The organism is Corynebacterium sp. HMSC05H05 (assembly GCF_001807265.1).
GTDB lineage: Bacteria > Actinomycetota > Actinomycetes > Mycobacteriales > Mycobacteriaceae > Corynebacterium.
Genome location: NZ_KV788369.1, coordinates 1 through 50,121 on the forward strand (window position 1 = coordinate 1; position 50,121 = coordinate 50,121).

Genomic DNA, 50,121 nt, shown 5'->3' on the forward strand with positions numbered 1-50,121 from the left:
GACAACCGGTGGTTCACAGGAAGTCCGCACAGCCGATCTGCTCCCGGCGAGTGAACTATTCTGCACCGACCAACGCGGCCCGACATTTCGCGGCGGAATCTGTCAGGCGGCCCCTCGACGCCCAGTTCAGTACAAACGGCCGCCGGAATCTGTCAGGCGGCCGTTTGTGATCTGCTAGTTGAAGAGGCTAGTCCTCGTCGCGCATGTACTTCTCGGCGTCGGCGAGGATGTCGTCGGTGTTGGCGGCGTCCGGGGCATCGGCGGCGACGCGGCGGGAGCTACCGGACGGCTTCTGCTCGGCGGCCGGATCGGAGACGTCTTCCTGGGCGGTCTCGCCCTGCGAACCCTCGCCCTCGCCGGAGCCCGCCTCAAGCTGGCGGTCCGCGTCATCGGCACCGGCACCGGAGCCGGCCTTGAGCTCGCCGGACAGGGACGCGCGGATCTGGTCCAGGCGGCTGGCGGCGGCAGCGTCGGTGGAGCCGGACTCGATCTCGGCCATGCGGTCGGTCATGGAGTCCTTCATCAGCTCCTGCTGGCCCAGGGCGTTGGCGTAGCGGCGCTCAATCTTGTCGCGCACACCGTCGAGGGTGGGCACGTTGTCGTCGTTGAACTGGTTCATCGAGTCCATGGTCTTGGCCGTCTGCTCCTGCATGCGGGCCTGGTTGAGCTGGGACTCGAGCTGGGAAACCTGGGAGAGCTGCTCCTTCAGGTTCGCCTCGGACTGCTGCTGCTTCTGCTGCGCTTCCTTGGCGGCGTGGTCGGCGGCGGCGTAGGCCTGCTTGGTCTGCTCGAGCTCCTGCTCCACGGACACCAGCTGGGTGGCGATGACCTCAGCGGCGTTGTTGAACTGCTGGGACTTCTCAGCGTCGCCGGCCGCGTTTGCCTTCTCGGCGGCCTGCAGGGCGGTGCGCGCCTTGTTCTGCAGGTCCTCCTGGGACTTGATCAGGCGATCCATCTTCATCTGCAGCTGGTTGCGGTTGCCGATGATGTTGGCTGCGTGCTCGGAGATTGCCTTGTGCTGTTCCTTCGCAGCTGCGACGGCCTGCTGGATCTGCACCTTCGGGTCTGCGTTCTGGTCGATCTTGGTGTCGAACGACTGCATGAGGTACTTCCAGCCCTTGCTAAACGGGTTCGCCATTGGAGTGTCCTTCCGGTGGTGGGATTCGTCGTGAGGCAAGTGTACGTATGAAAAAAGCGCCCGTCTTGCGGGCGCTGAATACAAAGGCTTACTGCTCGGAGGCGTTCTGCTCCGCAATCTGGCGGCGGACGTCGTCCATGTCCAAGTCCTTGACCTGCTGGACAAGGTCGTCGAACGCGGCCGGCGGCAGTGCGCCAGCGTTCTGGTAGATCAGGATGCCGTCGCGGAACGCCATCAGCGTCGGGATCGCCTGGATCTCCAGGGCGGACGCGAGCTGCTGGTTCGCCTCGGTGTCGAGCTTGGCAAAGGTGACGTCGGTGTGCTTCTCAGAGGCCTTCTCGTACGTCGGCGCAAACTGCTTGCACGGGCCGCACCAGTCTGCCCATGCGTCGACGAAGACGATGCCGTCCTGGGTAACGGTGTCCTGGAAAGTGTCCTCGGTTACATCGATCGTGCTCAAAGTACACTCCTTAAAGCTTTTGGTTATTGTTGTAGAGATTGCAACGGGTACAACCCTAACAATGCCCGAGCTATTCCAGGCCGGGCTGGAACGAGTGGAAATCAGGAGGCGTGCAGCAGCCATGACGAAGACGTACCGGATCTCGGGCCCGAAGGACGAAGTCGCGGTCGATTCGCTCAAAGACGAGCTGTCGCTGGTGGACGGCACCCACGAGGTGGATGTGGACCTCGAGGCCGGGCACCTCACCGTTGTCGGATTCACCTTTGCCGACGAGGATATTGTGCAGGCGGCGAAAAACGCCGGCTACGTTATCGAGATATAAGGAGGACACACCATGGCTGGACGCGAGTTCAACGTTGAGGGCATGACCTGCGGGCACTGCGAGATGAGCGTGCAGGAGGAGATCTCCGAGGTCGCGGGCGTGACCGCTGTGAAGGCGGACCACACCACCGGAACGGTCACTGTCGAGGGGGACGGCTTCTCAACCGACGACATTGCGGCCGCGGTGAAGGAAGCCGGTTACACACTGGCCTAAACCAGGCCTAAGGTGGGGGTTATGACTGAAACCCCCACAGCATTGCAGCACGTCGAGCTGGGCGTGACGGGGATGACCTGCTCGTCGTGCTCTTCGCGCGTGCAGCGCAAATTGAACAAGCTCGACGGCGTGGACGCCACGGTGAACTACTCCACCGAAACCGCCGCCGTCGAATTCGATCCGGCGAAGACGTCGTCGCAATTGCTTATCGACGAAGTGCGCTCCGCCGGGTACGACGCGTTTGAAATGACTGATGACGCGGTCGGGGGTGAGGCGGCGGAGGCCGGAGGGGCGTCGACAAGCGAGAAGCTCGAAGGCGCGCGCCTGGAGGAAGCCGAAAAGCTGAAACGCACCACGATTTGGGCGGCGCTGGTCTCGCTGCCGGTGATGGTGGTGAGCATGGTGCCGGCGCTGCAGTTCACCAACTGGCAGTGGGCGGCGTTTGCGGCGGCGACGCTGGTGTTTTTCGCCGCGGGCAGCGTGTTTCACCGCGCGACCTGGGTGAACCTGAAGCACGGCGCGGCGACGATGGACACGCTGATCACGCTGGGCACCTCGGCGGCGTACCTGTGGTCCGTGTGGGCGCTGTTCTTCGGCAACGCAGGCGAGCCGGGGATGGTCATGGAGATGTCCATCTTCCCCTCGCACGCGGGCATGGACGAGATCTACCTCGAGTCCGTGTGTGTGGTGATCACGTTCTTGCTGCTCGGACGGTGGTTTGAGACGCGGGCGAAGGGGCAGTCCTCCGAGGCGCTGCGCGAGCTGTTGGACATGGGCGCCAAAGACGCCGCGGTGATCCGAAGAGGCAAGGAAGTGCGCGTGCCGATTGCCCAGGTGGCGGTTGGCGACAGGTTCATCGTGCGCCCTGGCGAAAAGATCGCCACGGACGGGCGCGTGGTGTCCGGGCACTCGGCGGTGGACGAGTCGATGCTCACCGGCGAGTCCGTGCCCGTGGAGGTCTCGGAAGGCTCCGCGGTCACCGGCGCGACGCTAAACACCTCCGGGCGCCTGGTGGTGGAGGCCACCCGTGTCGGCGCCGAGACCACGCTCGCGCAGATGGGCAAGCTGGTACGCGACGCGCAAGCCGGCAAGGCGCCGGTGGAGCGGCTGGTGGACAAGATCTCGCAGGTCTTCGTGCCCGTTGTGGTGCTGGTTGCGCTGGTGACGCTGGCCGGGCACCTCATGGTGGGCCACGGCGTCGCCCACGCGTTCACCGCGGCGGTGGCGGTTCTGATCATCGCCTGCCCGTGCGCGCTCGGCCTTGCCACCCCGACCGCGATCCTGGTGGGCACCGGCCGCGGCGCCCAGCTGGGGCTGTTGATCAAGGGCCCCGAGGTGCTCGAATCCACCCGCCAGGTGGACACGGTGGTCATGGACAAAACCGGCACGATCACCTCGGGCGAAATGGGGGTTGCGGACGTCGTCGCAGCTGACGACTTCTCCGCCGACGAGGTGCTGCGCCTCGCCGCCGGCGTGGAGGCCGGCTCCGAGCACCCGATCGCCCGCGCGATCGTGGAGGAGGTCAGCGAGGTGCCGGCCTCGGAGAACTTCCAGAATGAGGTGGGCAAGGGAGCGTCCGCGCGTATCGACGGCCGCTCGGTCCGCGTCGGCCGCCCGTCCGTGCCGCTTGGCAGGCTGGCCAGCGCCTTCGAGGACGCCGAGCGTTCCGGGGCAACCCCGGTGGCGGTCGAGGTGGACGGCGCCCTGGCCGGGCTCGTTGCGGTGCGCGACACCGTGAAGGCAGATTCCGCCGACGCCGTGGCGCAGCTGCGCGAGCTGGGGCTGACACCGCACCTGCTCACCGGCGACAACGCCGGCGCGGCCGCGGCTGTGGCGTCGGAGGTGGGCATCGACCCGGCCAACGTCACCGCAGGAGTCCTGCCGGAGGACAAGGTGGAGGTGGTCAAGCGCCTGCAGGCCGAGGGCAAGCGCGTGGCCATGGTCGGCGACGGGGTCAACGACGCCGCCGCACTCGCCCAGGCGGACCTGGGCTTGGCCATGGGTGCGGGCACGGACGTGGCCATCGAGGCCGCGGACATCGCGCTCATGCGCAACTCGCTGACCTCCGCGGCGGACGCCATCAGGCTGTCGCGCAAGACCCTGAAGACGATCAAGGGCAACCTGTTCTGGGCGTTCGCCTACAACGTCATCCTCATCCCGGTGGCCGCGCTGGGCTTCCTCAACCCGATGCTCGCCGGCATCGCGATGGCGTTCAGCTCGGTATTCGTGGTGTCGAACTCGCTGCGGCTGCGGGCGTTTAACTCTGTGTCGTCGGGCGCAGGTGAATAAAAACTGTCAACGCGCGGAAGAGCACGTCCTACACTCCCCGCATGAACTCTTCTGTGCAGCTCACTCGTACTGAGCGCCTGGACCGCCTGCCGGTCACCCCGAAGCACAAGCGACTGCTGGTCGGCTCCGGCATCGGCTGGGCCCTCGACGCGATGGATATCGGCCTCGTGTCCTTCATCCTCGCCGCGCTGGCAGTGCAGTGGAACTTGGACAACACCACGACCGGCTGGATCGCCTCGATCGGATTCGTCGGCATGGCCATCGGCGCAAGTTTGGGTGGCCTGCTCGCCGACAAGATCGGCCGCCGCCAAGTCTTCGCCGCAACACTTCTGCTCTACGGGCTGGCCACCGGTGCGTCGGCGCTAGCGTGGTCCGTGGCGTCGCTGATGGTGTTCCGCTTCCTGGTGGGCCTCGGCCTCGGCGCGGAGCTGCCGGTAGCCTCCACACTGGTCAGCGAGTTTTCCCCGCGCAAGGTGCGGGGCCGCATGGTCGTGCTCCTGGAGGCGTTTTGGGCCGTGGGCTGGATCATGGCCGCCGTCATCGGCACTTTCGTGGTGGCGCAGAGCGACAACGGCTGGCGCTGGGGCTTCGCGCTCGGCGCTGTGCCTGCGCTGTACGCCATCTACGTGCGCATGGGGCTGCCGGAATCCGTGCGCTTCCTCGAGTCGGCGGGCCGGCACGACGAGGCCGAACGTATCGTCCGCGAGTTCGAGTCCGAGGCCGACCCCGCGCACTACGACACCGCCGCGCCACCCCGGGAAAACCCCGTCGATGGCGGCATCTGGGGACCAGCGCTACGCGGGCGCACCGCCGCATTTTGGACAATCTGGTTCTGCGTGTCCCTGTCCTACTACGGCGCGTTCATTTGGATCCCGTCACTGCTGGTGGAGCAGGGTTTTTCGCTGGTGCGCTCGTTTACTTTCACGCTGATCATCACCCTGGCGCAGCTGCCCGGCTACGCCGCGGCCGCCTGGCTCATCGAGAGGTGGGGCCGCCGCGTCACACTCGCGACCTTCCTCGCAGGCTCGGCGCTTGCAGCGTTCGCATACGGCATGGCCAGCACCGAGTGGCAGATCATCGCCGCGGGCTGCCTGCTCAGCTTCTTCAACCTCGGAGCCTGGGGCGCGCTGTACGCGATCGGCCCGGAGCTCTACCCCACCGCCATTCGCGCCACCGGAACGGGCGCGGGCGCGGCGTTCGGGCGCATCGGCTCAATTCTCGCGCCGCTTGTGGTTCCGCCGGTGCTCGCCTTCGGCGGCTCGACGGCGGTGTTCGGGGTGTTCGCAGCCGCCTTCGCGCTGGCCTGTGCAGCGACGTTTACGCTGCCTGAGCAGCGTGGGGTGGCAATTGGGTAGTTCAGGCGGAACCCGCTGCTAAGCAAAGAAGCGCGTGATGCGCGACAGCAGCGACTTATCCTCCGTCGCCTTGTCAATTTCCTCGATGTTGCGCGGCAGGTTGAGCAGGAGGGTGTTCTCCCCCGTCTTGGCGACGGTGATGCTCGGGTCGAGCTTGGCCACCGTGCTCGCGCAGGCGGCGGGGCCGTTGATGGAACGCACGGTCATGGCTTTCTCCTTTGCTGCTTTTGCGTTGTGATGTTGCATCATAAACGCGTTTTCGCAGCGTGTCACCGTTGGAAAGCCATGCCTAACTGTTCATAGGGCAGGTTTACTAGCCGTGCGCCATGTTGACGAAGCGCGAGTAGTGCAGCTGGTGCGCCACCGGAATGGTGTCGATCGGACCGCCGCGGTGCTTCGCAACGATGATGTCCGCCTCGCCCGCGCGCTCGTCGTCGCGGTCCTGCGAGTCCGGGCGGTAGAGCAGGAACACCATGTCGGCGTCCTGCTCCAGCGATCCGGACTCACGCAGGTCAGCGAGCTGCGGGCGCTTGTCGGTGCGGGCCTCCGGGCCACGGTTGAGCTGGGAGATGGCGATCACCGGCACCTCGAGTTCCTTGGCCAAAAGCTTGAGGTGGCGGGAGAACTCCGAGACCTCCTGCTGGCGCGACTCGACCTTCTTGCCGGAGCTCATCAGCTGCAGGTAGTCCACCACCACCAGGTCCAGGCCGTGCTGCTGCTTCAGGCGGCGCGCCTTGGAACGGATCTCCATCATGGTGAGATTCGGCGAGTCGTCGATGAACAGCGGCGCGTCCTGGATCTCGGTGAGGCGGTGGGTGAGCTTCTCCCAGTCGCGCTCCTCCATCTGGCCCGAGCGCATCGCGGAGAGCTTGATCTCCGTCTCCGCTGACAGCATGCGCATGATGATCTCGGATGCACTCATCTCCAGCGAGAAAATCACCGACGTCTTGTTCTGGTGGATCGAGCACGAGCGCATGAAGTCCAGCGCCAGCGTGGACTTACCCACACCGGGTCGTGCCGCAATGATGATCATCTGGCCGGCGTGCAGGCCGTTGGTGAGCTTATCCAGGTCGATGAACCCGGTGGGCACACCCGCTTCGAGCGCGCCGCCGGAGGCAATCATGGTCAGCTCGTCGATGGTCGGCTTGAGCAGGTCCGACAGCGGCCGGTAGTCCTCGCCCGACTGGTTGCGGGTGATGCCGAAGACCTTCTGCTGGGCGTGGTCGACAATCGCGTCGACCTCCATGCCCTCTTCTCCTTCGTAGCCGAGCTGCACCACCTGCGTGCCGGCGTTGACCAGCTGGCGCAGGATCGACTTTTCCTCGACAATCTCCGCGTAGTAGCGCGCGTTGGCCGCCGTGGGGACCTCGGAGATCAGCGTGTGCAGGTACGGCGCGCCGCCGACGCGCTCGAGCTCGTTGATACGGTCCAGGCGCCCAGCGACAATGAGCACGTCGACGTTGCTGCCCTGCGCGAACAGGTCCAGGATGGCCTGGTAGATCAGCTGGTGCGCGGGAAAGTAGAAGTCGTCCGGGCGCAGGCTTTCCGCCACATCCAAGATGACGTCAGGGTTGAGCAGCATCGCGCCGATGACGGAGCGCTCCGCCAGCTCGTCGTGCGGCGGGGTGCGGTACTCCTGCAGCTCGTTGTTGCCGCGGTTGAAGTTGGAGTAGCGGTTGTTTGTCGACGAGCTACCGCCCCTCCCGCCTTTCCCCCTCGAGTTACCGCTGTTGCCTTGGAACGCCTCAAAGTCGGAGTCGCTGAAATCTCCGTAGTCCGCGGCCGGTTCCGGCGGCGGCACGTAGTCGTCGAAGCTGTCGTCTGCACCCATGGGTTCCCCTTTCGCTGTGTGTATGAGATTACCCCGTAACGCAAACCGCAAACCGAGTTATCCACAGGGGTTGTGGAGAATTGAGGATTATGCGGGTGAGTTTTCCACAGGGGCGGTGTTTGCGGTGTGGAATTCGTGTGGATTCACCTTCTTGAGCCCCTGGTAAAGAGCGCATTTAACCAGGTAGACATGTATATTTTCACATCATTAGATAGTGACGATATAGGTGGATAACTCCGTTGACCACGGCGTTTGACAACCACGAAATGTCCACTCGAGTGGACAATTTCCGGCATACGCAGGGTGTATAACACACCACTTATCCACATTGCTTTAAATCTTCCGTCAGGACGCCTCCAAAGCAGTTAGCTACGCTCTCCACCATGTCTCCTCGAAGCATTCTCTGGGCGTATCTCGCTTCCGTGGTAGCGGTGCCGGGCGCGTTTGTCGCGGGGATCGGACTCGCCGGTGACAGGCTCACCCACGCCACAACATGTCTCATCGGGATCGGCGTTGTCGTTCTGACAAGCTTGGGCTCTGTCGGCTGGGCGGCCGCATACACCCGCGCAACCCGCGCGCGGCGCGGTACCACCGTGGCCGTCTGGATCGCCACTGCCTGCCTACTAGTGGGCCTGGGCTCCACCGGTCTCGTCTTTTGGGAGGAGTACCAGGCGGGCATGTCGCTGCCGATCATCAACCTGTTTCTGTACCTCATCCCTCTCGGCCTACTCATCCTGCTCGGCTCGGCCGTTGCGCAGACAGCGGCAGCGAGGACGTCACGCTCGCGAGGCGAACGCCAGCGGTAGCACCTCCACACCGAAACGCTCGGCGATATCCGCCGCCGCGACGGTGACCGACCATCCTGAGTCCACCTCGCCGGCAAGCAGCAGCACCGGCCCCTCGGCCACGGTGAGCCCCGAGTAGTCGAAGTACCGGTCTAGGGCGTTGACGCGGTAGGCGGAGTTGCGCGCTTCCACCTCTGCGCCGCCGGCCCGCACTGCCCCGCCGTATGCCATCTGCCCCACGCGGGCAAGTGCCTCGGCGGTGGAAGCGACCATCTCCGCCCGTGCCGGATCCGTTGAGCCGAGCGCCACCACCGTGGCCGGGCGAGTCTCCCAATCCCAGTCCGCCAGCACGGCAACGAAGCGGGTGAGCCACTGGTCATCCCGCCAGTTCTCGGCGGGACGGTAGGCGTTGTCGCGCAGGAGCTGGGCCAGGGCGGGGCCGCGGGCGACGTCGTTGAGCCTGCCCAGCGCCTTGCCGCCCAGCACGCCTTTGATCTTGCCGCGGCGAGCAGAGCCCGTCGGCCACATCTTGCGTTGGCTGAGCGGCACACCCGGGGCTTTTAGGCGCGCGTCGATGCGCTCGGCGAGCCCCGCGTCCACCTCGGTGGGCAGGTGGCTGCCGGTGCAGTTGTCGCACCGCCCGCAGCGCTCCCCCTCCCCGATCGTCGGATCGTCCAGCTCGCTGCGCAAAAACACCATGCGGCAAGCGTCCGTGGCCTCGTAGGCCAGCATCAGGTCTTGTTCGCGCTCGCGGGCATCCGCCAGGCCGTCGTAACGCTTGTGGTCGTAGGCCCAAGACGCGCCGGTAGCGACCCAGCCGCCCTTGACCCGCTGCACCGCCCCGTCGACATCCAGCACCTTCAGCGCCTGGTCAATGCGCGTGCGCGACAAGTCCACCGCGTTTTCCAGCTTCGGGGTGGACACAGGCTCGCCGCCGAGCGCGCCCAGCAGCTGCTGCACCACCGGCTCCTCCGGCATGGACACGGACGCGAAGTACTCCCACACGCGCTGATCCTCCGGGCCGGGCAAGAGCACCACCTCGGCGTGGTCGGTGGCGCGCCCGGCGCGGCCGATCTGCTGGTAGTAGCTCACGGGCGAGCTCGGCGCGCCCAGGTGCACCACGAATCCAAGGTCGGGTTTGTCAAAGCCCATGCCGAGCGCCGAGGTGGCCACCAGAGCTTTGAGCTCGTTGTTGATCAGTGCCTGCTCGAGGCGTTCGCGCTCCTCCGCCTCCGTGCGGCCGGTGTAGGCGGCCACGTTCCACCCGGCGGTCTCCAGCGCCTCCGCCAGGTCGTGCGCGGCGGCGACGGTGAGACAGTAGATGATGCCGGAGCCCTCCACCTGCGCCAGGTACTGCGCGATCCAGGCAGCACGCTGGGTGGGGTCTGCCAGCTGCACCACGTTCAGCGACAGCGACTCGCGGTCCAGGCCACCGCGGAGCACGCCGGTCCCCTCGCCCAACTGGGCGACAACATCGGCCACCACGCGGTCATTCGCCGTCGCGGTGGTGGCCAGGACGGGGGTGTTGGCCGGGAGGTCGTCGATAAGCAAAGAAATGCGCCGGTAATCCGGCCTGAAGTCGTGCCCCCAGTCGGAGATGCAGTGAGCCTCGTCCACGACCAGCATGCCGACGGACTGCGCGAGCTGCGGCAGCACCTCCTCCCGGAAACCCGGCGCGTTGAGGCGCTCCGGGCTGATGAGCAGCAGGTCTAACGTGTCGACGTCTGCCTGGATCTCCTCCCACTGCGTCATATTCGCGGAGTTGATCGTGGCCGCCCGGATACCGGCGCGCGCGGCCGCTTCTACCTGGTTGCGCATGAGCGCGAGCAGCGGCGAGACGATAATCGACGGGCCCTCGCCCGCCTCGCGCAACAGCTTCGCGGCGATGAAGTACACCGCCGATTTCCCCCAGCCCGTGCGTTGCACCACCAGCATGCGTTTGCGCTGGTTGACCAGGGAATCGACGGCCGTCCACTGGTCGTCGCGCAGGGCGGCGTGGGGCCCCGCAATGCCCTTGAGGAGTTCGTTCGCTTGTTCGCGTGTCGCAGTCATGGCGCACACCATATACCACGGCCCCGACACGGGTGTTCGAACAGTGGTACTGAAACGGTACTATCGTTACCATGGCGCTGAATCTGAGACTGACCGATGATGACGACAAGATGCTTTCCGACCTGGCCAAAAGCTCCGGGACATCCAAGCAGCAGACCCTGCTTCGTTTGATCCACCAAGAGTGGGAGACGGAAGAAGCTCGTAGGCACGCTCATGCTGAGTTGGATCGCATCTTCCATAGCCGTTCGAGGCTCATGGACAGGTTAAAAGACGCATGATGGATCCGCGCTCTCTCTTTCAAGTCGAGATCATCGCCGAATGGGTGAAAGCCCAAGGATTTCATATCAAGGATATGGGGCTATTGGCATCGGCAATTGAACGTCCGTGGCTCCGTTTCGGCAACAGAGACCTCTATCCCGATGTGTGGCACAAGGCGGCAGCCATCCTCGACAGCATGGAATCGAGCCACCCCCTCCATGACGGCAACAAACGCATCGGCGTACTACTTTGCCTACTCATGCTCGCGTCCCACGGTATCGACGACGAAGTCCTTACCGAAGATGATCTTTTCGACCTCGCCTGCGATGTGGCCAAGTACCACCCGGAGGTATCCGTTATCGCTGCCCGCTTACGGAGGCTAGCTAGCTAACTCAGCTCGCCCTCCGCCCAGTCCGCCATGTACTCGGCGATGCCATGTGGATCCGCCAGAAAGTCGCGCATCGCCCGGAACGCGAGTGTGCCCTCCACCGCCAGGCCGCGGTCCACGCCGTGCTCGCCGACCTCCGCGATCTCCGCGCCAGGGATCCCAAGCACGATCGGCGAGTGCGTCACCGCAATCACCTGCGCGCCCTGTTCTCCGATCGCGTGCAGCTGCGCCACCAGCGCCATCTGCGCGACGGCAGACAGACCCGATTCGGGCTCGTCCAGCAAGTACAGCGCGTCCCGAGCAAACCGCGAGGTCAGTTCCAACACGGACTCCCCGTGCGACCGGCCGCCGAACTCTGTCACGCGCGTGTGCGTCTCCCCGCGCAGGAAATACCCGACCTTCGCGCGCGCCCCGGTCCGAAGCCGCAGCGCGCCAAACATTGGGTCGTGGGCGCCAGGCTTATCGACGCCCCACGGCCCGCCCTCGACCTTGAACCCCCACGCGCGGGCAATCCCCTCCAACAGCGTGGACTTGCCTACGCCGTTGCCGCCGGTGATCAGCGTGACCGGGTGTGTCAGCGGAAAGCCGAACTCCGCAACGTGCTCAACCGCCGGCGCGTCGAGGGCCCACGGCGGGGCTTTCGTCGCGTCGACGGAGACGTGCTCGATGAACATGTGGTCATCCTACGGCGGGGTCGATACGTTGAGGTCGATAGCTCCATGTCGATAGTTGCAGGTCAGCGCCTTTGACCCTGCGGGGGCTCCGAAATCCGAAAACGCCGTGACCAGCAACTATCGACCTCGAGATATCGACATGGGCGCTCAGGGGCAGGCTCCCTAGCCGTCCACCAGGAATCGCGCCGTGCCGGCCGGGTCGTCGATGAACTCTCGGGTGGCGGTGACGGGCTCGGCCTCGTCGAAAAGCATGGGCTCCAGGGTGGGCACGGCGAGGATGCGGGCATCGGGGGCGGCGAGCAGCACCGGCGAGTGCGTGGCCATGAGCACCTGCGCGCCGCGGCGGGTCAGCACCGCGAGCAGGCCGAGCAGCTCGAGCTGGGAGAAGACCGAAAGTCCGTCTTCGGGCTCGTCCAGGATGATCAAAGAGTCCGAGCCGAAGCGTTCGCGGACCATGCGCATGATGCCTTGGCCGTGGCTGCGGCGAGTCAGGTCTTGCAGGCGGTCCTTGGGACCGAGGCTTTCGTGGTATTCAGCCAGGTCGAGGTAGGTTTCGCCGCGCAGGAAGTACACGTCGCTCGGGTTCTCGCGGCGTGTCAGCGTAAGCGAGGCGTGGAGGCTGGAATGATCCGCGGCCTGGAACTGGGCGTGGCGGGATCCGCCCGCGGCGTTGGCGCCGGCGGCCACAGCGATCGCCTCCACCAGCGTGGACTTACCCGAGCCGTTGTCGCCGGTGAGGATCGTGGTTTGCGCGAGCTCGAGGGGCTTGTCAGCCAATCGACGCACCACCGGCAGGTCGCGGGCATAGCCCTCCACCGGCGCATCGATGCGGACCTGGGCGACGAACACGGCTACCGCAGTCCGGCGGGCAGCGGCAGCAGACCGTCCACCGCGAGCAACACACCGAACGCCGTGCCGGAGACCACGCCGATGATGTTCGCGCTGCCGTCCGGGTTGACGGTGTAGACCGGCCCGCCGGAATCGCCGTGCAAGGCCAGGATCAGCACCGCAAGCTCACCCGTGTCCGGATTCACCTTCAGCACCGGCCCACAGGTGCGCGAGGTGCGGGCGCCGTCCTTGCACACAATCTGGCCCGGCTTCACCGCCGTCACCGGATGGTAGCCCGCCACCCGGCGGGTGGGGTTGATGCGCTGGACTGCATCCGACAGCGGATTGACCGCACCGATGACCGGGATGTCCACCGCACCGCCGCGCGCTGCCGCGGCGCCAGTGACGCCGCCGGCCAGCGGAAACCAGGCGACGTCGCGAAGCGGGCTGCCCAACGTGTTGTCGCCCCGCATCTCGTAGCCCGACTCCCGCAGGTCGCCGGAAATCTTCGTGCGGCCATCCGCCGCGTACACCGCCACCGGCACCGCACCACCAATCGGCGCCAGGCAGTGGCCCGCCGTCACACCAAAGGCCCGCCCGTCGCGGTGCGCCACCGTATTCAGCGAACAGCCGTAGCGGGAACCGTCGCTGTAGGCGACCCGGATACTGTCGCCGGAATACACAGCCACAGCCTGCGCGGGGGCGGCAAACCCGACCGCGGTCGCAGCCGCAAGCAGGAGGGACACAGCCAAAGTGCGCGCACGCCGCGCCACGGAAAACGTCATGGGCGGTATTGTATCGGCACACAAAAAACGCGGGCCCCACTCCTCACAAGTGGGACCCGCGCTTTTCAATGCTGTTGTCGTTGGACTGCTAATTTCCGTTCTCAGGCGGAGCAGTCGTCGCTAAGCGAATGTGTTATGCGCTTACGACCTCGAAGTTCACCTTGCCCTCCACAGAATCGTGGAGATCGACCTTGACCTGGTAACCACCGGTCTTGGTAACAAGGCCCTTCGGCACGTTGATGCGGCGCTTATCCAAGTTCGGGCCGCCAGCAGCCTTCACAGCCTCAGCAATGTCAGCCGGCTTCACAGAACCGAACAGCTTGCCGTTGTTAGCGGTGCGCACAGCAACCTTGACGCCCTTGAGCTGGTCGAGCTGGTCACGCAGTTCCTTGGCGTGATCCAGGTCGCGGACCTGGCGCTCAGCCTGGGCACGCTTAATGTCTTCGATCTGCTTCTCTGCGCCGCGGGTAGCCGGGATAGCCAGGCCGCGCGGGAGCAGGAAGTTGCGTCCGTAACCGTCCTTGACCTCGACGACCTCTCCAGGCTCGCCAAGCTTCTCGACGGCAGCGGTGAGGATCAGCTTCATAATCCTAACCTTCCTTATGGTGAAAAATGCTTGATGTGTGGTTGTCGTTTAGAACGGTGGCTCATCGCCCGCGCCGCCGGAAAAACCGCCGGCCTCAGGAGCGGAACCCCACGGATCATTCTGAGGCTGGGACTGGTTCTGGCCACCCTGGCTCTGGCCGCCGAAGCCGCCGTTCGCCGGGTTGTAGCCGCCCTGGTTCTGGCCCTGGCCCTGATTCTGCCCCTGGCCGCCCTGGCCGAAACCGCCCTGGTTTCCACCGAAACCGCCGCGCTGGCCGCCCTGGTTGCCGCCGCCGTAGCCGCCCGCACCGCCCTCACGCGGGTTGCGGGTGACAGACGCGCTGGCGTACTTCAGGGACGGGCCGACCTCGTCGACCTCGATCTCGAACACGGTGCGGTTTTCGCCCTCTTTGGTCTGGTAGGAGCGCTGACGCAGCTTGCCTGTGACAACAACGCGCATGCCCTTGGTCAGGGACTCCGCGACGTTCTCCGCCATCTGGCGCCAGCAGTTACAGGTCAGGAACAGGGCTTCGCCGTCTTCCCACTGGTTCGTCTCCCGGTTAAAGGTGCGGGGCGTGGACGCGATGCGGAAATTCGCAACGGCAGCGCCGCTCGGGATGAAGCGCAGCTCCGGGTCCGCAACCAAGTTGCCGACAACGGTAATCGGGGTATCGCCTTGAGCCATGTCCTAAACCTTCCTACCTGCTGATCGTGTGGTTTCTGAGCCTACCGGTTCTTACTTGTCGGTACGCAGAACCTTGGTGCGCAGAACGTTCTCGTTCAGGTTCAGCACGCGGTCGAGCTCCTTAACCGTGTCTGCCTCGCACTCGAGGGTGACAACGGCGTAGATGCCCTCTTCCTTCTTGTTGATCGGGTAAGCAAGACGCTTCTTGCCCCACACATCAACGTTCTCCACCTTGCCGTTGTCCTTGCGGACGGTCTCCAGGAACTTATCCAGGGACGGGGCAACGGTGCGCTCATCCTGCTGCGGATCGAGGATGATCATTACTTCGTAGTGACGCACGGACCTCATCACCTCCTATGGTCTTGGTTGTTTCGGCCATCACCCTTGTGGTCATGGCAGGAGGGTCGTTGCGTCAAGCAACCCGAACAGACTACCCCACGGTCTGACCAGCTCAAAACCTCGCGTTCCGGTGTGCACGTGCGGACTCCGCATTGCGGACAATCCGGCCGCCACCAACCATTGGTGCGGACCCACGTTGTGCAAAAGTCGGCGGCGCTGAGAACTGACCTGGGGGTTTGCGGGCCTGGACCGCCAGAGATGCCGAGTTCTACAACATCCGCCTAGTGCGGGTTGGGCACCGCCGAGAAGAGGGCGAGGGAGACCGGGATGACGGTCATGAAGAGGAAGGCGATCAGGCCGAAGCTTATCGACGCTTGCTTCCGCCCCTTCACCGCACAGTAGAACGAGGCACTGAACAGGAAAAACGCCACCACGATGGAGGCGATGCCCAAGAGTGTGGTGGCGTTCATCGGCTAGGCCTTGACTGTCGTGGAGCCGGCGGGCTCGGTAACGGGGTCGGCCGGAGGTGCGTCGATAGGCAATGGCTCCTTCCACTGGTACGGCAGCGACATCAGCGGGTCGTGGCCGTTGTGGGCGTCGCGGACCTTGTCCGGGCGCTTGCCCAGGATCTGCTGCACCACCAGCACCATGATGGCGATGATGAAGGCGTCGCGGGAGATGATCACCACGTTGAGGAACCACCCCGGCACACCCAGGTTGTCCGCGCCCATCATGTGCCACATCAGCACCGGCCACACGGCCATGTCCACGACCATCCAGGACAAAAGGAGGCGCCAGTACGGCAGCGCCAGCACCGCCGGGACAACGAACCAGAGGGAGTACTGCGGGCTCCACACCTTGTTGAAAATGAGGAACAGGCCGACGATCAGCGCCACCAGCTCGGCGATGCGCGGAGTCTGCGGAGCCTTCAGACCCAGGATGAGCACGCCCAGGCAGCCCAGCAGGAACAGGATCAGGGTCACGGCGTTGAGGATCACCGGGGCGCCCTCGCCGGAGTCGAAGCCGGTCCAGCCGGTCATGCGCGAAAACACCGCGTAGATGGTGGTCCACTCCCAGCCGCGGTCCGTGTTGAGGCGGTTGAACTCGCTCCAGGCGTCCGGGTTGCGCAGGTAGACCGGCACGTTGACCACGAGCCAGGACACCACCATGGCGGCCAGCATCTTGCCAAACGGGGCGAGGTCGCGCTTGCGCAGCGCCACGGTGAGATACGCGCCGAGCAGGAAGATCGGCCACAGTTTGAACGCGGTGCCCAGGCCGATGAGCACGCCGGCGAGCCAGAACTTCCGGTTGCGGGCAGCCAGCATCGCGGCGACGGCAAAGAAGATGGACGGGATGTCCCAGTTGGTGAAGGCGTGCACGATCAGCAGCGGCGAGCCTGCGACGAGCAGGGTGTCCCAGACGCGGTTGCCCGCGAGCTCGGCGACCATGCGGATGGTGATCACCCAGATGATGGACATCAACAGCGCGGTGACATAGAAGTACCAGCCGGAGTCCGGCAAAAAGTTGTCCACCAGGAAGTAGGTGCTGCGCGAGAGCCAGGCGGACAGCTGCTGGAACAGGCCGGCCAGCACCGGGTACTCCATGTAGCGGGTCAGGCCGTCTTCCACCCAGGAGTAGTCGTAGACAAAACCGCCCTGATCCAGGCCGCGGGCGCCGTAGAGCGGAATGATGTCGTTGTAGCACGCCGCGGTGTACTGGCGGTTGCCGTCCCAGTTGAGCTGGATGATGCCGTTGTCGTCGGCTTTGCCGCCGGCGCAGTGCGCCTTCTGCAGCAGACCAAAGGACAAGAACACATAGGCGACGGCGAGGATGGAGCGCAGCGGCGTCCAGAACCGGGCGCGGCCGATCTGCGCGAAGCGGCCCATCGGCCCGCCGAGGAAGTCCACCCAGCCGCGCGCGAGCGGCTCGGTGCGGCCCGGCTGGACGCGGTCCGCCGGGTCCGGCCAGGTCACCTGCTGGCTCTGCGTCGACTCAGACATTTACTGGAACGCCCCCTGGAACTGGTCGATGACATCGTTGATCGTGTCGTTGAGGTTTGGTGCCGGCGCGGGGGCCGGCGCCGGTGCAGGAGCCGGGGCGGGTGCAGGTGCCGGCGCGGGTTCCTGTGCCGGCGCAGACTCGCCGGGCGCGTCCGGCGCTGCCGGATCTGCCGGATCCGCCTGCGCCTCTGAGCTCGCGGCGGACGGCGCCTGACCGGTGCCGCCGGTGTAGCTCGGCGACGGGCTGGAGTAGTAGCCGCCCAAGCCGGTGCCGCCGGAGTAGGGGTTGACACCCCAGTAGACCGGGTTGGCGTTGGGGAAGCTCATGAACTCCTGGCCCTCAAGCTCCGTGTCCAGGAACTGTTTCCAGATCTGCGACGGGGTGTTGGAGCCGAACATGTTGCCGCCCCACTCGTTGAAGATCGGAGAGGTGTTGTCCGCGGTGCCCACCCACACAGCCACGGCGAGCTGCGGCGTGGAGCCGACCATCCAGGCGTCCTTGTTGTTGCCGGTGTCGCCCATCTGGGCGGTGCCGGTCTTGGACGCGGACTGGCGGCCGCCGGCGAGGACGGCGTTGGAATAGCCGGCCACACCCTGCATCGCCTGCAGCGTGTTGTCCGCCACCTGCTCGGACACGCGGCGCTCGGTGTAGTCCTTGTCCACCTGGTAGAGGACCTCACCGTTGGCGTCCTCAATCTTCTCCACGAAGTGGGTCGGGTGCATCAGGCCACGGTTGGTTAGGGTGGCCATTGCGGTAGCCATGTCCAGCACGCGGGACTGGTACTGGCCCAGCACGATGCCCTCGTACGGCTGGCCGCCGTTCTCGCGCAGGGTCTCCGGGATGCCGGGGATGGACTTGGCCACGCCCAGGGCGTGCGCCATATCGGCGGTGTCCTGCGTGGTGTTGTCCAGCTCGTCCTGGATGCGCATGTAGGCGGTGTTGGAGGACACGCGGGTGGCCTCGGTCATAGACAGCATGCCGCCGCCGCCACCGTCCCAGTTGGTCACGGTGATGTTGCCGGGCAGCCGCACCGGGGAGGAGTCGAACATGGAGGTCAGCGGGATACCCTGCTGCAGTGCGGCAGCCAGCGCGAAGATCTTGAACGTCGAGCCAGTCTGCAGGCCCGCGTTGGCGTAGTCCCAGCCAGACGGGTCGTCGCCGCCGTAGTACGCGCGCACTGCGCCTGTCGACGGATCCACAGCCACCGCACCAGTACGAGCATCCTCCTGCAGGTTGGTCAGGCGTTCGCGGGCGATGCGCTCCATGTTGGCCTGGGAACCTGCGTCGATGGTGGTGGTGATCTGCAAACCGCGGTTGGTCAGGTCACTTTCGGTGATGCCCAGGGCCTCGAGCTCCTTGATCACCTGGTTTTTGATCAGGCCGTTCGGGCCGGTGGCCTCGGTGTAAGCGGAGTAGGAAGCCGGATCGCGGGTCTCCGGGTAGACCATCCCGGCGCGCTGCTCCGGGGACAGCTTGCCCATCTCCACCAGGCCGTCCATGACGTAGTTCCAGCGCTGCTCCGCAGCCTGGCGGTTCGTCCACGGGTCCAACTCGCTGGGCAGCTGGATGGAGGCGGCAAGCACGCCGCCCTCCTCGACGGTGAGCTGGGACGCCGGCTTGTCAAAGAAGGCGTGCGCGGCAGCTTCGACACCGTAGGCGTTGCGGCCGAAGTACACGGTGTTCAGGTAGGCGCGGAGGATGTCCTCCTTGGACCACTGGTTGGTCATCTTCACCGAATAGACCAGCTCGTTGGCCTTGCGCTCATAAGAGTGTTCGTTGCCCACCAGCGCGTTTTTCACGTACTGCTGGGTGATGGTGGAGCCGCCGCCTGCAGACGTATTGCCGGTGATCTGCCCCAGTGCCGCACGGGCGAAACCTGTGGGCGAGAAGCCGGAGTTTGTCCAGAAGTCGCGGTCCTCCGCAGCCAGCACGGCATCCTGGACCTCCACGGGCACAGACTCGAGGGCCACCTGTTCGCGGTTACCCTCCGGGGGCACGAGGCGGGCGAGCTCGTTTTCGCCGTCGTTGAAGTAGATCGAGGAGATCTGCGCCGTCTCAATCTCGCCGGGGCCCGGGATCTCGGCCTTGGAGTATTTCCACATGAACCAGCCGACCGGGATCAACGCGAGCAGGAGAAGGAACAGCAAGAATGCAAGTACCCACTGCCACGCGCGGGACTGCTTCTTTTTCTTCACTGCCGTAGTGCCGCTGGAAGCCTTCGCCTTCGCTGCGCTCTTGTCAGCGCTCTTTTCAACGCTCTTTTCAGTCACACGTTTTTCCTGCACATTTGCACCCGCCGCGCCCGCGGGGAGGGGCAAACGGGCGAGCTACCTACCAAATTCCTACCGGACACCCTACCTGCCCAGTTCGGATTCACACTACTGGTACTGCTGTGACTTCTTGTAACAGATGGTTCCACTTGCACGACGGGCAGACCTCCACCACATGGACGGTCAGCGGCCCCACCTCTCCCACGAGGCGGTCTATCTCTTCCTCGCTGCGGGCGGTGCCAGTGCGCCTGCCCAGTTTTTCGGAGTAGACCCAGCGCACGTCGCGCATCGCTTCTCCGCACACGGGGCACGGCCTGGCGGAATCCGCACCGTGGTGTTGCGCTGCGGCGCGCAGCAGGAAGTCGGCGTCGCAAACGTCGTCGATAGGCACATGACCACGCTTGAACTCGCGCAGCGTCTGGCGGCGCTGCCACTCGTGGGACACCTCGTGCTCGTACGTGAACATCCCGGCCATCATAACCCCCGTCTTTGCTGCTAGATTTTGGAAAAGTAGTTGGAAGAAAGAGGTGCACAGTGGTCGCGCACGACGAACCCTCCGCAGAAGCTATGCGGATCGCTGCGGATATCCGCCCCGCAATGACGAGTTTGTACGTGGCGTATTTCCGCAACGCGGAAAGCTCCGACCTCACCGGCCCGCAGCTGTCCGTGTTGCACAGGCTGGGTTTTAGCGGCCCGACGCGTATCAGCAAGTTGGCCGCAGAGGAAGGCGTGCGCCTGCCCACTGCCTCGAATACCGTCAACCAACTGGAAAAACGTGAGCTGGTGCGCCGCGTGCGGTCGGTGGACGACCGCCGCGGAGTGTCGGTGGAGCTAACCGATTTCGGCCGGGAGGAGTTGGAGCGGGTCGGCGCGGAGCGCACCCGTTCGCTCGCACAGATGCTCAGCGCCCTCGACACCGAGGCGTTGGAGAAGCTGGACTCTCTGACCGGGGTGCTCAACGACCTCGCCCGCGCCTACGCGACGGGCTCCGCTGAGTAACCGCTTTTCCCGTGGCAGGGGCACATGTTTATGATGTGTGTATTACCTGAACACTCGCATTCGCCGACACGTGCCAAGGAGGCAGGCCCTGAGCAGCTCCCCCGGCGCTGACAGCGCCAGTCTTCCCAATCTCGCGTTGCCCGTGCGCGTACTCGTGGGTTGGGATGTGGCAAACACCGAGGCAGTGGAGTTCGCTGCCTGGCTCGGCCGCTCACTGCCGGTGACCGTGCAGGTCATGGCCAGCACCCAGTCCAAGTGGTCGAAGTCCCTCTCCAAGGCCTCCAAAGGCCGGAAGAAGCGGATGAAAGAAGCGCAGTCCACATTCGACTCACGGGTGGAAAAGGCGCTGAAGGAGCACCTGCCGCGCTCGCAGTGGGCGGAGGAAGTGTCCCGCCTTATGGACAGCAAGGACACGGTGCGCTCCCTGCATGAGACCGCCGCGGATTTCGGCGCGGACCTGATCCTGCTGGGCTCGCGCGCGAAGACGCCGAAGGGCAGGTTCCGCCCCTCCAGCGTGGCGGACGAGATGATGCGTTCCTGCCCCGTCCCGCTGGGCCTGGCCCCGCGCGGGGTGAAGCTGTCCAAGAAGGGCGTCACCCGCGTGACCTACGCAATCGTGGTGGAGGACGACCCGCTTGAGCCGGATTTTTCCGGCCTGGACTACGCCACCGCGCTGGCCTGCAAGCTGGGGTTGCCGCTTCGCATCATCGCGTTTTCGCCCACGGCCTACGAGAAGCACACTTCAGCGTGGAACGAGGAGGTGTTGGGCATGCTGGACCACGCCCGCGACTACGCGTGGGCGCTGGCTGCCGAGTTCGCGCCGGAGGTGTGCGACACCTTCGACGTGACCAGCGCGGTCTCCGCCGCGAAAAGCTGGAAGCGTTCCATCGATTCCGTGAAATGGAAGAAGGGCGACATCATGTTTTTGGGCACCCACCCGTCGCCGCAGTTCACCAGCGTGTTTGTGGGGACGTTGGAAGGCGAGTTCATCCGCTACGCCTCGGTGCCTGTGGTGGTGTGCCCGCACTCCGGGACGGCGCAGTAGGTTGGGCTCCATGGAGCACCCGGAGAACGACCTTCACTCCCCCGCCGACCGTTTCTCGCGCATGCGGCCGGAGCCGCGCTCCTTCGACGAGCTCGCGGACCAGCCGGATCCGCTGGAGGTGGACCGCAAAAATCGCCGCTCCACCCGCCAGGCAATCACGTTTGCGCTGGTTACGGTAGCCGCTACCCTACTGTTGGCGCTGATTCTTGCGGTGATCTCGCGGGCTCAGGGCGGCCCGCTTTGCGACGCTGGCTCCGCCTGGCTCTGCACCGAATCCTGGCGCACGTGGTGGGCTGTAGTGACCTCGATCCCGCCGGTGGTGGGGCTGCTCAGCTGTGCGGTCATCACCGTGCGCAAGCTCAACCGCTACGAGCGCTGGATCCCCTGGATCGGCGTGTTCTGGATCCCGCTGGTGCCGTTCACCATGGCGTGGCTGATTGTCACGCTGGGGATTTTGGCGACGCAGTAGCTCGCTGGCTGCATTCCGCGCAGTACGGGTTCTTCTCGCGGCAGGCTTCGCAGCTTAAGTACTGGCGGCGGCATTCCGGCTCGTTTGCGCAGTTGTAGAACTGGTTCGTGGCCTCCCCGCAGTGCACGCAGTGGCCGAGCTGAACGTAGTCCGGGTCGTCCGGCGCGCCGAACTCGGTGTGCATGCGGTCGTCGAAGACGTAGAGCGAGCCCTCCCACAGGCCGGAGTTGCCGAACTTCTCGCCGTAGCGGACGATGCCGCCGTCGATTTGGTAGACCTCCTTGAATCCCCGGTTGATCATGAGGCTGGAGAGCACCTCGCAGCGGATCCCGCCGGTGCAGTAGGAGATGACGGGTTTGTCCTTCATCCAGTCGTACTTGCCGGAGTCGAGCTCTTTAATGAAGTCGTGGGTGGTGTCCACATCCGGCACCACCGCGCCTTTGAACCTGCCAATCTCGGCCTCGCGGGCGTTGCGGCCGTCGAAGAATACCGCATCCGGGTTGTCGGCCACCAGCTGGTTGACCTGCTCCGGGCTAAGGTGCACTCCCCCGCCGACCACGCCGTTTTCATCCACCTTGAGCTCGCCCGGCGCGCCGAAGGAGACGATCTCCTCTCGGGCCTTGACGCTGAGTTTGGGAAAGTCTTCCGCCCCGCCCTCGGACCACTTGAACTCGATACCCTTGAAGTACTCGCGGGTTTTCTTGGCGTAGGTTTTGCAGGCACGGATGTCTCCGCCGACGGTGCCGTTAATCCCGTCCTTAGACACGATGATGCGGCCGGTCAACCCCAGGCCTTCGCACAGGTCCCGCTGCCACAGGCGCACCGCGTCCGGGTCGGCGATGGGCTGGAACTTGTAGTAGAGCAGGATCTTGCTGGTCATGCCTGGCAGTCTAGGTCCACCCAGGCCAGCGGGGAAAGTTAGAGGTCAAAGGCTTTGAACGCGATGGCCAGTGGAACGCCGAGCGCTTCGCCGCCCTGCTTGGCTGCCCCGCCGACGATCTCCGCGCCGCTGGGGTGCTCGGGCAGCGCCTGGAAGTACGCCTTGTGGGCGTCCAGGGACTGCGCGCCTTTCTCCACGTGCCGCTGCTCCACTACCACCGCCACGTCTGGTTCACTCGCGCCGGTGACCAGCAGCGTTTTCGCCTGGTGGCGCGGCCCCAGCTCCGGGAAGAGGAACTCGTTGCCGGCGTCGCGCGCGGCGTCCACCGCTGCCATGCCCGCCACCCGATGGTCCGCCTGGTTCAGGCCCCACGGTGCGACAACGCTCCAGTCCTGGGTGAGCACCACAGTGGGTTTAAAGGAACGGATCTCCCTTGCGATGGCCTTGCGCAGCTCCAAGGTGTGCTCGAGCAGTCCGTCGGTGAAGTCGAGCAGCTCCAGATCGCCAGCACCGACGATGTCGCAGGCGCGGCGCTGCTCCTTCGTGCGCGTCTCGCGCACCTGCGCGGGATCCCCGCCCGCGATGCCGTGCTCGCCGTGCGTGAGCAGCAAGTACGCCACCTCGACGCCGTCTTCGGCCCATTTGGCAACAGCGGCGGAGGCGCCGTACTCCATGTCGTCGGGGTGGGCGACGACGGCGAGGACGCGTGCGCCGTCGTCAAGCAAAAGCTCTTGCACCTTAGCCCCGCTTCTCCTTGAACGCGAGGGCGTCGCGCGTGTACACGCGGCGGTGGGTGCCCACCTTGTGGCCGGGAAGCTTGCCGTCGTCGATGAGCTTGACCACAAACGGGCGCGAGACGCCGAGCAGGTTGGCCACCTGTTGGGTGGTCATCTCCTCGTCTGGTTCCGCCGGGCGCACCAGGCGCCCCTCCGCGAGGTCCTCGAGCAGGTCACGGACCCACACAGCCGTCTGTTTCGGCAGCGTGACGTGGTCTTCCGCGCGCGTGCGCGCGACGGCCAGGTTGTTGTTGAGCTCGGCTAATGCATCTTCCACCGGAGATTGCTGTTCCCGCATGACCCAGACAATAAACTACAACCGAAACCAGCGCAATAGTTAGTGTTGGAAAACTTAACGCTTGTGGTACAGCGCCTTGCGCCAGTACTTCGGCTCCGAGGTGGCAAGCACCCCCAAGTTACGGAAAATACCCTCGTCCACAGACCCCAGAATCGTGGTGATGTGCGCGTCGCACCCGCGCAGAGACTTCAAATGCTCCAGCGCCAGCGCCGCATCCGGGTTGCCGGACGCCGACACGGACAACGCAATGAGCACCTCGTCGGTGTGCAAGCGCGGGTTCACCGAGCCCAAATGCCGGGTCTTCAACGTCTGGATCGGCTCGATGGAGTCCGGGGAGAGCAGGTGCACGTCGTCGTCGATGCCGGCCAGCAGCTTTAAGGCGTTGAGCAGCACCGCGGCGGACGGGCCGAGCAGATCGGAGGTCTTACCGGTGACGATGCGGCCGTCCGGCAGTTCCAACGCAGCGCCGGGCTTGCCGGTGCGCTCCGCCACCTCCAGCGCGGGCGCGACCACCACTCGGTCCTCCACGGACAGGTCCGCCTTGCGCATGACGTTGAAGTTGCGGTCGGAGACAGTGGAGTCGGCGTCCGCGCGGCGCTCGTCCACAAGCGCCGCGTAATAGCGACGGATGATCTCCTGCTCGGCGGCGTGGCGGCACGCGGCGTCGTCGGAAATGCAGTAGCCCGCCATGTTCACACCCATGTCCGTCGGCGACTGGTACGGGTCCGCGCCGGTGGCCTCCCGCAGCAGCGTCTTCAGCAGCGGGAACACCTCGATGTCGCGGTTGTAGCTGGACACCTTCTCCCCGTAGGCCTCCAGGTGGTACTGGTCAATGACGTTGATGTCGTCCAAGTCCGTCGTGGCGGCCTCGTACGCCAGGTTCACCGGGTGCGACAGCGGCAGGTTCCAGATCGGGAACGTCTCAAACTTGGCGTAGCCAGCGTCGATGCCGCGCTTGTGCTCGTGGTACACCTGGGATAGGCAGGTGGCCAGCTTGCCGGAGCCGGGCCCCGGCGCGGTCATCACCACCAGGTCGCGGGTGGTTTCCACGTAGTCGTTGCGGCCGAACCCGTCTTCGCTCACCACCTTCGCGGTGTCGTTGGGGTAGCCCGGGATCATGTAATGGCGCGAAACCTTCAGCCCCAGACGGGCGAGGCGCTCCACGAAGGCCTCGACGTTCTGGTTGTGGCCCTCCAGCTGCGTAACCACCACGTTCTCCACCAAAAATCCGCGGTCCCGGAACACGTCCACAAGCCGCAGCACGTCGTCTTCGTAGGTGATGCCCAGATCCGCGCGCATCTTCTGGCGCACCACGTCGCCGGCGTTGAAGCAGATGACAATCTCCACTTCGTCCTTGATCCGGTCCAGCATGGCGATCTTGTTGTCGGGAGTGAATCCGGGCAGGACGCGGGAGGCGTGGTTGTCGTCGAAAAGCTTGCCGCCCATTTCCAGGTACAGCTTGCCACCCACCTCGGCGCGCCGTTTCTGGATGTGCTCGGACTGCATCTGGATGTATTTTTCGCGGTCGAACCCGATCTCATACGGCATGCGAGCAATAGTACAGTCAGCCACCGTGCCTGAGGGTCATGTCATTCACCGCCTTGCGCGCCGCTTCAACGCGGACTTCCGCCCCGCGCCGGTCGCCGCAAGCTCGCCGCAGGGGCGCTTTGCACCTTCGCTTATCGACGGCACTCCGCTCACCCACGCTGCAGCCCACGGAAAACACCTGTTCCTGCAGTTTCCGGACGCGACCGTGCATGTGCACCTGGGGCTGATTGGGAAGTTCTCGTTCGAACCGGCCGATACGCTGCACGGCCAGATCCGGCTGCGGCTCGTGCCGGACGGGGGAGCAGGGGAGATAGCAGCCAACCTGCGCGGCCCGCAGAAGTGCGCCTACATCACCCCAGCGGAGCAGCAGGCGATTCTGGACGCCGCCGGGGAGGACCCGCTTTCTCCCGCCGCGGACCCGGACGCGCTGTTCGAGCGGGTGCGGCGCTCCCGGCGCGCCATCGGCTCGCTGATGATGGACCAGGCCTACTTCGCCGGGGTGGGCAACATCTACCGCGCCGAGCCGCTGTTCCGCCAGGGCATCTCCCCGTTCATCCCGGGCCGTGAGCTGGGGCGCGAGCGTTTCGACGCCATCTGGGCCGACCTAGTGGCGCTCATGGCCGACGGGGTGGAAACCGGGCGCATAGACACCGTGCGGCCCGAGCACTTGCCCGAGGCGATGGAGCGCGCCCCGCGGGAGGACGACCACGGGGGAGAGGTCTACGTCTACCGACGCACCGGCGAGCCCTGCCACGTGTGCGGGCGGCCCGTCGAAAAACAGCAGTTTGAGGGCAGAAACCTGTTCTTTTGTCCGTCCTGCCAGGCACTTTAGGGCACGGGTAGTGTGGTGCGCATGCACGCCACGACTTTCACCGCAGACCAGATTCGGGCGGCGGAGGCGCCGCTGTTGGAAGCCCAGTCGCACCCAGATGAACTGATGCAGTCGGCGGCGCACGCGGTGTACGAGGCAGCTGAGGCGATGCTGGCGCACGGTGCGGGCGGCCGCGCACTCGTGCTCGCCGGCCCGGGCGGCAACGGCGGTGACGCGCTCTACGCCGGTGCCGAGTTGCAGCTCGCCGGCCACAAAGTGGCTGCGCTGCTGACTGCCGGACACGCCCAAGGGCGGGCCCTTTCGGCGTTCACCGACGCCGGCGGCACCGTGCTGGAACGGCTGCCGGATAGTTCCGCGGAATACGCCCTGGCCATCGACGGCATTACCGGCATCGGCGGATCCGGCGGCCTGCGGGGAGAGCTCGCGGACGTGGTCGCCTGGCTTCGCAACGTGCATGTCCTGGCTGTGGACGTGCCCTCCGGCGTGGATGCGGACACCGGCGTAGCGGGTGAGCTGCACGTCACCGCCGACGCCACCGTCACGTTCGGCGGATTTCGTCGCGCACACGCGCTTGCCCCGGAGTGCGGTGTGCAGCTGCTCGCGGACATCGGCCTGCCGGGGCGTCCGCTGCACAGTACGCTGCTGGATACCCTGCCGGAATGGGCGCATGAGGGACCCGCACTGGTGCTCGCCAACCGGGCCGTGCCGGGCCCTGGCCATTGGCCCAGCAGCCTTACCCCACTTGGTGCTGCGTCGGTTCGCTCCCTCGAGCCTGGCCCTTACGACGACAAGTACAGCGGGGGAGTAGTGGGTATCCGCGCAGGCAGTGGTGGGTATCCGGGAGCTGCCGTGCTCGCTGTGTCTGGAGCGGTGCATGCCTCGCCAGCAATGGTGCGCTACTCCGGTCCGCAGGCCGCTGAGGTGGTGCGGGCACGCCCGGAGGTCGTCGTCACGCAAAAGCTCGAAGAAGCGGGACGGGTGCAGGCCTGGGTGTTCGGTCCCGGCGCCGGCACCGACGAAGCAGCCGCGCGCGAGCTGGCGTGGATCTTGCGCCAGGAGGTGCCCGTGCTCATCGACGCCGACGGCCTCACCCTCCTCACTGAACACCCTGAACTGCGCCAACAGGTGGCCAAACGGCAGCAGACTACAGTGCTCACGCCCCACGACGGCGAGTTCGCGCGCCTCCAGAAAGCGGCCGGAGTTGCCGCGGGAATCCGCTTCGAAGAGACACTCGCCCTCGCCGCAACGCTGCGCGCGACGATCGTGCGCAAGGGCCGAATCACCCTGGTCGCACCGGAGGACGAGCCGCACCTGGTCCACGCCGTCGACGCCGGCCATTCTTGGGCTGCGACCCCCGGCTCGGGCGACGTGCTCGCCGGCATCATGGGTGCGCACCTGGCGTTGGCGGCAGCATGCACCCCATACGCCGACGCCGCCATAGCGGCCACAACCACCGGGGCGGTGACCGTCCACGCGCTCGCAGCGTCACTCGCCGCCGAGACCCCGTTCGGCCCCGCCACCGCGCCGGCTGGCCGCATCGCCGATTTTGTCCGCCACGCTTCTGCGCTATGCACCCGAGGCACCCATGCTTGACGCCGTCGTTGTCGGCGCGGGCCAATCCGGCCTCGCCGTGTCGTACTACCTGCGCAAATACGGCGCGGATTTTGTCGTGCTGGATGCCTCCGATAAGCCCGGCGGGGCGTGGCCGCACTACTGGGACGCGCTGACGCTCTTCTCCCGCGCGGAGTTTTCCAACCTGCCCGGCTGGCCCATGCCCCACTACGACGGCTACCCGCCGCGCGATCACGTGGTGAAGTATCTGTCCCGCTACGAACAGCGGTATTCCCTGCCCATCCGCCGAGGTCAGCGGGTCAAGCATTTGCTTTTCGACGGCTCCGCCTTCCACCTCAACAGCTTTTCCGCACGCAATGTTGTGATGGCCACCGGAATCTGGTCCGCGCCCTTCGTCCCGTTCGTGCCAGGGGCGTTCGCGGGGCAGCAGCTGCACTCCGCCTCGTACCGGCGTCCCTCGGACTTCTCGGGGCAGCGCGTCGCTGTGGTCGGCGGGGGCAACTCCGGCGCGCAAATCGTCGCCGACCTCGGGTTGTCCGGCGTGGACGTCCAGTGGTTCACCCGCCGACCGCCCACCTTCATGCCCGACGACGTCGACGGCGCGCAGCTGTTCCGCCGCAACCGCGAACGCTTCGTCGCCATCGCGCGCGGCGAGGGCGACCCAGGCGGCGCCGACTTCGGCGGCGACATCGTGGTTGTGCCCGAAGTGCGCCGCGCCCGTGCGCAGGGACTTCTCGACGCCTCACCCATGGTCTCGTCCCTCGATTCCCTGACCGACTTCGATGCCCTGATCTGGGCCACCGGCTTCCGCCCCGCGCTGTCCCCCATGCGGGGGTTGGAGCGCGGCCTGGACACTCCCGGCCTGTTCGTCCTGGGTTTCGATGCGTTGAACGGCCCGGGCGCCGGCACCATCGGAGGCGTGAGTCCTTTCGCCCGGGACATCGCGAAGCAGATCGTGGGTATCGACCAATAGTTGGTTGCCCCTTGATTGTCCGCAATGCGGAGCTGCGGATTCCGCAAGCCTGGGGCGCACACAGAGCAGCCACCCGCCCCCACAACAGCGGATCCAGCTATCTGGACCTCGTAAATCGCTGTTTTACGTCGAATAGCTGGATCCTTGTAGCTGGAAACAGCCCGTGGCAAGGGCGGATAGGTGGCCCCGACCCGCACCCCACCGCATAAAAACGTCAACATCTTTGAATGACGTGCGTGTAATTTCGCCCGCTGACAAGCAACAATGCCCCATAAAGGGCGCACCCAACCCTAGAACCTACCTTTTATTTTGCTTAGAAAGTTGAGTCAACGTTCCGGCAACCTGCGTGTTCCCCGAATTTAAACGGCCAGGGCCGTTTAAGAGAGCCACGTCACGCCTCTTACGAATGCTGAATTGTTGTACCTCTGCGCTACGCTATCGGTGTGTTAAAAAATCGGAGGATTGTAGCGCTCACATGCGCAGCCGCAACTGCAGCGGCCGCGTTTGTCGTGCCTTCCGCCGGTGCAGCTACCGTGGGCGAGCCCAGCGATGGCGTGTGCTCGCTGAAGGTGAATGACGCTGAACGTAAGTACATTGATTCGCTCGACCGCAGTGTCGGCATCGGCGCATCGGATGAACGGGCCCGCTGGACGTCCGCGTTTGAGCAGTTGTACCCAGCTGCTCCGGATACCGTCGCACCGTTTTTGGAGTTGTTCACCGGCTCGTACGTGACCTACTTCAACAGCAACCTCGAAGCCAATATCGAGATGTGGGCTCAGCGTGTCGCGGAGGACACTGGTGCGGACATCGATTCTTCCCGCGCGTACTTCACGCAGGTGTGGAATTCGGCGGCCGTTAGCGACCACCAGGCGTTCGACATGACGAAGTACTGGGACATCATCGATAACGCTGTGCGCAACGGCGAGATCACTGTGCCGGCTCGCGACGGCTTCGCGGAGTTCGCGCTGATCCCGGACCGCGAGGGGCTGATTGAGCAGCAGTCTCGCGACTACCCGGCAATGCCGAAGGACCAGGTCGAGGCGTGGGTTGACGCGTATGAGCAGCTGCCGGATGTGCAGCAGGCTCGTCGTGTGTCGAAGTTGATGGTGGCGTTCGAGGACGCCCGCACAACCTGCGCCGCAGGTGGCGGCAACGCACTTTTGCCTACCGACGGCCCGAACCCGGACACCCCGACCACCACGCCGTCGAAGAACCCGTACAAGACCCCGACGCAGCAGCCGGGCCGGTCCAACGATTCCGTGACCCACACTGTCACCACCGGTAACGTCACCGCCTCGGTGACCTCCAACCGGGTGACCAGCATCTCGGTTTCGCAGACCACGCCTAAGACGGAGAAGACCGCAGACACGGTGTCCGGCGGTTCGTCCGCAAGCCCGGGCGTGATCATCGGCGTGATTATGGCGATCCTGGTTGCCCTCGGCGCTGCCGGCGCAGCGTTTGCGCTGGGTGACCAGTAGCCGTATCTTGACGCGGTGCACAACTCCCAGCAATCCCCACAGCAAACAGCGAAGTTCCCCGTCGTCCCGCTGACGGCGATGAGCTTCGCTGCGTTCGTGTATGTCACGTTCGAGATGTTCGCCATCGGCCTAATTTCCCCGATGGCGCGGGACCTGAACGTCTCTGAGGGTCAGATTGGCCTGCTCATGAGCGTCTACGCCGGTCTGGTCGCGGTGGTGACTATCCCGCTGATGCACCTCACGCGGAAGGTGGACAGGCGCTACCTGCTCATCGCCACGCTGGTATTCCTGCTCGGCGGCATCATTCTGCAGGCCACGGCCACAAGCTACGCCACGCTGGTGGCGGGCCGTGTGACTGCGGCGTTTACTCACGGCCTGTTCTGGTCACTGGTCAACCCGGTTGCCGCGCGGATTGCGCCGCCGGGGCAGATGGGCAAGGCGGTCGCAGCGGTGTCGTTCGGCTCCACTCTGTCGATGGTGATCGGCTCGCCGCTGACCACGGCGATGGGCTCGGCGATCGGCTGGCGCGCCTCCACCTGGGTACTCGGCGCCGCTGTAGTGGGGGCGCTGGTGATGCTGGTGATTTCCCTGCCCAGCCTGCCCGCCAAGCCGCCGGCGCAGCAAACCGGCGCGCAAGCGACGAAGTCGGCCATCCCGTCTTTGGTCATCTACCTTGTGCTGGCGGTCATGGCGATCTTTGTCACCTTCACCTACCTGGCACTGCTCATCGAAGCCACGGCCGGCCACCGCTTCGTGCCCTACGGCGTGGCGTTGTTCGGCATCGCCGGCCTGATCGGGGTGACCCTGTCGGGCCGTCTGGTGGATGCGCGCATGATCCGCCTCAACGGCATCGCCACCGCCACGCTGGTGGCCTCCGGCATCGCGGGCCTTTTGGCGCTGCACTACAACACGGGTATCGGCATGTTCGCGGTGATCGTGGTCTTCGGCATCGCCGCGGGCGCGTTGCCCACGGTGGCCACCACGATCTTCCTGTTCGCGGGCCAGCGCAACCAGGACCTGGCCAGCTCGGTGTACGTGGTCACGTTCCAGGTTGGCATCGCCTCGGGCTCGGCGCTGGGCGCCGCCACGGTGGACCTGGGTTACTTGGGCGGCACACTGCTGTCCACGGCTGTGCTCGGCGCGTTGGCGTTTACCGTCATGGCCACCCGCTCGCGGTCCCTCCTGCGGTAGCGCGCGGGTTCCACGAACCGCCCTGCGGCCTCCAGCTCCAGGTAGCCGCGCAGAAACTCCGCGGTCTCGCCGGCGACAAACGTGCGCTGGCCCCACTCGGGCACGCGGAAGATACCGTGCGGCACGCGCACAAGGTCGCGGCCGCGCAGCATCGTCGCGCCCATTTCCTGCAGCGAGGTCACGATGAACGCCTCGCCGACCGCGTACGCGACAACGTTGCGGTCCAAGGCGCGCAGCTTATCGACGACACCCCGGCCCGCGAGCCAGTATCCGTCGCCGGCCGCAAGGTCGTCGTCAGGCAGCTGCGGGAGAGCGCGCACCTGGGGCCCGGACGACGAAAGCCCCGCCCTGCGCTCGATCTCCCTGGCCAGCAGGACAGGGTCGAGCGGGGCGGGGCCGGGGGCGCGGTAGAACACGGGCGCCAGTCTAGGCGTAGGCGGGGGCGTTGACGCCGAGTTCGAAAACTTCGTCGCTGCTCTCGATGAGGGAGCGGTCGTGGGTGACAAAACCGCAGGCGATGTCCCGCTCGGTGGTGAGCTGGCGCAGCAGCGTCACGATCTCCTGGGAGCGGTCGGCGTCGAGGGCGGCGGTGGGCTCGTCCGCAAGCAGAAGCGACGGCTCGCCCATGAGCGCACGCGCAATGCCGACGCGCTGGCGCTGGCCGCCGGACATCTCGCCGATGCGGCGGTCGCCCAGGCCCTCCAGGCCGACGGTGGCCAGCAGTTCCTCCGCCCGGTCGCGGCGGGGTTTGATGCCCCGAATGTGGTCGGTGACCAGCAGCTGGTCGCGCACGTTCAGCGCGGCGATGAGGTTGGCCTGCTGGAAGATCATGCCGATCTTGTCGCGGCGCACATCGTTGTCCACGGTCTCGCCGTTGAGCTTGGCGGTGCCGGAGTCCGGTTGAATCAGGCCGGCTGCGACGGACAGCAGGGTGGACTTGCCGGAACCGGACTCGCCGACGATGAACGTCATCTCGCCGGGCTTGGCGGTGAATTCCAGGTGGTCCAGTACAGTGCGCATTTCCTGGCCGTCCTTGAATGCGACAGTGACATCGTTGAGTTCGAGCATTATGCGACACCTCCAAGAGCCGACTGAGGGTTAACTTTCGAGATGGAACGGGTGGCGATCAGGGCGCCGACCATGCCGAGGGCCCAGATGGCCACCGGGGGAGCGATCGCCGTGAGCGCGGTCAGGGAGAACGGTGCGCCACCCTGCATGACAAGGCCGAGGCCGAACGCCGCGACGCCGCCGATGAGCGCGCCGATGCCCAGAATCACCGCGGCCTGACCGAGGGCGTCCTTGAGCAGGTAGGAGTTGGATGCGCCGATGGCCTTCAGGATGGCCAGGTCGCGGGTGCGCTGCATCGTCCACACGGTGAGGAAGGCGATGATCACCAGCGCGGCGATGGCGTAGAGGAAGCCCTGGATCAGCTTCAGCGACCCCTGCTCCGAGGAGTACGCCGGCAGGCCGTCGAAGGCCTCCTTCAGGCTCACCCCGCCGTCGACGTCGTGGTCCGCCAGCAGCACCGAGCCGTCGGCGTCGGTGTGCATGACGGCCTGCCAGAACTCGGTGGGCACCCACAGGACGGGGGAGTGGGAGAACGCGAGATCCTCGCCGGTCGCACCGACAGTGATGTCGTTGCCGGCGACGGTCACGGTCTCGCCCTCGCCGACTTCGAGGGAGGGTGCGGCCACGGCTTCGTCGGAAAGCTTCTGGCCCCCTGGGAGCTCGGTGCCCTTCGGCAGCGACAGGATGGCCACGGCCGCGTCCTCGCCGTTGTCCTTGGTCATGAGCATCTGGCTGGCACCGAGCGGGGTGAGCCCGTCGCGCGCCTCGACGCGGGAGGTGGTGAACGAGATGTCCTCCGGGTCCTGGAAGACCACCGATTGCGGGTCCAGCGCCTCCAGCGCGGACGTGTTTTGCTTGCCCAAGCCGGCGGTCAGTCCGGTGAGCACGACCACCAGCAGCGTAATCAGCGCCACGGTGCCTGCGATCAGCCCGAAGCGCCCCTTGGCTGACGTGATTTCTCTGATTCCTACGAACATGGTGTTAATCCTGCCGTTGACCTGCACCTTGATACATCGCGCAGGCGGTTGAAATCCCGCTCAACCGATCGGTTGATCTACGCTCAGACGCATGTTGTCCACCACCCGCCTGCTCGACTTTCTGCGCGTGAGCCTGCACGTGCTCGTCGCCGTGCTGCTTGCGGTGGGGCTCGTGGGGCAGTTGCGTAGCGGCGCACCCGTGACCGCCCTCGCCCTGCCCCTGGCGTTCGCCTGCGTCTACATGGCCGGCACCGTCTGGCACTTCCACGGCAAGGACTACCCGGCGTGGGCGCCGCACGCGTGGCTCGCGGTGGTGGCGACGCTGTGGGTGGGGCTGGTGCAGATGTCCGGCGAGTTCGTGTGGCTCGAGTTCCCGCTGGTCATGCTGGCGTGCGTGCTGCTGAACACCTGGTGGGAGCTCGCGGCCACCGCGGCGTTTTTGGCCGTGGCGCTCGCCTCCACCGCACCCGGGGGAGGGCCCGGCGCGATCATCGGCCCGACCATCGGCACCGTGCTGGCGGTGATCATCGTGCACGCCTACCAGGCGCTGCGCGCGGAAGCGGACCACTACCGGCAGATGGCCGAGGACCTCAGGGCCGCCCAGCGCGAGGCTGCGAAGGCCGAGCACGCCGCGGGTGTGGCGGAGGAGCGGGCGCGCCTGGCGCGCGAGGTGCACGACACCATGGCGCAGGGTTTGAGCTCCATCGTGTTGCTGGGCCGGGCGATGGACAAGCAGCTCACCCAAGGCGACCCGGCGCGCGAGACGCTGAACGTGATCCGCTCCACCGCCTCCGACAACCTGGCGGAGGCTCGCCGCTTCGTCGCCGAAAACTCCGCGAGCACGCAAACGAAACCCCCCGCGCGCGAGACGCTGCCGGTGCGGCTGGAGCGCCTGGCCCGCCACGCCCAGGATCGCCAGCGCGCGCTCGGCGAGCAGCTCGAGGTCCGCGTCCAGGCGGTTGAGCTGCCGGAACCGTGCGCGTCGGTGGCGGAGCGCGTCGTGCGCGAGGGCCTGAGCAACATCGTGCGGCACGCGGGTGCCTCGTCGGCGGTGGTGACCGTGGATAGGCTTGGTGCGACCGCAACCATCGACGTCTTCGACAACGGCCGCGGCATCACCGGGCCCGAGGGCTACGGCTTGAAGGGCCTGCGCGCCCGCGTCGAGGAGGTCGGCGGCGAGCTCACGGTGGAGGGCAACGTCCTCGCCGCAACCCTGCCTGTGGAGGAGAAATGACACTTCGCGTCATGCTTATCGACGACCATCCGGTCGTCCGCGCCGGCCTCCGCGCCGTGCTCAATTCCTTCGACGGCGTGGAAGTCGTCGCCGAGGCCGCCGACGGCAACGCCGAGGTGCCCGAGGGGGTGGACGTGGTGGTCTCCGACATCCAGATGCCCGGCGCGGACGGCATCGCGCTCACGCGCCGCCTCGTCGCCGCCGGTGGGCCGCCGGTGCTGATCCTGACCACCTACGACACCCAAGCAGACGTGGTCGCCGCGGTGGAGGCAGGCGCCATGGGCTACCTGCTCAAGGACGCGCCGGAGGATGAGCTGTACGAGGCAGTGCGGAGCGCGTCGCAAGGCAAAAGAGTGCTCTCCCCGCAGGTGGCCAACGTGCTCGCGGACCGGCTGGTCAACCCCGCCGAGGCGCTATCCGCGCGCGAGATTGAGCTGCTGCGCGCGCTGCAGACCGGCGCCTCCAACAAAGAGATCGCCCAGCAGCTGTTCATCTCGCAGGCGACCGTGAAAACGCACCTGATCCACATCTACGCCAAACTCGGCGTGGACAACCGCACCGCGGCCGTGGAGGAAGCCCGGCAGCGCCGGATCATATAAGCTTGCCGCCATGTCATTCATTGAGCTGAACGCGGGCCCCTGGCGCGGGGTCGCATTCCTCAGGGGCCTCGGCGGACCCAACGACACCCCCGCCGGCTGCAAATCCTTCGCATGGCGGCACGACGGCACCGCCCGCCTCGGCGGCGTGCTCGAGCGCGCGCAGGTGCAGGTGCTTGTCGACGCTGAAGCAGTCCCCGACAAGATCCAACGCGCCCAGCCGGACGCGTTTGGCTTGCGCAGCGTGACCACCGAATCCGCAGGCGAGGCCTTCGTCTTCTCCGGGCGCATGTTCGGCCGCACCGGCGCCGTGGAAACGATTGAGCCCTGTGTGGCAGCCCAGCTGACCATCGCGCCGGACGCCGAACTGGCGGTCACTGTCTACGAGGAGTTCGAGTACGCCGTGGTCGCCCCCGACGGGGACATCACCGTGAACAACACCCCGGTGCCGCCGCACTCCGCCGGCATGCTGGACGCTGGCCACCGCACCCTGGGGCTGAAAAACCGCTCCGACAACATCGCCCACGTGCTCATCCTGGGCGGCCAGCCGGCATAGTTTTTCCGACTTTTGCCGAGAGATTGGCCACACCCCGCGCATTCACCCAGCGGGGCGTGGCTTAACGCTGCATAATCGCAGCGTGCTTTATATTTTCTTTGCCATTCTCGCCGTCATTGCGGTCGGCTACTTCATTGCCAAAAAGGTCCACGCGGCCTCCTCCATCTTCGCCGTCGGCGTGCTGCTACTCATGATCGCCGCAGCCACCGGGCGCATCGACCACTCCACCGCGGACATCGAATCCTCCGGCAACGCGTTCTACGACGAGCTGCTGATCATCGAGTCCCTGTTCAAGTCCCGCTTCGCCGGCACCGGCATGGCCATCATGGTGCTGTTCGGCTTCGTCGGCTACATGCGCCACATCGGCGCCGACGCCAAAACGGTGGTGGCGCTGTCCAGCCCGCTGCGCCGCTTCCACGGCTCCTACTGGCTCGTGCCCATCGGGTTTGCCGTCGCAACGCTGTTGTCCTTCGTTGTGCCCTCTGCCAGTGCGTTGTCACTGCTGCTCGTGGCCACGCTGATGCCGGCGCTGATCGCCGCCGGGCTGACGCCGCTGACGGTCGGCGCGATCGTGGCCACCGCCTCCACCATCGCCCCGTCGCCGCTGGAAGCCGGCCTGATCCAGGCCGCGGAGCTGACCGGCATGACCGTCACCGAGTTCACCTTCGGCAACGTAGCCAAAGCCACCATCCCCGCGCTGGTGGTCATCGCGTTCGTGCACATGTGGTGGCAGCACCGCTGCGACAAGAAAGACCTGGTCAAGTCCGGCGTCGGCGTGTCCGACGCCGAGCTCGAAGCGGCGAGGGACAGCGAGTCTGACCGCCGCATCCGCGAAGCCGTGGAGCGCGCCGAGGGCCTGCCCGGCTTCTACGCCATCCTGCCGCTTTTGCCGCTGCTTTTGATCATCGTCTCCGCCGCGCTGAACCGCCTCGGCGTAGTCTCCTTCGAGGCCGGCATCCTGCCGGTGACCGTGGTGTCCCTGATGGTCACCATGATCATCGAGGCCATCCGGCTGCGCGACGTCAACTACGCCGCCGACTCCCTCCAGGAGTTCTTCAAGGGCCTCGGCGAGGGCGCCGCCGGCGTGGTCTCCCTGATCGTCGCCGCCGCCATCCTGGTGGAGGGCATCACCCAGATGGGCGTGATCGAGGCCCTGACCAACCTGGCGCAGGCTTCCTCCGGCGCCGCCGTGCTGATGGTGCTGGTGTTCGTGCTGGCCACCGCCACCATGGCGCTGCTCACCGGCTCCGGCGTCGCACCCTACTTCGCGTTCTCCGAGATGGTGCCCGGCATCGCCGCCGACTCCGCCGTGTCCGCCCCGCAGATGCTCACCTCCATCTGGGCCGCCTCCAACACCATGCGCCAGGCCTCTCCGGTTAACGCGGCGGTGCTCATCGTCGCTGGCGCGCTGCAGGTCAACCCGATCGACGTGGTTCGCCGCACCGCCGTGCCGCTGACCGCGGGCGCGGTGACTGCCGTCGTGTGTGCGTTCCTGTTCGTGGTTTAGGCCGTAAGGTTGCCGGTATGACCGTTTCTGTGCTCATGATCGTGGAGGGCACCTCGCCCGAAATTTCCCGTTGCGTCAACGTCGAGGAGACCATGACGCTGGGCGAGTTGTCCCAGATCATCGACGCGTCCCTCGGTTTCACCGGTGCCGCCACCCACCTTTACGTCAGCCAGGAGGGCGCGCAGCGCTCCGTCTTCACAGCCGCGCCCGGCCCCGGCGAGCACCAGGAAAACGAGCTCGCCGTCGCCGAGATGCGGCCCATGACCTACGTCTACGACCCCGCCGCCAACTGGAACATCCACGTCGAGGTCTTGGGCCCCTCCAACATCGAGGGCCCTACGCCCATGCTTATCGACGCCGCCGGGCCCGACGTCGTCGAAGCCTGCTCGGGGCCAGAGCTGATGACCACCTTCCGCAACCAGGCCCGCCTTCTGGCCGCCGGCATCGAGCCGGACTTGGAGACCATCACCCTGATGTTTTCCTACCTGCCCGTCATGCCGCCGGAGCGCATGCTCGACCGCATGACGCAGGCCGACCCGGTGTCCGTGGCCACCCGCATCGGCAACGTCGCCGAGGAAATGTTCTTCGACGAGGTCGCCGCCGCCGACGAAGGCACCGAAGGCCCCGGCCTGGCCCAGCACTTCGACGACTTCCTCCAGTCCCGCCCGGACCTGCTCCAGATCATCGACATGGACCCGCACCCGGAGCGCAACCCCACCATGATCAACGCCGTGACCGAGTTCTTCGGCGAGATGCTTGGCGGGCCGGACGGGGTAGACGTTCCCGACGTGCCGAGCATGCCTGGTCCGCCGGCGACGCAGAGCCTGCCTGCCTTCCCCGGCTTCGGGCCGGATTCCTTCGACGATCTACCCGATGTCACCGACATCTTCGCCGAACTCATGCGCATTTTCTCCCCCGGGGTGCCATACGAGCACGGGGGGATGCCTGCCACGTTCGCCGTGGAAGTGCGGGACCTGACGGAACTGCCGTTCCCCAACACTGTCGCCGACCTGCTCCTCGACGCCCGACTGCTGAAAAAGCGCGGCGGCGAGCTGACCCCCACCAAAGCAGGCCTGGCCTTCCTCAACCACGACAACCCCATCCCCAAGGCCGCCGACAACATCCGCCTCGGCTTTGAAAAACTGATGGGCGAGGAAATTTGGCGTTCCATCGTGGAGTGGATCGTCGACGACGAGCCGCTCAACCCCAATGCGGAGAGCTGGCTGCTCTGGCCAGAGGCGTTCGGCATCCTGCGCGAAACCGCACCCACCCAAGTGTTCTGCACCGCGCAGGGCCTGCAGCTGCTGGAGCTGCACTACGCCCACTACACCGAGAGCAACTAGCACCCCTCGCCGCCCCCGCCGAGCCCCTCTTTGCGTGGCGGCGGAAGCCAGCCCCCTCACCCCACCACCAGGTACAGCCCCAGCCCGCCGGTGCCGAGCATCATCGCGGTCAGCAGAAACACGGCGGCGGCGTTGGGTGCGCTGCGCTCGTGAGCAAGCGCGGAGGCCTCGAAGCGGTACGCCCGCCGGTTCAGCGCCACGATCACCAGCGCGCCTGCCGCCAGCGCCACCGCCGCCACCACGATCAGCGCCGGGTAGGAACCGGCCCACCGCACCAGTGTGGCCGCGCAGACGAGCATGGCCAGCGCGGTGCGGGTCCAGCTCATGGCGGTGCGCTCCGGCTGCAGGCCGGGGTCGGTCACGGCAATCATGCGAGCAGGCTCACCGCCACGACCGCCGCCGCGACGAACACCGCCACGCACAGCACGGGGATGATGGCGGGGGCGGGCAGGGGCTCGTCGTGACGCAGGGCCCGCTCGATGCGCACCCACCGCACCGCCGCACCTGCGGAAATGGCCATGGCGATCACGATAACGGCCGCTGCCGCGACCTTGCGTACGCCGGGTTCGATGCCTGGCAGCTCGAACGCCTCGAGCGCGATGCCGCCCGCCAAGAACGCGAGCGCGGTGCGGGTCCAGGCGAGGAAGGTGCGCTCGTTGGCCAGGGTAAACCGCGGGTCGGGCTCCCCGCCGGTGGGGAAGACCCGCCTGGTAAACCATCCGCGCTCGCTCATGCGGTCAACCCTAGCGCCGCCCACACCACGAGGCTCACCGCGCCCACTGCCGCAATGCACCAGAGCACTGTTGCGCGATTGCCTCTCGACGTCCCTCCGGCCGCCCCCGCCCCCAGCCACGCACCCACGACGTTGCAGAGCACGTCGTCAGTGTCGCTGTAGCCCCACGAGAACACGTACTGGGCAACCTCGATGCCGAGGCTGCACACCAGGCCGAACAGTACCGCCCGCCCCACCGACCCCCGGTACGCGACGAAGCCGACCGGCAGAAACAGCGCAATGTTGCCGAAGAGGTTCAGCCACGGCCCCCACCACACGCGCGCGTACTGGAAGGTCTCGAAGGGGTTGAGCCGTACCTGGCTGAGCTGGTGGGACTCCGCCGTCCACAACCCGGGGATGGACACGAACGCCTTTCCCACCGTGAACGCGAGCACGACCAGCGCGGTCACCACTATCGCCGCGGCGTGGGCGGCGGCGTCGTTGGTTTTGCTCGTTGATTTCACCCGGCCCACCGTAGGCGCAGATTCTGCTTGCGGCTTGGGTGGGGCATATGAAGTGGATAACCGTGGGGTTGCACTTCCCGCCGGCCCGCAGTTACAGTTATTACAGATGAACGATGGAAGGAGGACCCCATGTCCAACGCACTGCTTGGTCAGTTGGAGGGGAATTCGCTCGGCGAGGCGGAACTTGAGCGTCTGCGCGAATTCATACGCAAGGAACAAGATTCCCCGCTGGGTGTCCTTCTTCAGCGGGTCGCGGAGGCAAACGAAGACGGCATCACCGTGAACTTGCTTGCCGACGATGCGGAGCTCTCCCCGAACCAGGCTGCAAAGCTCATGAAAATGAGCCGCCCGCACCTGCTAAAGTTTATGAGGGACGGTGACCTTCCCTTCCACCTCGTGGGCAGCCACCAGCGCCTAAAGATGTCCGATCTCCGCGATTTCATGGCGACTCGTGAGGCTGGGGCGGAGTTCGTCGCCAACGCGTTGCACGACACCCATGATTCTGCGCATTCCAAATACTCGGGCGATGCCCTGTCGGAGCTGGAGGACCTCTAGGTGTACTGACCGAAGACGTTGGTCGAAAGCTGGCGGCCTTGGGTGCGTTGGGTCTCAGGTCTAGTCTTCTAGCAGTGCCACCGGAGCGGGAACACCGCTGCGCCTGTCAACCAGTCAAGGCAGTCTTCGCGTTTGCAGCAGTTCGAAGACGGTTCGGGCGAAGTGTCAGACGGAGCTGATAAGCATGGCTCGTCCGGGACGCTCTGGCCGCAGGGAAAGGAAGGCGCTCGGGAATCATGGCTAAGTCCGTCTTCTACTCGTTCCACTATCTCCGCGACGTTCACCGCGTCCAGTTGGTGCGCAACATCAACGCCTTGGAGGGGTAGCCACTGCTGAACGCTCAGGGATGGGAATCAGTTCGCCGTCAGGGCGATCAGGCGATCAAGAACTGGATCCAGAAGGAGATGGCATACAAGAAGGCAGTGATCGTGCTCATCGGTCAAGAGACAGCCAGTCGCCCCTGGGTCAAGTACGAGATCAAGAAGGCATGGGCCGACAGGAAACCCCTTCTTGGCGTCCATATCCACGGACTGTCCTCGATGGGAAGCGTGGATTCCCTGGGGCGGAGTCCCTTCAATCCCGCTGCTGGCATCCCGGTCTTCGATCCGACCGTCCTGAGTTGGACCGGTGGCATCGATTCGAAGGCCACGTACGGCAAGTTGGTCGACAACTTGGAACGGTGGTCTGCGCAGGGGGTTGTGCGGCCATGATCGACGTTCAAGAGTGTCCCTTCTGCGAGATCGTGCAGCGGGAGGATCCGGATGCGCGGGAGGTGTATCGAGACGAACACGTAGTTGCCTTCTTCCCGCTGGAGCCTGCCACACTGGGGCACACCTTGGTGGTTCCCCGGCACCATATCTCGGACATCTGGAGTCTCGACGACGAGCTCGCGCGGCACCTAGGCGTTGCGACCACCCGATTGTCTCAGGTGGTCAAGCACGTGCTGCGTCCTGAGGGCCTCAACGTCATCCAGTCGAATGGGAGAGCTGCCACGCAAACTGTGTTCCACCTCCACGTTCACATCGTCCCTCGATGGAGCAACGACTCCGTTGGTCGCATCTGGCCGCCAATAACGAACTACACCGAGGAGCAGAAGGACGCTGCATGGGAGAAGCTGCGAATCGCTTGTCGACAGGTGCCGCCCTCATGACGGCCGCCGAAGGTGGTTCTGCGAAGGCCGAGGACGTGCGCAAGCACCTCGACTTCATCCAGGCGGTGGTCACCAGGATGTCAGCCGCCTCCGCGAATGCCAAGGCGTGGCTTCTCCCTATTGTGACTGCGACATATGGCTACGCGTTGACTCAACATGCAGGAACTGTCGCGCTCTTGGGGGTATTGGCGGCTGGACTATTCGGCTTCCTCGACGCGAACTACCTCCGGCAGGAGCAGGCGTATCGCGCGCTCTACGACGCGGTGGCAAATGGAACTCGCGATGTACCGCTCTTCTCCTTGGATGTTGCGCACGCTTCCGATCCGACTCCTGAGCCCGTTGCCCGATGGGAACGCACCTTGGCGCGGCTCCACTGCTGGATCCCTCGCGGGCGCGTGTGGGCTTCATGGTCGATTGCACCCTTCTACGGGGTCCTTCTCCTGGTCGGCATGGCGATCTTCATGGCTGCCTAGCAGTTGACTTGGCCTCAATGCCCGTCAATCGTGAGAAGGGTGGCTGGTTGCCGCAGGCGGTGTGGGGGCGGTGGTGGTTGTAGTAGTGCAGCCAGCCGTCGAGCTCTCCGCGGCGCTCGGCCTCGGAGGTGTAGCAGCGTTCGTAGGCCCAGCCGTCGACCAGGGTGCGGTGGAAGCGTTCGATCTTCCCGTTGGTCTGGGGTCTGTAGGGCCGGGTCCGCTTGTGTTTGATGTTCTTCACCAGCCCAACCCGGTCAGCGTGTCGCAACCCGGCTACCACACTTGGTGAGGAAGAGCTGCTAACGTGGTTCGGCGATGGCCCGGGCACGTCCTTGTTCCTAACCGTCGTGCGCTGGGGTCCGCGTGGACCGCTCGGCCAGCGTCCATCCAGTCAGGAGGCAGTCAGCAGATGTTCGACGACAACGGCTCATTCCTACTCGCCATGTTCGAGTTCTTCATCTTCTTCGCATGGTTCATGTCCCTGTGGTGGATCTTCGGAGATCTCTTCCGCAGCAAGGACCTCGGCGGCTTCGCGAAGGCGCTGTGGGTGGTGTTCATCATCGCGCTGCCGTTCATCGGAACGCTCGCGTACCTGCTTGTTCGAGGTCGGGGGATGACCGACCGCGCGGTCGAGGCGCGCCAGGAGCTCCAGCAGCGGCAGGATGAGTACATCAAGTCCGTCGCCGGCGGCTCCGCCGGATCGAGCCCGACCGATGAGATCGCCTCGGCGAAGGCCCTTCTCGACTCAGGAGCGATTACCCAGCAGGAGTTCGACCAGATCAAGGCAAGGGCGCTCTCCTCGGTCTGACCCTGGTCCGCTCCCTCGCCAGCCGCAGCGTCGCGGTCCGAGGGCGACCATCCGGCGCGGCCTTGTCGCGGGGCGAATTCGCGGTTCGCCGGACGCTGGCCAGCTTGGCTCCTAGGCTCCGGGTGCCGCGCCGCCATCGAGGGGGCGCCACCTGACCTTGGGGGTCACTCGATGGCTCTGGTTGTGCACCGGTTCACAGCGTAAGGTCTCGCCCGCCACCCGCGGCGCCGCTTCTGTCGAGGGTGGTCCTTCTCTATGCCACAAGGTCAACGCGGCGCTGGGATCTCATGGCCGCAGCGGGGCGAGGTCAGCGTCAACGCCGCCTCGACCACCACTGAACTGGACGGCAGCGGAGTGGTCGTCGCACCGCGATGGCTGACGCAGCTCAGTGTCGGCCACGTACTGGTCGGCGACTCGGGCGAGACCGTGCCGCGCGATCAATTCGAGAGCACCTGCGACTAGCTGTACTGACCGGGTACGTTGGTCAAGCGTGAGAAGGGCGGCTGGTTGCCGCAGGCGGTGTGGGGGCGGTGGTGGTTGTAGTAGTGCAGCCAGCCGTCGAGTTCTCCGCGACGTTCGGTCTCGCTGGTGTAGCAGCGGGCGTAGGCCCAGCCGTCGGCCAGGGTGCGGTGGAAGCGTTCGATCTTCCCGTTGGTCTGCGGCCGATAGGGCCTGGTGCGCTTGTGCCGGATGCCGAGCTCGTGGCAGGTGTCTCGCCACAGGTGTGAGCGGTACGCGCCGCCGTTGTCGGACAGGACCCGCTCAACGGTCACCCCGCGTGCGTTGAACCACTTGACGGCCCGAACGAGGACCGCGGTGGCGGTGAGGGCAGTTTCGTCGTCGTGGATCTCGGCGTAGGCGACGCGGGAATGGTCGTCGATGACGGTGTGGACGTAGGCCTTGCCCATCAACGGGTCGCTGTACTTGTTCTTAGGCTTGCCCGGGGTGGCGGCGCGGTTCTTCTCGCCCTGCTGGCGGCCGACGTAGCGCCAGCCGCCGCCGTCGGGGATGTTGCCGAGCTTCTTCACGTCGACGTGCAGCATCGCCCCGGGGTGATCGTGCTCGTAGCGGCGGACCGGCTCCCCGGTTGCCCGGTCGACATGCGAAAGCCGGTTCAGGTGCGCGTCGACCAGGATCCGGTGGACCGTCGACGGCGCGATCCCCAGCCGGCACGCGAGCTGGACCGGGCCCTCGCGCAATCGGAGGCGGAGCTGAATGCAGCGCTTCGTCGTCTTCGGGTTGGTCCTGTTTGGCGAGTGGTGAGGCCGCGAGGGGCGGTCCTGCATGGACTGGCCCGCCCGGTAGCGGTCGGCCCAGCGCTTCACAGTGGGCCAAGAGACCTGAAACCTGGCGGCGACCTCGCTTATCGGCCAGCCCTGGTCGACCACGAGCTGGGCGACGATCAAGCGATGGCGCGGCGTGAGAGCGGCGTTGGGATGAGACATGAAGAAGCCTCCCTGAGTGGCAGACGCCGCCCAAGAAGGCCAAGTGCCCCCGCGGGGCGGCTCGAAGGTGTGTGAGTCAGGCAGCAGCGGAAACGTGCAGTACCTCGTAGGCGGCGACATCGGTGGAGCTCTCGTCGGCTTCACGGGTGCAGAGTTCGACGAGGATGACGGTCCAGGCCGTGACGTCGACGGCGGCGACGCGGGCCACGGTGGAGTCAGTGGTCGTGGCGAGGAAGTCCGCGGTGATGTCCTCGATGCAGTGGGACGGCGCGGCGCCAACCGGGAGGGGCACGGTCTCGACGGTCAGGCTTCGGGCTGCGGAGTAGTCGGCCGGGCCGGCAACAAACTGGTGGACAGTCCAGTCGTGGATCGGGTAGCGGCCGAAGTCGCGCACGATGGCCGAGTAGCCGGGTTCGCCCCAGCAAAACTGACGCATTCCGTCGATGTCGCGCCAGACGTAGAAGGGTGCGTAAGCGTTCCGGGGTGCACCCTTGGCATTCTCCTGGATGAGGTAGGCCTTGAACTCCAGTCCGTGGTAACCGTCTATGAGATGTCCCGTGCGAGTGACGCGATCGCGGATAATCTGCATGTCGTAGTCGGTGGGCAACGTGATCTGGTACTGCATGGCGTGCATCAGTGGTTCTCCTTGGTGGCGTGCGAGTAAGTGGTGGGAGTGACGGCCTCCTGCCAGCAGATGGTCGACAGGTCATCGGCAGCTTGCTGGCCCCTGCCGGGCCGAGTACGTCGCGTGGGGCTCTTTCAATCCGAGCCCCGCGTCTCGGGCGTTCATCGAACAGGTCAAGGAATCAATCGCCCTGCACATGGTCGGCTGATGCCGGTCCCATCGATCAACGTCTCCGGTCCGTACATCTAGGAGTCTCGCTGTTCCGCGAACAGTACGCAATGCTCGCGCGACCGGCACCTCCCGTTCGCATTCAGGGCAGACCGGAAGATCTTGATGCGTAAGGTTGTCGCGGACAGGCACCCACCATTTGCCACACACCGCTTGGACGGCCTTGCCGGTGAAGAATGCCTCGTTCAGATCTCGTTTTCGCGAATAGTGCAGCACGGTGGGCGGGGGAGTCTCCACAAACTCGGGTTTCAGGGCGGATACGGGCAGGTCCAAAACGGAAATCAACGTCGCGCGTGACACCGCCAGCTGAAGCTTGAAGGTGCTGGCCGCCAGACTTTCAGTCATCTCTTCTGGGACGTTGAGCAAAGCGATCAAGTCGGCAACGAGATCTTGCGTGTGGACGAAGTAGCTCTCCCAATTCCGTATCCGCACCGACACCATGTCCACTTCAAGGTGGGCACGTTCAACGTCCCAATCTTCATACGGGATGGTCTCGACCTCGATTTGGACCTCGAGACCGTCAAGCCGCAAAGTGGACCGCCCGCCACCCGCGACCGACTCCTTAATCGAAGCTAAAACTTGCGATAGAGCCTGCATCTTGAAAACAAGTCTTGCTTCCTCGGCCTGCTGTTGCTGAAGAATCAATTCGTCCAAAGAAGACGGTCCAAGTGTGCCGGCCCGCCGCATACCTTGCAATGCAGCTTTCACTTCCGAGTGGAAGTGGTCGTGGATTGACACATAGACAAGCCAGGCATACTCGCCTCCCGCGTGCACTACAGCGCCGCGCCAGCTGGCCGCGCCGTGTCGCGCGACTCGAAGATGGGATCCGCGAAACTGCGGTGCCGTTCGAAGATGCCCTGGTCGAATCTCTTCTGAATGTAGGTGGCTAATGCGAGCTCCTCTTGGGCGTGTGAAACCGCCTCCCGCAGGTAGTTGACCTGCGTATCTGGATCGTCGACTCGCGTTGCACATCGGTACGCCGCGGCAGTTCGCGGGGGAAGTTTGTCAGATCCGTTGAGCGTCTTCAGCACCCTAGTCGTCGGCCGCACGGAAACCATGACACCAGATTAAACTGTCCGCAGACATCAGCCTGTGCGCCTATGCTGGCGGCCATGAATCGCAGCTTGATTGTCACTGAGAACGGACCGGAGATCGTCGAAACCCAGGACGCCTACGCGGGCGAGGGCGACACCCTGATCAACGTGAGCCACTCGTCGGTGAACTACAAGGACGCGATGGCGCTGTCCGGCAACCGCGGCATCCTGCGCGAACTGCCGACGGTGCCGGGCATCGACGCCGTGGGCACCCTCGAGAACGGCACGTTGGTCACCGTCAACGGCCGCGGCATCGGCGAGCGCCGCCACGGCGGCTACACCCCGCAGATGCGTATCGACGCTAAAGATGTCACCCGCGTGCCCGAGCGCTTCTCCGCGTTCGAGGCGGCCGCGATCGGCACCGCGGGCTACACCGCAGCACTTTCGGTCGCGGGTCTGGAGCGCGTCGCGCTTTCGCCTGTCGACGGCCCCGTGCTCGTCACCGGCGCCACCGGCGGCGTCGGATCCATCGCGGTGCAGCTCCTGGCGGCGCGGGGGTATGAGGTGTGGGCGTTGACTGGGCGCGTCGATAAGCATGGCGCCTGGCTGAAGGAGCTCGGCGCCGCTGAGGTTGTGGACCGCGCCGAATTCGCCGAGGCCGGCAAGCCGCTGCAGAAGGCGCGCCTGGCGGGCGTGGTGGACACCGTCGGCTCCACCGTCTTGGCCAACGCGCTGTCGCAGCTGCAGTGGGGCGGCGTGGCCACCGCGTGCGGCATGGCCGCCGGCAACGACCTGCCCGCCAGCGTCCTGCCGTTCATCCTGCGCGGGGTGCAGCTCGTGGGCATCAACTCCGTCGACGCGCCGAACACGCTGCGCGACGAGGCGTGGGCGCTTCTCGACGAGTCCGTCAACACCAACGCCATCCGCACCGAAGAAGTCGGATTGGATGGCGTGGAAGAAGTTGGGCGAGCGCTGCTGGAAGGTCGGGGCAGCGGACGCGCCGTCGTTACGCTGTAGCTTCTTTGGGCACCGGACCGCCGGAAATCTGGCGGTACGCGTGCGCCGCAGCCAACATCGTGCCAGGCAGCGTGACCACCAGGCCGACGAAAAACAGCGCCGCACCAACGATGTTGATCAACCCGGCGAGCACCACGAAGCCCAAAATCTTCAGGTAATTCGCCGCGCCAGCCTTGAAACCCGCGGAAATCGCGTTGCCGAACGAGCCGTTATTATCCGCCGCATACCACACCTGGAACATGAAAAACGGCAGGACCAAAAGGGTGATCAGCGTCGTGACAGCCAGCGCGCCCAAAATCGGACGCACCAGGTTCCACATCTCCTCCGGCGAGACACTCTCCGGGTTATCCGGCAACGTAGACGGATCAATGGTGGTCAGCGCGCCGAACGCGAGCACCATGACAAGGATCATGGAGACGATAGAAGCCACCACGCCGAGCAGCGCCGCGACACCCAACGTCTTGCCGTACGCCGGCGCCTTCGCGTCGTTGTAGGTGAAGTGCTTCACCAGCGTCTGCTGCAACGCCACACCCACCATCCACGGGGCGAGCAGCAGCATGCCGACCGCGCCGATCATCGCCCCCACGCCCGGCAAAAACTGGCCCGCCACAGCCAACAACGTGTAGGCCACACCCAGCGGGATCCACAGCTTCGGGTTAGCGAACAGCGCCTTGCCGCCCCAGCTCAGCGCCTCCATGATCTCGAGCTTGCCGTTGCCCTTCACGTGAAACCAGCCATTCGACGCCGGGTCGTTGATCGGGTGCGGAGACGCGCCATCGCCGGGGGCGTTGTCCGTGAGCTGCTGGCCGTGGAAGCGCAGCGCGGAGGCGCCAGCCATCGACGCCGCCGTGTTCACCTCGAACGCGTCGTAGGTGTTTTGGGTGTGTTGGGGGTTTTCGGCGCTGTATGCCGGGTAGTCGCCGGTGTTGCCGTATGCCGGGTAGCCGCCGGCGCCGTTCTCTGGGTGGCTGCCTTCCGGGTGCTCCGGGTACGGCTCGTACCCGCCGCCGTTGTAAGGGGTGGACATGTGTTTATCCTTCGTGTTGGTGGGTAACTTTCACTCGGGATGTTATCAGTCACACCAGCCACAGACCCGGGCGGCGGGCGGAGTCGGGGCGGGGTCGCGGTGGACGGGTTCCTGACAAATTACGGCAGCCATCTGTGTCGACCTGGGCCGATAGGGCCCACCTGACAGATTCAGCCGCGATGTGTCGGGAGGGGCGCGGAATGGTTCATCGCCGAGTGAACAACTCCGCAACGGGGTCCGACGCGACCTCGGGAAAGTGAATTGTCCGACCGCTCAAAGGGAACTAATTCACTCGGAGGCATCGGGCGGGTGAACTAATCCGTCGCTACGACGCTGATACGACGTTGTCCGAGGCCATATGGCGACGAGCTGCGAACCCTCCCGCCGCGGTCAGCACACCAATTCCGATAAGGACACCGGCAGCCGGCCAGATCGAGGGACCGTCTGCAAACGTGTTCAACCAGGTAATAAGGAAAGGCAACAACCCGGATATTGCGGCGGCGATGTTCGCGCTCAGAGCCACCCCGGTGTAGCGGTACTGGACCGGAAACAGCTCTGTAAGAACCACGCCCACTACTGAGTACGGAACGGTTACGACGGATAAGCCCAGAATGATCGCCAGCGTGATCCAAACGATGTTGCCCGTGTTGACCATGGCCCACAACGGAACAGCAAGGGCAACTGTGGCAATTCCACCCCAGGCAACAATCTTGTCGGCGCCCACTTTCTCACCCAACCGCCCGAAGATGAGCAGTGTGGTCAGCTGAGCTAGTGCACCGAGCAGCGTGGCGTTGACCATCGGCTGCCTATCGACACCCAGCTCGTTCGTGCCGTAGCTGAGCACATAGGTGCTCATGATGAAAAATCCGCCGATGCCGACCAATGACGCGCAGACTGCCCAGAACACGGAAGCACCGGACTGGGACAGCAACAGCCGAACCGATCCTTCTTGTTGCTTTTCTTCCTGTTCCGCCTCATCTGCGAACGCTTGATAAACCGGCGACTCTTCCACCTGCATGCGGATAACTAGCGCCACCAGCAAGAACGGGAAGGCTGCAAGGAACGGTAGACGCCAACCCCAAGAGTCCACCGTTTCAGCTGGCAGAAGGAAAACCAGCGCGAACGCGCCTGACGACAACAGCGTGCCGACTGGAGATCCAGCCTGGACTAACGCTGCGTATCGAGCGCGCTTTTCTTCAGGTGCATGTTCAAGCGCCAGGGTTGTCGCCCCGCCCCACTCACCACCAACTGCGATTCCTTGAGCCAAGCGCGCAAGGGTCAAAAGAATCGGCGCGGCGATGCCAATAGTGAAATACGTTGGCAAAAGACCAATGAATCCGGTCGCCGCTCCGATGACGACGATCGAGAGGATCAGCGCAGGCCGGCGTCCGTACCGGTCACCCATTTTTCCGAAAAGGATCGCCCCAAACGGACGCGCAAGGAAGCCGACGCCGAAGGTCGCGAACGACGAAAGTAGCGCGACTGTCGGGCTCTGTGTTGCGAAAAAGAGGTGATTGAACACCAACGCTGAGGCGGTGCCGAACAGGAAGAAGTCGTACCACTCGAGGGCGGTCCCTACGAAGGAAGAAAACGCAATCTTCCCGACCCCGGCGGAGTCTCCGGCCTCCTCAGGCCTTTTCACCTCGGGTGTTGGTCGTTGTAGCGTCTGGTTCTCAGCCACGGTGTCCCTCCTCTACCGCGTGATGCGTTATGGATCTCGGCTTCCCCCAAATGTGCCGTAGAACACTTCAAAAAAAACCGCGAAGTGAGGAATCGTGGTCGAACAAACTACACCAGAGGGACGCGAATGTGCGTTCGCACAAAAGGTGAGAATCTATTCACCGCCCGGCCGCTGAACGGGAAGGACCCCTGACAAATTGCGGCCGCCATTTGTGCCGACCTGGGCCGATAGGGCCCGCCTGA

59 protein-coding genes and 1 pseudogene are annotated in these 50,121 nt (G+C 65.3%); 28 read left to right on the forward strand and 32 right to left on the reverse strand.

Annotation, left to right across the window (positions count from 1 at the left end):
* Positions 1-187: 187 nt before the first annotated feature.
* Together HMPREF3151_RS00605 and HMPREF3151_RS00610 are read right to left on the reverse strand one after the other, a co-directional pair.
* On the reverse strand, positions 188-1,138 hold the full coding sequence (locus tag HMPREF3151_RS00605; RefSeq protein WP_070472149.1) for a PspA/IM30 family protein: 951 nt from the start codon (positions 1,136-1,138) through the stop codon (positions 188-190).
* Between the two features lie 88 nt (positions 1,139-1,226).
* Positions 1,227-1,598: a thioredoxin family protein gene (locus HMPREF3151_RS00610; RefSeq protein ID WP_070472151.1), complete on the reverse strand. Its 372-nt coding sequence runs from the start codon at positions 1,596-1,598 to the stop codon at positions 1,227-1,229.
* 121 nt (positions 1,599-1,719) lie between these two features.
* Here HMPREF3151_RS00610 and HMPREF3151_RS00615 point away from each other — a divergent pair, with 121 nt between their 5' ends.
* The 4 genes from HMPREF3151_RS00615 to HMPREF3151_RS00630 are packed head-to-tail and all read left to right on the forward strand — an operon-like array spanning position 1,720 to position 5,777.
* Positions 1,720-1,920, forward strand: a complete 201-nt coding sequence (locus HMPREF3151_RS00615) for a heavy-metal-associated domain-containing protein (protein WP_070472153.1) — start codon at positions 1,720-1,722, stop codon at positions 1,918-1,920.
* Positions 1,921-1,932: 12 nt separating this feature from the next.
* Complete coding sequence (locus HMPREF3151_RS00620; protein WP_070472157.1) at positions 1,933-2,133, forward strand: heavy-metal-associated domain-containing protein; 201 nt, start codon at positions 1,933-1,935, stop codon at positions 2,131-2,133.
* 21 nt (positions 2,134-2,154) lie between these two features.
* Complete coding sequence (locus HMPREF3151_RS00625) at positions 2,155-4,422, forward strand: heavy metal translocating P-type ATPase (RefSeq protein WP_070472160.1); 2,268 nt, start codon at positions 2,155-2,157, stop codon at positions 4,420-4,422.
* Between the two features lie 41 nt (positions 4,423-4,463).
* Complete coding sequence (locus HMPREF3151_RS00630) at positions 4,464-5,777, forward strand: MFS transporter (RefSeq protein ID WP_141741248.1); 1,314 nt, start codon at positions 4,464-4,466, stop codon at positions 5,775-5,777.
* An 18-nt stretch (positions 5,778-5,795) separates the two neighbouring features.
* Here the strand turns inward: HMPREF3151_RS00630 and HMPREF3151_RS00635 are convergent, their stop codons facing one another.
* Together HMPREF3151_RS00635 and dnaB are read right to left on the reverse strand one after the other, a co-directional pair.
* Complete coding sequence (locus tag HMPREF3151_RS00635) at positions 5,796-5,984, reverse strand: hypothetical protein (protein ID WP_070472162.1); 189 nt, start codon at positions 5,982-5,984, stop codon at positions 5,796-5,798.
* Between the two features lie 106 nt (positions 5,985-6,090).
* A complete protein-coding gene (dnaB, locus tag HMPREF3151_RS00640) occupies positions 6,091-7,608 on the reverse strand; it encodes a replicative DNA helicase (protein WP_070472165.1) in 1,518 nt (505 codons plus the stop codon).
* 383 nt (positions 7,609-7,991) lie between these two features.
* Between dnaB and HMPREF3151_RS00645 the strand changes: the two genes are divergently transcribed.
* Entirely contained in the window at positions 7,992-8,414 is a 423-nt protein-coding gene (locus HMPREF3151_RS00645; protein WP_070472168.1) for a hypothetical protein, read from the forward strand.
* On the opposite strand, the gene HMPREF3151_RS00650 is transcribed toward HMPREF3151_RS00645, so the two are convergent.
* Positions 8,385-10,445, reverse strand: coding sequence for a RecQ family ATP-dependent DNA helicase (locus HMPREF3151_RS00650; RefSeq protein ID WP_070472171.1), 2,061 nt, complete (start codon positions 10,443-10,445; stop codon positions 8,385-8,387). The two genes, HMPREF3151_RS00645 and HMPREF3151_RS00650, sit on opposite strands and share 30 nt — an antisense overlap.
* Before the next feature lie 71 nt (positions 10,446-10,516).
* On the opposite strand from HMPREF3151_RS00650, the gene HMPREF3151_RS00655 reads away from it, so the two are divergent.
* Positions 10,517-10,723, forward strand: a complete 207-nt coding sequence (locus HMPREF3151_RS00655; RefSeq protein WP_070472174.1) for a hypothetical protein — start codon at positions 10,517-10,519, stop codon at positions 10,721-10,723.
* The gene (locus tag HMPREF3151_RS00660) at positions 10,720-11,094 is read left to right on the forward strand and encodes a type II toxin-antitoxin system death-on-curing family toxin (RefSeq protein ID WP_246815159.1); all 375 of its coding nucleotides are present in this window, start codon (positions 10,720-10,722) and stop codon (positions 11,092-11,094) included. The genes HMPREF3151_RS00655 and HMPREF3151_RS00660 overlap by 4 nt, the downstream gene beginning before the upstream one ends.
* Here HMPREF3151_RS00660 and HMPREF3151_RS00665 read toward each other — a convergent pair.
* The 10 genes from HMPREF3151_RS00665 to HMPREF3151_RS00710 all read right to left on the reverse strand — a co-directional run bounded on the left by HMPREF3151_RS00665 (position 11,091) and on the right by HMPREF3151_RS00710 (position 19,724).
* A complete protein-coding gene (locus HMPREF3151_RS00665; RefSeq protein WP_070472179.1) occupies positions 11,091-11,765 on the reverse strand; it encodes an AAA family ATPase in 675 nt (224 codons plus the stop codon). The genes HMPREF3151_RS00660 and HMPREF3151_RS00665 overlap by 4 nt on opposite strands.
* Before the next feature lie 162 nt (positions 11,766-11,927).
* Positions 11,928-12,614, reverse strand: coding sequence for an AAA family ATPase (locus HMPREF3151_RS00670; protein WP_070472181.1), 687 nt, complete (start codon positions 12,612-12,614; stop codon positions 11,928-11,930).
* A 2-nt stretch (positions 12,615-12,616) separates the two neighbouring features.
* A complete protein-coding gene (locus tag HMPREF3151_RS00675; protein WP_141741249.1) occupies positions 12,617-13,339 on the reverse strand; it encodes a chymotrypsin family serine protease in 723 nt (240 codons plus the stop codon).
* 172 nt (positions 13,340-13,511) lie between these two features.
* A complete protein-coding gene (gene rplI, locus HMPREF3151_RS00680) occupies positions 13,512-13,964 on the reverse strand; it encodes a 50S ribosomal protein L9 (RefSeq protein ID WP_070472187.1) in 453 nt (150 codons plus the stop codon).
* Positions 13,965-14,012: 48 nt separating this feature from the next.
* Positions 14,013-14,648, reverse strand: a complete 636-nt coding sequence (locus HMPREF3151_RS00685; RefSeq protein WP_070472190.1) for a single-stranded DNA-binding protein — start codon at positions 14,646-14,648, stop codon at positions 14,013-14,015.
* Positions 14,649-14,699: 51 nt separating this feature from the next.
* On the reverse strand, positions 14,700-14,996 hold the full coding sequence (gene rpsF, locus HMPREF3151_RS00690) for a 30S ribosomal protein S6 (RefSeq protein WP_070472193.1): 297 nt from the start codon (positions 14,994-14,996) through the stop codon (positions 14,700-14,702).
* A 272-nt stretch (positions 14,997-15,268) separates the two neighbouring features.
* Entirely contained in the window at positions 15,269-15,457 is a 189-nt protein-coding gene (locus HMPREF3151_RS00695; RefSeq protein ID WP_070472196.1) for a hypothetical protein, read from the reverse strand.
* A 3-nt stretch (positions 15,458-15,460) separates the two neighbouring features.
* Positions 15,461-16,987 carry a glycosyltransferase family 87 protein gene (locus HMPREF3151_RS00700; RefSeq protein ID WP_083290093.1) on the reverse strand — a complete coding sequence of 509 codons (1,527 nt, stop codon included), beginning with the start codon at positions 16,985-16,987 and terminating at the stop codon, positions 15,461-15,463.
* A complete protein-coding gene (locus tag HMPREF3151_RS00705; RefSeq protein ID WP_070472199.1) occupies positions 16,988-19,258 on the reverse strand; it encodes a transglycosylase domain-containing protein in 2,271 nt (756 codons plus the stop codon).
* A 103-nt stretch (positions 19,259-19,361) separates the two neighbouring features.
* On the reverse strand, positions 19,362-19,724 hold the full coding sequence (locus HMPREF3151_RS00710) for a DUF5318 family protein (RefSeq protein WP_070472359.1): 363 nt from the start codon (positions 19,722-19,724) through the stop codon (positions 19,362-19,364).
* Between the two features lie 131 nt (positions 19,725-19,855).
* On the opposite strand from HMPREF3151_RS00710, the gene HMPREF3151_RS00715 reads away from it, so the two are divergent.
* The 3 genes from HMPREF3151_RS00715 to HMPREF3151_RS00725 all read left to right on the forward strand — a co-directional run bounded on the left by HMPREF3151_RS00715 (position 19,856) and on the right by HMPREF3151_RS00725 (position 21,771).
* Positions 19,856-20,257 (forward strand): MarR family winged helix-turn-helix transcriptional regulator, encoded by a 402-nt coding sequence (locus tag HMPREF3151_RS00715; protein ID WP_305764325.1) that lies wholly within the window; start codon positions 19,856-19,858, stop codon positions 20,255-20,257.
* 166 nt (positions 20,258-20,423) lie between these two features.
* The gene (locus tag HMPREF3151_RS00720) at positions 20,424-21,302 is read left to right on the forward strand and encodes a universal stress protein (RefSeq protein ID WP_168160577.1); all 879 of its coding nucleotides are present in this window, start codon (positions 20,424-20,426) and stop codon (positions 21,300-21,302) included.
* Positions 21,303-21,312: 10 nt separating this feature from the next.
* A complete protein-coding gene (locus tag HMPREF3151_RS00725; protein ID WP_070472365.1) occupies positions 21,313-21,771 on the forward strand; it encodes a hypothetical protein in 459 nt (152 codons plus the stop codon).
* Here HMPREF3151_RS00725 and HMPREF3151_RS00730 read toward each other — a convergent pair.
* The 4 genes from HMPREF3151_RS00730 to HMPREF3151_RS00745 are packed head-to-tail and all read right to left on the reverse strand — an operon-like array spanning position 21,743 to position 25,273.
* The gene (locus HMPREF3151_RS00730) at positions 21,743-22,651 is read right to left on the reverse strand and encodes an oxygen-dependent tRNA uridine(34) hydroxylase TrhO (protein ID WP_070472201.1); all 909 of its coding nucleotides are present in this window, start codon (positions 22,649-22,651) and stop codon (positions 21,743-21,745) included. The two genes, HMPREF3151_RS00725 and HMPREF3151_RS00730, sit on opposite strands and share 29 nt — an antisense overlap.
* 38 nt (positions 22,652-22,689) lie before the next feature.
* Positions 22,690-23,388, reverse strand: a complete 699-nt coding sequence (locus HMPREF3151_RS00735) for a PIG-L deacetylase family protein (protein WP_070472206.1) — start codon at positions 23,386-23,388, stop codon at positions 22,690-22,692.
* Position 23,389: 1 nt separating this feature from the next.
* Positions 23,390-23,725 (reverse strand): helix-turn-helix domain-containing protein, encoded by a 336-nt coding sequence (locus HMPREF3151_RS00740; RefSeq protein WP_083290095.1) that lies wholly within the window; start codon positions 23,723-23,725, stop codon positions 23,390-23,392.
* Positions 23,726-23,779: 54 nt separating this feature from the next.
* The gene (locus tag HMPREF3151_RS00745) at positions 23,780-25,273 is read right to left on the reverse strand and encodes a DUF1846 domain-containing protein (protein WP_070472211.1); all 1,494 of its coding nucleotides are present in this window, start codon (positions 25,271-25,273) and stop codon (positions 23,780-23,782) included.
* A gap of 25 nt (positions 25,274-25,298) precedes the next feature.
* On the opposite strand from HMPREF3151_RS00745, the gene HMPREF3151_RS00750 reads away from it, so the two are divergent.
* From HMPREF3151_RS00750 to HMPREF3151_RS00770, 5 genes are all read left to right on the forward strand, one after another.
* Positions 25,299-26,105 (forward strand): Fpg/Nei family DNA glycosylase, encoded by an 807-nt coding sequence (locus HMPREF3151_RS00750; RefSeq protein WP_070472214.1) that lies wholly within the window; start codon positions 25,299-25,301, stop codon positions 26,103-26,105.
* Positions 26,106-26,126: 21 nt separating this feature from the next.
* Positions 26,127-27,698 (forward strand): bifunctional ADP-dependent NAD(P)H-hydrate dehydratase/NAD(P)H-hydrate epimerase, encoded by a 1,572-nt coding sequence (locus HMPREF3151_RS00755; protein ID WP_070472370.1) that lies wholly within the window; start codon positions 26,127-26,129, stop codon positions 27,696-27,698.
* Positions 27,691-28,650 (forward strand): NAD(P)-binding domain-containing protein, encoded by a 960-nt coding sequence (locus HMPREF3151_RS00760; RefSeq protein ID WP_070472216.1) that lies wholly within the window; start codon positions 27,691-27,693, stop codon positions 28,648-28,650. The genes HMPREF3151_RS00755 and HMPREF3151_RS00760 overlap by 8 nt, the downstream gene beginning before the upstream one ends.
* A 569-nt stretch (positions 28,651-29,219) precedes the next feature.
* Entirely contained in the window at positions 29,220-30,128 is a 909-nt protein-coding gene (locus tag HMPREF3151_RS00765; RefSeq protein ID WP_141741250.1) for a hypothetical protein, read from the forward strand.
* A gap of 78 nt (positions 30,129-30,206) precedes the next feature.
* Positions 30,207-31,319, forward strand: a complete 1,113-nt coding sequence (locus HMPREF3151_RS00770; RefSeq protein WP_070472221.1) for an MFS transporter — start codon at positions 30,207-30,209, stop codon at positions 31,317-31,319.
* Here HMPREF3151_RS00770 and HMPREF3151_RS00775 read toward each other — a convergent pair.
* Genes HMPREF3151_RS00775 through HMPREF3151_RS00785 form a run of 3 tightly spaced genes read right to left on the reverse strand, consistent with a single transcriptional unit; the run spans position 31,229 to position 33,364 of the window.
* On the reverse strand, positions 31,229-31,735 hold the full coding sequence (locus HMPREF3151_RS00775) for a hypothetical protein (RefSeq protein WP_070472223.1): 507 nt from the start codon (positions 31,733-31,735) through the stop codon (positions 31,229-31,231). The two genes, HMPREF3151_RS00770 and HMPREF3151_RS00775, sit on opposite strands and share 91 nt — an antisense overlap.
* 10 nt (positions 31,736-31,745) lie before the next feature.
* Positions 31,746-32,387 (reverse strand): ABC transporter ATP-binding protein, encoded by a 642-nt coding sequence (locus HMPREF3151_RS00780; RefSeq protein WP_070472226.1) that lies wholly within the window; start codon positions 32,385-32,387, stop codon positions 31,746-31,748.
* Entirely contained in the window at positions 32,387-33,364 is a 978-nt protein-coding gene (locus HMPREF3151_RS00785; protein WP_070472229.1) for an ABC transporter permease, read from the reverse strand. The genes HMPREF3151_RS00780 and HMPREF3151_RS00785 overlap by 1 nt, the downstream gene beginning before the upstream one ends.
* Positions 33,365-33,455: 91 nt before the next feature.
* Between HMPREF3151_RS00785 and HMPREF3151_RS00790 the strand changes: the two genes are divergently transcribed.
* From HMPREF3151_RS00790 to HMPREF3151_RS00810, 5 genes are all read left to right on the forward strand, one after another.
* Positions 33,456-34,598, forward strand: coding sequence for a sensor histidine kinase (locus HMPREF3151_RS00790; protein ID WP_070472231.1), 1,143 nt, complete (start codon positions 33,456-33,458; stop codon positions 34,596-34,598).
* Positions 34,595-35,197, forward strand: coding sequence for a response regulator (locus tag HMPREF3151_RS00795; protein WP_070472234.1), 603 nt, complete (start codon positions 34,595-34,597; stop codon positions 35,195-35,197). Before HMPREF3151_RS00790 ends, HMPREF3151_RS00795 begins: the two co-directional genes overlap by 4 nt.
* A gap of 10 nt (positions 35,198-35,207) precedes the next feature.
* The gene (locus tag HMPREF3151_RS00800) at positions 35,208-35,750 is read left to right on the forward strand and encodes a pirin-like C-terminal cupin domain-containing protein (RefSeq protein WP_070472237.1); all 543 of its coding nucleotides are present in this window, start codon (positions 35,208-35,210) and stop codon (positions 35,748-35,750) included.
* Between the two features lie 82 nt (positions 35,751-35,832).
* Positions 35,833-37,257, forward strand: a complete 1,425-nt coding sequence (dcuC, locus tag HMPREF3151_RS00805; protein ID WP_070472239.1) for a C4-dicarboxylate transporter DcuC — start codon at positions 35,833-35,835, stop codon at positions 37,255-37,257.
* Between the two features lie 17 nt (positions 37,258-37,274).
* Positions 37,275-38,600, forward strand: a complete 1,326-nt coding sequence (locus HMPREF3151_RS00810; RefSeq protein WP_070472242.1) for an IS1096 element passenger TnpR family protein — start codon at positions 37,275-37,277, stop codon at positions 38,598-38,600.
* A gap of 56 nt (positions 38,601-38,656) precedes the next feature.
* Here HMPREF3151_RS00810 and HMPREF3151_RS00815 read toward each other — a convergent pair whose 3' ends face one another.
* The 3 genes from HMPREF3151_RS00815 to HMPREF3151_RS11920 are packed head-to-tail and all read right to left on the reverse strand — an operon-like array spanning position 38,657 to position 39,836.
* Positions 38,657-38,971, reverse strand: coding sequence for a DUF202 domain-containing protein (locus HMPREF3151_RS00815; protein WP_070472245.1), 315 nt, complete (start codon positions 38,969-38,971; stop codon positions 38,657-38,659).
* The gene (locus HMPREF3151_RS00820; RefSeq protein ID WP_070472248.1) at positions 38,968-39,333 is read right to left on the reverse strand and encodes a YidH family protein; all 366 of its coding nucleotides are present in this window, start codon (positions 39,331-39,333) and stop codon (positions 38,968-38,970) included. Before HMPREF3151_RS00820 ends, HMPREF3151_RS00815 begins: the two co-directional genes overlap by 4 nt.
* Positions 39,330-39,836, reverse strand: coding sequence for a VanZ family protein (locus HMPREF3151_RS11920; protein WP_168160578.1), 507 nt, complete (start codon positions 39,834-39,836; stop codon positions 39,330-39,332). The genes HMPREF3151_RS00820 and HMPREF3151_RS11920 overlap by 4 nt, the downstream gene beginning before the upstream one ends.
* Positions 39,837-39,965: 129 nt before the next feature.
* On the opposite strand from HMPREF3151_RS11920, the gene HMPREF3151_RS00830 reads away from it, so the two are divergent.
* The 5 genes from HMPREF3151_RS00830 to HMPREF3151_RS12070 all read left to right on the forward strand — a co-directional run bounded on the left by HMPREF3151_RS00830 (position 39,966) and on the right by HMPREF3151_RS12070 (position 42,014).
* Positions 39,966-40,391 carry an excisionase family DNA-binding protein gene (locus tag HMPREF3151_RS00830; RefSeq protein WP_070472254.1) on the forward strand — a complete coding sequence of 142 codons (426 nt, stop codon included), beginning with the start codon at positions 39,966-39,968 and terminating at the stop codon, positions 40,389-40,391.
* A 236-nt stretch (positions 40,392-40,627) separates the two neighbouring features.
* Entirely contained in the window at positions 40,628-40,717 is a 90-nt protein-coding gene (locus tag HMPREF3151_RS12155; RefSeq protein ID WP_246815161.1) for a TIR domain-containing protein, read from the forward strand.
* A gap of 6 nt (positions 40,718-40,723) precedes the next feature.
* On the forward strand, positions 40,724-41,101 hold the full coding sequence (locus tag HMPREF3151_RS00835; RefSeq protein ID WP_256365521.1) for a TIR domain-containing protein: 378 nt from the start codon (positions 40,724-40,726) through the stop codon (positions 41,099-41,101).
* Positions 41,098-41,541: an HIT family protein gene (locus HMPREF3151_RS12065; protein ID WP_141741251.1), complete on the forward strand. Its 444-nt coding sequence runs from the start codon at positions 41,098-41,100 to the stop codon at positions 41,539-41,541. Before HMPREF3151_RS00835 ends, HMPREF3151_RS12065 begins: the two co-directional genes overlap by 4 nt.
* On the forward strand, positions 41,538-42,014 hold the full coding sequence (locus HMPREF3151_RS12070; RefSeq protein ID WP_141741252.1) for a hypothetical protein: 477 nt from the start codon (positions 41,538-41,540) through the stop codon (positions 42,012-42,014). The genes HMPREF3151_RS12065 and HMPREF3151_RS12070 overlap by 4 nt, the downstream gene beginning before the upstream one ends.
* Here HMPREF3151_RS12070 and HMPREF3151_RS00845 read toward each other — a convergent pair.
* A pseudogene (locus HMPREF3151_RS00845) lies at positions 42,001-42,249 on the reverse strand (integrase core domain-containing protein); the annotation flags it as partial. The gene HMPREF3151_RS12070 and the pseudogene HMPREF3151_RS00845 sit on opposite strands and share 14 nt — an antisense overlap.
* Positions 42,250-42,423: 174 nt before the next feature.
* On the opposite strand from HMPREF3151_RS00845, the gene HMPREF3151_RS00850 reads away from it, so the two are divergent.
* Both HMPREF3151_RS00850 and HMPREF3151_RS00855 read left to right on the forward strand, forming a co-directional pair.
* The gene (locus HMPREF3151_RS00850; protein ID WP_070472260.1) at positions 42,424-42,822 is read left to right on the forward strand and encodes an SHOCT domain-containing protein; all 399 of its coding nucleotides are present in this window, start codon (positions 42,424-42,426) and stop codon (positions 42,820-42,822) included.
* A gap of 255 nt (positions 42,823-43,077) precedes the next feature.
* Entirely contained in the window at positions 43,078-43,284 is a 207-nt protein-coding gene (locus HMPREF3151_RS00855; RefSeq protein ID WP_070472263.1) for a hypothetical protein, read from the forward strand.
* Here the strand turns inward: HMPREF3151_RS00855 and HMPREF3151_RS00860 are convergent.
* From HMPREF3151_RS00860 to HMPREF3151_RS11930, 4 genes are all read right to left on the reverse strand, one after another.
* Entirely contained in the window at positions 43,281-44,267 is a 987-nt protein-coding gene (locus HMPREF3151_RS00860) for an IS481 family transposase (RefSeq protein WP_070472265.1), read from the reverse strand. The two genes, HMPREF3151_RS00855 and HMPREF3151_RS00860, sit on opposite strands and share 4 nt — an antisense overlap.
* A gap of 76 nt (positions 44,268-44,343) precedes the next feature.
* Entirely contained in the window at positions 44,344-44,901 is a 558-nt protein-coding gene (locus HMPREF3151_RS00865) for a DUF4865 family protein (protein WP_070472268.1), read from the reverse strand.
* A 72-nt stretch (positions 44,902-44,973) separates the two neighbouring features.
* Positions 44,974-45,894, reverse strand: a complete 921-nt coding sequence (locus HMPREF3151_RS12075) for a DUF3039 domain-containing protein (RefSeq protein ID WP_210383695.1) — start codon at positions 45,892-45,894, stop codon at positions 44,974-44,976.
* Positions 45,894-46,178, reverse strand: coding sequence for a hypothetical protein (locus HMPREF3151_RS11930; protein ID WP_070472274.1), 285 nt, complete (start codon positions 46,176-46,178; stop codon positions 45,894-45,896). Before HMPREF3151_RS11930 ends, HMPREF3151_RS12075 begins: the two co-directional genes overlap by 1 nt.
* Positions 46,179-46,232: 54 nt before the next feature.
* Between HMPREF3151_RS11930 and HMPREF3151_RS00880 the strand changes: the two genes are divergently transcribed.
* Positions 46,233-47,171 (forward strand): acrylyl-CoA reductase family protein, encoded by a 939-nt coding sequence (locus tag HMPREF3151_RS00880; protein WP_083290103.1) that lies wholly within the window; start codon positions 46,233-46,235, stop codon positions 47,169-47,171.
* On the opposite strand, the gene HMPREF3151_RS00885 is transcribed toward HMPREF3151_RS00880, so the two are convergent.
* Positions 47,161-48,198, reverse strand: a complete 1,038-nt coding sequence (locus HMPREF3151_RS00885; protein WP_070472280.1) for a hypothetical protein — start codon at positions 48,196-48,198, stop codon at positions 47,161-47,163. The two genes, HMPREF3151_RS00880 and HMPREF3151_RS00885, sit on opposite strands and share 11 nt — an antisense overlap.
* Positions 48,199-48,523: 325 nt before the next feature.
* Positions 48,524-49,879 carry an MFS transporter gene (locus HMPREF3151_RS00890; protein ID WP_371335873.1) on the reverse strand — a complete coding sequence of 452 codons (1,356 nt, stop codon included), beginning with the start codon at positions 49,877-49,879 and terminating at the stop codon, positions 48,524-48,526.
* Between the last annotated feature and the right edge of the window lie 242 nt (positions 49,880-50,121).

Bases quoted from the DNA above. Each gene is read 5' to 3' on its own strand.
- HMPREF3151_RS00880 (WP_083290103.1), top strand. From the start codon at position 46,233: ATGAATCGCAGCTTGATTGTCACTGAGAACGGACCGGAGATCGTCGAA.
- HMPREF3151_RS00635 (WP_070472162.1), bottom strand. From the start codon at position 5,984: ATGACCGTGCGTTCCATCAACGGCCCCGCCGCCTGCGCGAGCACGGTG.
- HMPREF3151_RS00685 (WP_070472190.1), bottom strand. From the start codon at position 14,648: ATGGCTCAAGGCGATACCCCGATTACCGTTGTCGGCAACTTGGTTGCG.
- HMPREF3151_RS00725 (WP_070472365.1), top strand. From the start codon at position 21,313: ATGGAGCACCCGGAGAACGACCTTCACTCCCCCGCCGACCGTTTCTCG.
- HMPREF3151_RS00885 (WP_070472280.1), bottom strand. From the start codon at position 48,198: ATGTCCACCCCTTACAACGGCGGCGGGTACGAGCCGTACCCGGAGCAC.
- HMPREF3151_RS00655 (WP_070472174.1), top strand. From the start codon at position 10,517: ATGGCGCTGAATCTGAGACTGACCGATGATGACGACAAGATGCTTTCC.
- dnaB (WP_070472165.1), bottom strand. From the start codon at position 7,608: ATGGGTGCAGACGACAGCTTCGACGACTACGTGCCGCCGCCGGAACCG.
- HMPREF3151_RS00715 (WP_305764325.1), top strand. From the start codon at position 19,856: ATGACGAGTTTGTACGTGGCGTATTTCCGCAACGCGGAAAGCTCCGAC.
- HMPREF3151_RS00645 (WP_070472168.1), top strand. From the start codon at position 7,992: ATGTCTCCTCGAAGCATTCTCTGGGCGTATCTCGCTTCCGTGGTAGCG.
- HMPREF3151_RS00860 (WP_070472265.1), bottom strand. From the start codon at position 44,267: ATGTCTCATCCCAACGCCGCTCTCACGCCGCGCCATCGCTTGATCGTC.
- HMPREF3151_RS00785 (WP_070472229.1), bottom strand. From the start codon at position 33,364: ATGTTCGTAGGAATCAGAGAAATCACGTCAGCCAAGGGGCGCTTCGGG.
- HMPREF3151_RS00625 (WP_070472160.1), top strand. From the start codon at position 2,155: ATGACTGAAACCCCCACAGCATTGCAGCACGTCGAGCTGGGCGTGACG.
- rplI (WP_070472187.1), bottom strand. From the start codon at position 13,964: ATGAAGCTGATCCTCACCGCTGCCGTCGAGAAGCTTGGCGAGCCTGGA.
- HMPREF3151_RS12065 (WP_141741251.1), top strand. From the start codon at position 41,098: ATGATCGACGTTCAAGAGTGTCCCTTCTGCGAGATCGTGCAGCGGGAG.
- HMPREF3151_RS00755 (WP_070472370.1), top strand. From the start codon at position 26,127: ATGCACGCCACGACTTTCACCGCAGACCAGATTCGGGCGGCGGAGGCG.
- HMPREF3151_RS00795 (WP_070472234.1), top strand. From the start codon at position 34,595: ATGACACTTCGCGTCATGCTTATCGACGACCATCCGGTCGTCCGCGCC.
- HMPREF3151_RS00850 (WP_070472260.1), top strand. From the start codon at position 42,424: ATGTTCGACGACAACGGCTCATTCCTACTCGCCATGTTCGAGTTCTTC.
- HMPREF3151_RS00710 (WP_070472359.1), bottom strand. From the start codon at position 19,724: ATGTTCACGTACGAGCACGAGGTGTCCCACGAGTGGCAGCGCCGCCAG.
- HMPREF3151_RS00615 (WP_070472153.1), top strand. From the start codon at position 1,720: ATGACGAAGACGTACCGGATCTCGGGCCCGAAGGACGAAGTCGCGGTC.
- HMPREF3151_RS00700 (WP_083290093.1), bottom strand. From the start codon at position 16,987: ATGTCTGAGTCGACGCAGAGCCAGCAGGTGACCTGGCCGGACCCGGCG.
- HMPREF3151_RS12155 (WP_246815161.1), top strand. From the start codon at position 40,628: ATGGCTAAGTCCGTCTTCTACTCGTTCCACTATCTCCGCGACGTTCAC.
- HMPREF3151_RS00605 (WP_070472149.1), bottom strand. From the start codon at position 1,138: ATGGCGAACCCGTTTAGCAAGGGCTGGAAGTACCTCATGCAGTCGTTC.
- HMPREF3151_RS00740 (WP_083290095.1), bottom strand. From the start codon at position 23,725: ATGCGGGAACAGCAATCTCCGGTGGAAGATGCATTAGCCGAGCTCAAC.
- HMPREF3151_RS00780 (WP_070472226.1), bottom strand. From the start codon at position 32,387: ATGCTCGAACTCAACGATGTCACTGTCGCATTCAAGGACGGCCAGGAA.
- HMPREF3151_RS12070 (WP_141741252.1), top strand. From the start codon at position 41,538: ATGACGGCCGCCGAAGGTGGTTCTGCGAAGGCCGAGGACGTGCGCAAG.
- HMPREF3151_RS00745 (WP_070472211.1), bottom strand. From the start codon at position 25,273: ATGCCGTATGAGATCGGGTTCGACCGCGAAAAATACATCCAGATGCAG.
- HMPREF3151_RS00810 (WP_070472242.1), top strand. From the start codon at position 37,275: ATGACCGTTTCTGTGCTCATGATCGTGGAGGGCACCTCGCCCGAAATT.
- HMPREF3151_RS00855 (WP_070472263.1), top strand. From the start codon at position 43,078: ATGCCACAAGGTCAACGCGGCGCTGGGATCTCATGGCCGCAGCGGGGC.
- HMPREF3151_RS00650 (WP_070472171.1), bottom strand. From the start codon at position 10,445: ATGACTGCGACACGCGAACAAGCGAACGAACTCCTCAAGGGCATTGCG.
- HMPREF3151_RS00830 (WP_070472254.1), top strand. From the start codon at position 39,966: ATGTCCAACGCACTGCTTGGTCAGTTGGAGGGGAATTCGCTCGGCGAG.
- HMPREF3151_RS00815 (WP_070472245.1), bottom strand. From the start codon at position 38,971: ATGATTGCCGTGACCGACCCCGGCCTGCAGCCGGAGCGCACCGCCATG.
- HMPREF3151_RS00820 (WP_070472248.1), bottom strand. From the start codon at position 39,333: ATGAGCGAGCGCGGATGGTTTACCAGGCGGGTCTTCCCCACCGGCGGG.
- rpsF (WP_070472193.1), bottom strand. From the start codon at position 14,996: ATGAGGTCCGTGCGTCACTACGAAGTAATGATCATCCTCGATCCGCAG.
- HMPREF3151_RS00665 (WP_070472179.1), bottom strand. From the start codon at position 11,765: ATGTTCATCGAGCACGTCTCCGTCGACGCGACGAAAGCCCCGCCGTGG.
- HMPREF3151_RS00790 (WP_070472231.1), top strand. From the start codon at position 33,456: ATGTTGTCCACCACCCGCCTGCTCGACTTTCTGCGCGTGAGCCTGCAC.
- HMPREF3151_RS00770 (WP_070472221.1), top strand. From the start codon at position 30,207: ATGAGCTTCGCTGCGTTCGTGTATGTCACGTTCGAGATGTTCGCCATC.
- HMPREF3151_RS00865 (WP_070472268.1), bottom strand. From the start codon at position 44,901: ATGCACGCCATGCAGTACCAGATCACGTTGCCCACCGACTACGACATG.
- HMPREF3151_RS00800 (WP_070472237.1), top strand. From the start codon at position 35,208: ATGTCATTCATTGAGCTGAACGCGGGCCCCTGGCGCGGGGTCGCATTC.
- HMPREF3151_RS11930 (WP_070472274.1), bottom strand. From the start codon at position 46,178: ATGGTTTCCGTGCGGCCGACGACTAGGGTGCTGAAGACGCTCAACGGA.
- HMPREF3151_RS00660 (WP_246815159.1), top strand. From the start codon at position 10,720: ATGATGGATCCGCGCTCTCTCTTTCAAGTCGAGATCATCGCCGAATGG.
- HMPREF3151_RS00760 (WP_070472216.1), top strand. From the start codon at position 27,691: ATGCTTGACGCCGTCGTTGTCGGCGCGGGCCAATCCGGCCTCGCCGTG.
- HMPREF3151_RS00620 (WP_070472157.1), top strand. From the start codon at position 1,933: ATGGCTGGACGCGAGTTCAACGTTGAGGGCATGACCTGCGGGCACTGC.
- HMPREF3151_RS00695 (WP_070472196.1), bottom strand. From the start codon at position 15,457: ATGAACGCCACCACACTCTTGGGCATCGCCTCCATCGTGGTGGCGTTT.
- HMPREF3151_RS00730 (WP_070472201.1), bottom strand. From the start codon at position 22,651: ATGACCAGCAAGATCCTGCTCTACTACAAGTTCCAGCCCATCGCCGAC.
- HMPREF3151_RS00630 (WP_141741248.1), top strand. From the start codon at position 4,464: ATGAACTCTTCTGTGCAGCTCACTCGTACTGAGCGCCTGGACCGCCTG.